49 protein-coding genes and 1 pseudogene (1 of these 50 running past the window's edge) are annotated in these 57,671 nt (G+C 62.0%); 36 read left to right on the top strand and 14 right to left on the bottom strand.

Going from position 1 to position 57,671, the window contains the following annotated elements; genetic code table 11:
• Nucleotides 1-44 carry the end of a phosphoglucomutase (alpha-D-glucose-1,6-bisphosphate-dependent) gene (pgm, locus tag MUM_RS0109780; protein ID WP_010169432.1) on the top strand. The gene continues 1,603 nt to the left of window position 1, outside the view, so only the last 44 of its 1,647 coding nucleotides appear in the window; its start codon lies beyond the left edge, outside the window; it ends in the stop codon at nt 42-44.
• A 169-nt stretch (nt 45-213) separates the two neighbouring features.
• Here pgm and MUM_RS0109775 read toward each other — a convergent pair whose 3' ends face one another.
• Entirely contained in the window at nt 214-909 is a 696-nt protein-coding gene (locus tag MUM_RS0109775) for a pirin family protein (RefSeq protein ID WP_010169431.1), read from the bottom strand.
• 217 nt (nt 910-1,126) lie between these two features.
• Between MUM_RS0109775 and MUM_RS0109770 the strand changes: the two genes are divergently transcribed.
• A complete protein-coding gene (locus tag MUM_RS0109770; RefSeq protein ID WP_010169430.1) occupies nt 1,127-3,586 on the top strand; it encodes a UvrD-helicase domain-containing protein in 2,460 nt (819 codons plus the stop codon).
• Between the two features lie 44 nt (nt 3,587-3,630).
• On the opposite strand, the gene MUM_RS0109765 is transcribed toward MUM_RS0109770, so the two are convergent.
• Nucleotides 3,631-3,903, bottom strand: coding sequence for a DUF1652 domain-containing protein (locus tag MUM_RS0109765; RefSeq protein ID WP_003217129.1), 273 nt, complete (start codon nt 3,901-3,903; stop codon nt 3,631-3,633).
• Between the two features lie 260 nt (nt 3,904-4,163).
• Here MUM_RS0109765 and MUM_RS0109760 point away from each other — a divergent pair, with 260 nt between their 5' ends.
• The 6 genes from MUM_RS0109760 to MUM_RS0109735 all read left to right on the top strand — a co-directional run bounded on the left by MUM_RS0109760 (nt 4,164) and on the right by MUM_RS0109735 (nt 9,319).
• The gene (locus MUM_RS0109760) at nt 4,164-4,979 is read left to right on the top strand and encodes a helix-turn-helix transcriptional regulator (RefSeq protein ID WP_010169424.1); all 816 of its coding nucleotides are present in this window, start codon (nt 4,164-4,166) and stop codon (nt 4,977-4,979) included.
• Nucleotides 4,980-5,028: 49 nt separating this feature from the next.
• A complete protein-coding gene (locus MUM_RS0109755; RefSeq protein ID WP_010169422.1) occupies nt 5,029-6,435 on the top strand; it encodes an NAD(P)/FAD-dependent oxidoreductase in 1,407 nt (468 codons plus the stop codon).
• Nucleotides 6,436-6,462: 27 nt separating this feature from the next.
• On the top strand, nt 6,463-6,804 hold the full coding sequence (locus MUM_RS0109750; protein WP_010169420.1) for a cupin domain-containing protein: 342 nt from the start codon (nt 6,463-6,465) through the stop codon (nt 6,802-6,804).
• A 60-nt stretch (nt 6,805-6,864) separates the two neighbouring features.
• The gene (locus tag MUM_RS0109745; RefSeq protein WP_010169417.1) at nt 6,865-7,944 is read left to right on the top strand and encodes a polyamine ABC transporter substrate-binding protein; all 1,080 of its coding nucleotides are present in this window, start codon (nt 6,865-6,867) and stop codon (nt 7,942-7,944) included.
• A gap of 158 nt (nt 7,945-8,102) precedes the next feature.
• Nucleotides 8,103-8,576: a hypothetical protein gene (locus MUM_RS0109740; RefSeq protein ID WP_010169413.1), complete on the top strand. Its 474-nt coding sequence runs from the start codon at nt 8,103-8,105 to the stop codon at nt 8,574-8,576.
• Between the two features lie 257 nt (nt 8,577-8,833).
• Complete coding sequence (locus MUM_RS0109735; protein WP_010169411.1) at nt 8,834-9,319, top strand: M10 family metallopeptidase C-terminal domain-containing protein; 486 nt, start codon at nt 8,834-8,836, stop codon at nt 9,317-9,319.
• A gap of 69 nt (nt 9,320-9,388) precedes the next feature.
• Here MUM_RS0109735 and MUM_RS0109730 read toward each other — a convergent pair whose 3' ends face one another.
• On the bottom strand, nt 9,389-10,183 hold the full coding sequence (locus tag MUM_RS0109730; protein ID WP_010169409.1) for a helix-turn-helix transcriptional regulator: 795 nt from the start codon (nt 10,181-10,183) through the stop codon (nt 9,389-9,391).
• 196 nt (nt 10,184-10,379) lie between these two features.
• Here MUM_RS0109730 and MUM_RS0109725 point away from each other — a divergent pair, with 196 nt between their 5' ends.
• The 10 genes from MUM_RS0109725 to MUM_RS0109680 all read left to right on the top strand — a co-directional run bounded on the left by MUM_RS0109725 (nt 10,380) and on the right by MUM_RS0109680 (nt 27,533).
• Nucleotides 10,380-11,744, top strand: coding sequence for an APC family permease (locus MUM_RS0109725; protein WP_010169406.1), 1,365 nt, complete (start codon nt 10,380-10,382; stop codon nt 11,742-11,744).
• A 9-nt stretch (nt 11,745-11,753) separates the two neighbouring features.
• Complete coding sequence (locus tag MUM_RS0109720) at nt 11,754-12,854, top strand: DmpA family aminopeptidase (protein ID WP_010169404.1); 1,101 nt, start codon at nt 11,754-11,756, stop codon at nt 12,852-12,854.
• 364 nt (nt 12,855-13,218) lie between these two features.
• The gene (locus MUM_RS0109715) at nt 13,219-14,667 is read left to right on the top strand and encodes a serralysin family metalloprotease (protein ID WP_010169402.1); all 1,449 of its coding nucleotides are present in this window, start codon (nt 13,219-13,221) and stop codon (nt 14,665-14,667) included.
• A 74-nt stretch (nt 14,668-14,741) separates the two neighbouring features.
• Entirely contained in the window at nt 14,742-15,110 is a 369-nt protein-coding gene (locus MUM_RS0109710; RefSeq protein ID WP_029615827.1) for an AprI/Inh family metalloprotease inhibitor, read from the top strand.
• A gap of 104 nt (nt 15,111-15,214) precedes the next feature.
• The gene (locus tag MUM_RS0109705) at nt 15,215-16,966 is read left to right on the top strand and encodes a type I secretion system permease/ATPase (protein WP_010169396.1); all 1,752 of its coding nucleotides are present in this window, start codon (nt 15,215-15,217) and stop codon (nt 16,964-16,966) included.
• A complete protein-coding gene (locus MUM_RS0109700) occupies nt 16,963-18,297 on the top strand; it encodes an HlyD family type I secretion periplasmic adaptor subunit (RefSeq protein WP_010169394.1) in 1,335 nt (444 codons plus the stop codon). The genes MUM_RS0109705 and MUM_RS0109700 overlap by 4 nt, the downstream gene beginning before the upstream one ends.
• A gap of 2 nt (nt 18,298-18,299) precedes the next feature.
• Nucleotides 18,300-19,637 (top strand): TolC family outer membrane protein, encoded by a 1,338-nt coding sequence (locus MUM_RS0109695; protein ID WP_010169390.1) that lies wholly within the window; start codon nt 18,300-18,302, stop codon nt 19,635-19,637.
• Between the two features lie 216 nt (nt 19,638-19,853).
• Nucleotides 19,854-22,811 carry an autotransporter serine peptidase EprS gene (gene eprS, locus MUM_RS0109690; RefSeq protein WP_010169387.1) on the top strand — a complete coding sequence of 986 codons (2,958 nt, stop codon included), beginning with the start codon at nt 19,854-19,856 and terminating at the stop codon, nt 22,809-22,811.
• A gap of 129 nt (nt 22,812-22,940) precedes the next feature.
• Nucleotides 22,941-26,051, top strand: a complete 3,111-nt coding sequence (locus tag MUM_RS0109685) for an autotransporter serine protease (protein ID WP_010169385.1) — start codon at nt 22,941-22,943, stop codon at nt 26,049-26,051.
• Nucleotides 26,052-26,102: 51 nt separating this feature from the next.
• Nucleotides 26,103-27,533: a polyurethane esterase gene (locus MUM_RS0109680; RefSeq protein ID WP_010169383.1), complete on the top strand. Its 1,431-nt coding sequence runs from the start codon at nt 26,103-26,105 to the stop codon at nt 27,531-27,533.
• Between the two features lie 130 nt (nt 27,534-27,663).
• Here the strand turns inward: MUM_RS0109680 and MUM_RS0109675 are convergent, their stop codons facing one another.
• Both MUM_RS0109675 and MUM_RS0109670 read right to left on the bottom strand, forming a co-directional pair.
• Nucleotides 27,664-27,939, bottom strand: coding sequence for a hypothetical protein (locus MUM_RS0109675; RefSeq protein ID WP_010169381.1), 276 nt, complete (start codon nt 27,937-27,939; stop codon nt 27,664-27,666).
• A gap of 137 nt (nt 27,940-28,076) precedes the next feature.
• On the bottom strand, nt 28,077-28,301 hold the full coding sequence (locus tag MUM_RS0109670) for a YgdI/YgdR family lipoprotein (protein WP_010169379.1): 225 nt from the start codon (nt 28,299-28,301) through the stop codon (nt 28,077-28,079).
• A gap of 197 nt (nt 28,302-28,498) precedes the next feature.
• On the opposite strand from MUM_RS0109670, the gene MUM_RS0109665 reads away from it, so the two are divergent.
• Nucleotides 28,499-30,148: a VRR-NUC domain-containing protein gene (locus tag MUM_RS0109665; protein ID WP_010169377.1), complete on the top strand. Its 1,650-nt coding sequence runs from the start codon at nt 28,499-28,501 to the stop codon at nt 30,146-30,148.
• A complete protein-coding gene (locus MUM_RS0109660; RefSeq protein ID WP_010169375.1) occupies nt 30,145-32,433 on the top strand; it encodes an ATP-dependent DNA helicase in 2,289 nt (762 codons plus the stop codon). Before MUM_RS0109665 ends, MUM_RS0109660 begins: the two co-directional genes overlap by 4 nt.
• Here the strand turns inward: MUM_RS0109660 and MUM_RS0109655 are convergent.
• Nucleotides 32,393-33,601 (bottom strand): serine hydrolase domain-containing protein, encoded by a 1,209-nt coding sequence (locus MUM_RS0109655; protein ID WP_010169374.1) that lies wholly within the window; start codon nt 33,599-33,601, stop codon nt 32,393-32,395. The genes MUM_RS0109660 and MUM_RS0109655 overlap by 41 nt on opposite strands.
• A gap of 213 nt (nt 33,602-33,814) precedes the next feature.
• Between MUM_RS0109655 and MUM_RS0109650 the strand changes: the two genes are divergently transcribed.
• Complete coding sequence (locus MUM_RS0109650) at nt 33,815-34,777, top strand: AraC family transcriptional regulator (protein WP_010169373.1); 963 nt, start codon at nt 33,815-33,817, stop codon at nt 34,775-34,777.
• A complete protein-coding gene (locus MUM_RS0109645; RefSeq protein WP_010169372.1) occupies nt 34,734-35,675 on the top strand; it encodes an alpha/beta fold hydrolase in 942 nt (313 codons plus the stop codon). The genes MUM_RS0109650 and MUM_RS0109645 overlap by 44 nt, the downstream gene beginning before the upstream one ends.
• On the opposite strand, the gene MUM_RS0109640 is transcribed toward MUM_RS0109645, so the two are convergent.
• Nucleotides 35,638-37,104, bottom strand: a complete 1,467-nt coding sequence (locus MUM_RS0109640; protein WP_010169371.1) for a sensor histidine kinase — start codon at nt 37,102-37,104, stop codon at nt 35,638-35,640. The two genes, MUM_RS0109645 and MUM_RS0109640, sit on opposite strands and share 38 nt — an antisense overlap.
• Nucleotides 37,101-37,811: a response regulator transcription factor gene (locus MUM_RS0109635; protein ID WP_003217086.1), complete on the bottom strand. Its 711-nt coding sequence runs from the start codon at nt 37,809-37,811 to the stop codon at nt 37,101-37,103. The genes MUM_RS0109640 and MUM_RS0109635 overlap by 4 nt, the downstream gene beginning before the upstream one ends.
• Before the next feature lie 276 nt (nt 37,812-38,087).
• Here MUM_RS0109635 and msrB point away from each other — a divergent pair, with 276 nt between their 5' ends.
• The 3 genes from msrB to msrA all read left to right on the top strand — a co-directional run bounded on the left by msrB (nt 38,088) and on the right by msrA (nt 41,233).
• The gene (msrB, locus tag MUM_RS0109630; protein WP_010169370.1) at nt 38,088-38,600 is read left to right on the top strand and encodes a peptide-methionine (R)-S-oxide reductase MsrB; all 513 of its coding nucleotides are present in this window, start codon (nt 38,088-38,090) and stop codon (nt 38,598-38,600) included.
• Between the two features lie 29 nt (nt 38,601-38,629).
• On the top strand, nt 38,630-40,390 hold the full coding sequence (locus tag MUM_RS0109625; protein ID WP_010169369.1) for a cytochrome c biogenesis protein DipZ: 1,761 nt from the start codon (nt 38,630-38,632) through the stop codon (nt 40,388-40,390).
• Nucleotides 40,391-40,537: 147 nt separating this feature from the next.
• Nucleotides 40,538-41,233: a peptide-methionine (S)-S-oxide reductase MsrA gene (gene msrA / locus MUM_RS0109620; protein ID WP_010169368.1), complete on the top strand. Its 696-nt coding sequence runs from the start codon at nt 40,538-40,540 to the stop codon at nt 41,231-41,233.
• Nucleotides 41,234-41,237: 4 nt separating this feature from the next.
• Here the strand turns inward: msrA and MUM_RS0109615 are convergent, their stop codons facing one another.
• The 3 genes from MUM_RS0109615 to MUM_RS0109605 form a co-directional block, all read right to left on the bottom strand.
• Nucleotides 41,238-41,669, bottom strand: a complete 432-nt coding sequence (locus MUM_RS0109615) for a nuclear transport factor 2 family protein (protein WP_010169367.1) — start codon at nt 41,667-41,669, stop codon at nt 41,238-41,240.
• Between the two features lie 247 nt (nt 41,670-41,916).
• Entirely contained in the window at nt 41,917-42,867 is a 951-nt protein-coding gene (locus MUM_RS0109610; protein WP_010169366.1) for an alpha-E domain-containing protein, read from the bottom strand.
• A 2-nt stretch (nt 42,868-42,869) separates the two neighbouring features.
• Nucleotides 42,870-44,279, bottom strand: a complete 1,410-nt coding sequence (locus tag MUM_RS0109605) for a circularly permuted type 2 ATP-grasp protein (protein WP_010169365.1) — start codon at nt 44,277-44,279, stop codon at nt 42,870-42,872.
• Nucleotides 44,280-44,700: 421 nt separating this feature from the next.
• Here MUM_RS0109605 and MUM_RS0109600 point away from each other — a divergent pair, with 421 nt between their 5' ends.
• From MUM_RS0109600 to MUM_RS1000000134575, 3 genes are all read left to right on the top strand, one after another.
• The gene (locus MUM_RS0109600; protein ID WP_029615826.1) at nt 44,701-45,246 is read left to right on the top strand and encodes a hypothetical protein; all 546 of its coding nucleotides are present in this window, start codon (nt 44,701-44,703) and stop codon (nt 45,244-45,246) included.
• Between the two features lie 84 nt (nt 45,247-45,330).
• Complete coding sequence (locus MUM_RS0109595) at nt 45,331-45,549, top strand: hypothetical protein (RefSeq protein ID WP_010169361.1); 219 nt, start codon at nt 45,331-45,333, stop codon at nt 45,547-45,549.
• 11 nt (nt 45,550-45,560) lie between these two features.
• Nucleotides 45,561-45,701: a hypothetical protein gene (locus MUM_RS1000000134575; RefSeq protein ID WP_003217070.1), complete on the top strand. Its 141-nt coding sequence runs from the start codon at nt 45,561-45,563 to the stop codon at nt 45,699-45,701.
• Between the two features lie 3 nt (nt 45,702-45,704).
• Here the strand turns inward: MUM_RS1000000134575 and MUM_RS0109585 are convergent, their stop codons facing one another.
• Nucleotides 45,705-47,051, bottom strand: a complete 1,347-nt coding sequence (locus MUM_RS0109585; RefSeq protein ID WP_029615825.1) for a cation:proton antiporter — start codon at nt 47,049-47,051, stop codon at nt 45,705-45,707.
• A gap of 57 nt (nt 47,052-47,108) precedes the next feature.
• Nucleotides 47,109-48,035, bottom strand: a complete 927-nt coding sequence (locus tag MUM_RS0109580) for a LysR family transcriptional regulator (protein WP_010169357.1) — start codon at nt 48,033-48,035, stop codon at nt 47,109-47,111.
• A gap of 111 nt (nt 48,036-48,146) precedes the next feature.
• Here MUM_RS0109580 and MUM_RS0109575 point away from each other — a divergent pair, with 111 nt between their 5' ends.
• The 7 genes from MUM_RS0109575 to MUM_RS1000000134725 all read left to right on the top strand — a co-directional run bounded on the left by MUM_RS0109575 (nt 48,147) and on the right by MUM_RS1000000134725 (nt 55,556).
• Nucleotides 48,147-49,130 (top strand): aldo/keto reductase, encoded by a 984-nt coding sequence (locus MUM_RS0109575; RefSeq protein ID WP_010169355.1) that lies wholly within the window; start codon nt 48,147-48,149, stop codon nt 49,128-49,130.
• Between the two features lie 70 nt (nt 49,131-49,200).
• On the top strand, nt 49,201-49,962 hold the full coding sequence (locus MUM_RS0109570; RefSeq protein ID WP_010169353.1) for a CDP-diacylglycerol diphosphatase: 762 nt from the start codon (nt 49,201-49,203) through the stop codon (nt 49,960-49,962).
• Nucleotides 49,963-50,129: 167 nt separating this feature from the next.
• Nucleotides 50,130-52,124, top strand: coding sequence for an aminotransferase class I/II-fold pyridoxal phosphate-dependent enzyme (locus MUM_RS1000000134865; protein WP_010169352.1), 1,995 nt, complete (start codon nt 50,130-50,132; stop codon nt 52,122-52,124).
• A 25-nt stretch (nt 52,125-52,149) separates the two neighbouring features.
• Nucleotides 52,150-52,986, top strand: a complete 837-nt coding sequence (locus MUM_RS0109560) for a transporter substrate-binding domain-containing protein (RefSeq protein ID WP_010169351.1) — start codon at nt 52,150-52,152, stop codon at nt 52,984-52,986.
• A gap of 164 nt (nt 52,987-53,150) precedes the next feature.
• A complete protein-coding gene (locus tag MUM_RS0109555; RefSeq protein WP_010169350.1) occupies nt 53,151-53,855 on the top strand; it encodes an ABC transporter permease in 705 nt (234 codons plus the stop codon).
• Between the two features lie 7 nt (nt 53,856-53,862).
• Nucleotides 53,863-54,561, top strand: coding sequence for an ABC transporter permease (locus tag MUM_RS0109550; protein WP_010169349.1), 699 nt, complete (start codon nt 53,863-53,865; stop codon nt 54,559-54,561).
• On the top strand, nt 54,558-55,556 hold the full coding sequence (locus tag MUM_RS1000000134725) for a DMT family transporter (protein ID WP_010169348.1): 999 nt from the start codon (nt 54,558-54,560) through the stop codon (nt 55,554-55,556). The genes MUM_RS0109550 and MUM_RS1000000134725 overlap by 4 nt, the downstream gene beginning before the upstream one ends.
• Here MUM_RS1000000134725 and MUM_RS1000000133145 read toward each other — a convergent pair.
• Nucleotides 55,512-55,940 (bottom strand): annotated as a pseudogene (locus MUM_RS1000000133145) (TetR family transcriptional regulator C-terminal domain-containing protein); the annotation flags it as partial. The gene MUM_RS1000000134725 and the pseudogene MUM_RS1000000133145 overlap by 45 nt on opposite strands.
• 158 nt (nt 55,941-56,098) lie before the next feature.
• Here MUM_RS1000000133145 and MUM_RS0109535 point away from each other — a divergent pair.
• The gene (locus tag MUM_RS0109535) at nt 56,099-57,094 is read left to right on the top strand and encodes a succinylglutamate desuccinylase/aspartoacylase domain-containing protein (RefSeq protein ID WP_010169345.1); all 996 of its coding nucleotides are present in this window, start codon (nt 56,099-56,101) and stop codon (nt 57,092-57,094) included.
• The last annotated feature ends 577 nt before the right edge of the window (nt 57,095-57,671 follow it).

Below are 57,671 nucleotides of genomic sequence, written 5' to 3'. Positions count from 1 at the left end.
AAGAGGCGCAGGTGTTGGTGGACGGGGCGATCTCGTCTAACTGACACCCCAATTGCACCTGTGACTGATTAACCTGTGGCGAGGGAGCTTGCTGTGGCGAGGGAGCTTGCTCCCGCTGGAGCGCGTAGCGCTCCAAGGATTTCGGGGCCGCTTCGCCCCCAGCGGGAGCAAGCTCCCTCGCCACACAAGCTCCCTCAGCACATTTAAATTCAGTCAAGCCAGGTCGACCAACACGATCTCGCTGTCCTCAACGGCAGTCACCCGCAACATCTGCTCATCCTCAATCGCCACACCGTCTCGAGCGTGTGCACGCAAGCCATTGACTTCAATCACCCCGGTCGCCGGCACCAGGTACGCCCGACGCCCGTTGTCCAGACGATACTCGGCACTTTCACCGGCTTTCAAGTTGGCCGCCACCAGGCGGGCATCGGCACGAATGCGCAGGCTTTCGCTGTCTCCGGCCTTGCCGCTGGCCAGGGTCACAAACCCTTCGCGATCACCTTTCGGAAACGGCTTGGCGCCCCACGACGGCGGTAAACCTGCCTCGTTGGGAATAATCCAGATCTGGAAAATCTTCGTCGGCGTGGCTTCCAGGTTGTATTCGCTGTGGGCGATCCCGGTGCCTGCGCTCATCACCTGCACGTCGCCAGCCTCGGTACGGCCCTTGTTACCCAGGTTGTCGGCATGGCTGATGGCGCCTTCCCGCACGTAGGTGATGATTTCCATGTCGCGGTGCGGGTGCTGCGGGAAGCCGGTGCCCGGTGCAATGAGGTCATCGTTCCATACCCGCAGGTTGCCCCAGTGCATACGCTTGGGGTCGTGGTATTCGGCAAAGGAAAAGTGGTGGTGAGCGTCCAGCCAGCCGTGATTGGCGCCGCCCAGAGTGTTGAAAGGTCGAAGTTCAAGCATGATCGTCTCCTGTGGATGGGGCCATGATCCATCAGCGCCAGATCGATAAAAAGCGTAAAAAATGCAGGATTCCTATCGAATGCTTCGATGCCGATGCTCAGGGCTTGTCTTCACTTCATCGCCTAACTGCCTGAGCGCAAAGTAATTGGCTGGAACTGAGGGGCATTTGCGGCGAACATAGGGCTCTTGTCCGAGTTAAAGCATCGCAGGAGTCCGCGTGCCGCAACACACCCCCGATCTGCCTCCCGAACTGCGGCCACTGGCCGAAATGCCCCTGTTGAAACGGCTTGCCGCCCGATTATTCGGACACGGCCTGACGCGGCTGCGCGCCCAGCACCGTTTTTCATGGCTGCATGGCCAGGCCGATGGCTTTCGCAGCGGCCACACGGCTGGTGTGGAGTACGGTTACCAGGAAGGCAAGGCGGATGGCATTGAAGAGGGCCGCCAGGTCCTGCTGATTCGCGACTTCCGCCCGGATGAACACACCGCGCCGGGCGTCGACGACGACTTGTTCGACGACTGGCGCCTGCCGCTGACCGCCGAGCTGAAAAAACGCATCAAGGCCGATGTGGCGCGCCTGTTGCCGGCGCATGCGCAGCCAAGCGCGGCCCAATGGAAGATGATTTTCAGCGATACGCCGTCCACTTCGGTGATTGCCGGTGCTGGCGCCGGCAAATCCACCTCGCTGGTGCTGCGTATCCTGCTGCTGACCCATTACCTGGGCTTTGAACTCAGCTCGATGACGGTGGTGACCTTCACCCGCGAGTCGCGCAAAGACTTCATCAACAAGCTCATGGACATTCTCGCCTTGTGGGGCCAACCCCTTGGCATTAAAGAAGCACAAGCGGTGGTGCGCACCTTTCACTCACGCATTCTGCCGATGGTGCGCAGCCTGCCGGGCCTTGAGCGCCTGCAAGCCTTTGAGAACCTCAACGCCCGCACCGAAGCGGGGTTTGATGAAGCCGACAGCAATCCGTTCGAACTGCGCATCAACGACGCCCAGCGCCAGCAGTTGAACGCCTGCTATCACCAGCTGCACGGCCGTCACGAACGCTTCCGCGAGCTGATTGCCCCGTTGGCGCGCCATGCCTTGCAGCTCAAGGAGCTGGAGCGCGACCATCCGGACGTGCAAAAACGCGTGGCCGTGACCGAACTGGCGGCCAAGCGCGATGAAGAACTCTGCGATGTGATCGAAGACCTGTGGTTTCGCGCGGGCGCCTGGCCGATCAAGGGGATTGAGCCCAATCGCCAGACCTTCGATATCAACGGTGCGCAATTTCACTGCCACGGCTACATCGCCGAACTCGATGCCTGGGTGGTACTCGGCTTCGACCCTCGGGAAAACGCCCAGGTCAGCCGCCCGGGCTCAAAGCTGTCGGTACGCGCAGAGTGGGCGGTCAAGCGCACGCTGTTTCAAGCTTTCTGTCGTAAACCATTGATATGGCTTGAAAGCTACGATTCATCCAAGCGGCTTTTGAGCAGTCTGGCGGGCGACGCAACAGCGGGCCCGGGCTTCGATTACAAGGTCAAGGGCGAGCTGAGTTCCGCGCCACTGCTAGACAGCTTTGTCGCCGCCGCCGGGTTTATCGAAAACCTGGGGCTGGACGTGCCCACGGCCGTGGGCAAGATGAGTTTTGCCAAGGATGACCCGGACCGCTTTTACTTCGAGGCCCTGAGCATCTTCTGGAAAGCCCTGGAAGATCATCTGCTGGACCAGTCGCCACCGGTCATGACCTATAACCGGATGTTCTCGCTGTTTGGCGAAAACACCCCGGAAAACCTCAAGCTGCTGAGCGACGGCCTGCTGCGACCGATGTCGCACCTGATGATCGACGAGTTCCAGGACGTGTCGCCGCAGATTGTCTCGTGGATCCGCGCCAGCCTGCGGGAGATTCGCAGCCGTGGCCCGGCCATGCACGTAGGGCGTGGCGCCCAGCGTTCTTCGCTGTTGTGCGTAGGGGATGACTGGCAGTCGATCTATGGCTGGCGGGGCAGTTCGCCCAAGTACTTCATGGAATTCAACAAGGAATTCCCGTCTCCGGCGACCACACGGGTGATGCTGGGCGAGAACTACCGCAGCCATCAGCACGTTATCGATGCCGCCGAACACATCGTGCGGGCCGCCCCGGCCATCAGCGGCAAGAAAGCCAAGGCGAGCGGTACCCCGAAGGCGCTGGTGCCGGTGACCGTGCGTGACCGGGATGACGCGGCCCTGGGCCAGCAACTGCTGGCGCACTATCAAAAGGGTGATTCGATATTAATGCTGTATCGAAAAAGCAGCGATAAGCTATTGATACAAGAGCATATTCAGTCTGTAGTTAATCTGGATTCTAGCTTGCCGTACGATGCCCGTCGGCTCAAGCAACTGACCTATCACAGCGCCAAGGGCTTGCAGGCGGATGCGGTGTTCCTGCTGGGAGATTGCCAGCATTTGACCAGTTCGCCGTACAAGAATCAGGTCTACCGCATGGCGGGCCTGGGCAAGGACGGCGATACCGAGCCTTACGACAGCGCGCAAAAAGACGAAGTACTGCGCCTGGCCTATGTGGGGATTACCCGGGCGGTGAGCCATTGCTACTGGTATGTCGAAGCGCAAGACGGCCAAGGGGTGAATGTGCCGAAAGCATCGGACCGGGTGGCCGGGGACAAAGCGTTTTTTGATGATCAGCGAAAATGAAAAAGGGCCACCCCAGGGTGGCCCTTCTTTTATGTCCGCAGCGACTAAGCCCGCAACGACAGCGGCGGCACAAACGACTCCAGCTCATCCTCGACGGCTTCAATGATCCGCTCCACGTCGGCGGCGTTCATTACCGTGGCGCAGGGAATGCCGGCAATCGCAATCAGGGTTTCTCCGCTGGCGCGGTCGAACAGGCGGGCGATCATGCTGCCGGGAGCGTCCATGCTCGCCTCAAAGCCCATGGGATGAAAATGCCAGCGCATCAACTGGCAGGCGTTGGGGAACGTCACTTTATTCATGTTGCCCACCTTGTTCATTGAGCGCTTCCTTTAGCTCGCTGCAGGGGCGCCATGACCGTCACTGGTCCTGGCCGTCGTGAGCCCTAAAAATAGCATTCGTTCGCATCCGGCAGGGGAGTTTTTTGGCCCCGTTCGGCAGTTGTTTTCAGGAAGTTTGATGTGGGTCATGTCCTACGTGGTAATGGGCTAAAGGCCATTAGTCAGAACTGTCAAATGGGCATTGAACCGGCCTGAAAAGTTGGGCAAGCTCGCAGGCTGTCCCAGCCTTAGAGCGCTCCATGCCCGACTTCATCCCGGATGACTCCCAGCAAACCCAAGCCACTGGCGAGTTGGTGCTGCGTCACCATCTGTGCTGGAAACACCGGGACCTGGACGGTGTGATGTCGTACTACCACCCGGACATCCAGTACCACGATTTCTTCCAGAACCGCGTCGTGGGGGCAGAGGACCTGCGCGAGTATCTGCAAGCCAGCATGCCCCGTGGCGCCGATGAGGCGATCGAGCACACCGACCGCATCCGCGCCGACGGCGACACAGCGTTCATTCAATACCGCATCACGTTGCGCGGCGGCCAGGGGCTGGTGTCGTTTCGCACCAGCGAAGCCATTACCGTGCGCGACGGCCTGATCTGGCGGGTCAACGAATACGCGTCCCTGGTGCACGAACAGTCCGCCAGCCGCAGCGAGACCACACGCCCGACCGTCAGCCGCCTGGGTCTGTCGCCCCAGCAACTGAGCTACATGGCCAACGACCTGCAACAGTACTTCCAGCGTCAGCAACCGTACCTGGACCCCGAACTGGACCTGCAACGGGTAGCGAAGGAGTGCGGGTACAGCCGCAACCAGATTTCCTACCTGTTGAACCAGGTGCTGGGCCAAAGCTTTTACCGCTACGTCAACCAGGCGCGCCTCCAGCATTTGCTCGCTGCACTGGATAACGCCACGCCACCGATACGCATCGATGAACTGGCGTTTGCCGCCGGTTTCAATTCGACATCGGCGTTCTATAGCTGCTTCCGCCAGCACACCGGCCAGTCGCCCAAGGCCTACGTCAAACAAATTTCCCTGCGTGCACGCGCGCAAGACAACCCCTGAGGCCAGGCTCTAGGATCACTGCCATCGAAGTGTGGTGGTGGAGCTTGGCATGCCTGCATGGCGCAATATCAGTTTATGGATGGACCAGTTGGACGAGCCGCTGGTGGCGCGCCCGTCCCTGGAGCACGACCTGGACGTCAACGTGGCCATTATCGGCGCCGGCTACACCGGGCTCTGGACCGCGTATTACCTGAAGCGCCAGGCGCCCGAGCTGAAGATAGCGATCATCGAAGCGCAAACCGCCGGCTTCGGAGCCTCGGGGCGTAACGGCGGCTGGTTGATGGGCAACCTGCTGGGGGAAGACCGGCTGCTGGCAGGGTTGTCCCCGGAGCAGCGCCGGGCCTCGTTCGACCTGCTGCATGCAATCCCTGATGAAGTGGCTCAGGTGATTGAGCGCGAAGGCATCGATTGTGACTACCGCAAGGGCGGCGTGCTGTATTGCGCCGCGCGCTACCCCGAACAGGAAGCCAGCCTGCGGGCCTACCTGGCCAAACTCCACGCCCAGGGCCTGACCGACGACGATTACCGCTGGCTCGGCCCGCAGCAGTTGGCCGAGCACATCCGCATCGCCAAGCCCTACGGCGGCATCTATGCCCCCCACGTCGCCACGATTCACCCGGCCAAGCTGGTGCGTGGCCTGGCGCGGGTGGTCGAACAGATGGGCGTCACGATTTACGAAAACAGCCCCGTGACCCACTGGCAATCCGGCAGCCTGCGCACGGCCAAAGCGTCGGTGCGCGCCTCATGGGTGGTGCCGGCGGTGGAGGGGTATGCCACGACATTGGCGCCGCTGGGGCGCTATCAGTTGCCGGTGCAAAGCCTGATCGTCGCCACCGAGCCGTTGCCGGCCAGCACCTGGGATGAGATCGGCCTGAACCGCGGCCAGGCGTTCGGCGAAAGCAGTCGACAAGTCACCTACGGCCAGCGTTCAGCCGATAACCGCCTGGTGTTCGGTGCCCGTGGCGGCTATCAGTTTGCCGGCAAGCTGCGGCACAACTTCGACCTCACCGACAGCGAAATCGAACTGCGTCGCTACCTGTTCGGTGAACTCTTCCCGCAGCTCAAGAAAGTCCGCATCACCCACGCCTGGGGCGGCAACCTCGGCATGTCCCGACGCTTCAAGCCGCACATGCTCTGTGATCACGCGGCAGGCATCGCCCTGGCCGGTGGTTACGGCGGCGAGGGCGTAGGAGCCAGCAACCTGGGCGGCCGCACTTTGGCCGACCTGATCCTGGGGCTCGACACGCCGCTGGTGCAGCAGCCGTGGGTGATCCAGCCGGGCCGGCTGGACGGGCTCAAGGCCTGGGAGCCGGAACCCTGCCGCTGGCTGGGTTACAACGCGATCATTCGCAGCTTTGTCCACGAGGACCAGGTGCTGGCCAACCCCAACACCGCGCCGTGGCGCCGCAAGTTGGCCAGCGGGGTTGCCGGGTTCATGGAAGGTTTCATGCACTAAGTCGTTTCAATCACCACAGGTATGAACATGAGCATTACCCAGTTCAAAGACACACTGAGCGCCCATTTGCCCGACTCTTCGCCGGTTGCCGTGCCATTGGGCACGCCGGTGGCAGTGGCCTCCACCCTGAGCGTGGAGCGCAACGACGGCGTCGAAACCGGCATCTGGGAATGCACGCCCGGGCGCTGGCGCCGGCAGATTGTGGCCCAGGAGTTTTGCCACTTTATCCAGGGACGTTGCACCTTCACCCCCGACAACGGGGAAATGCTCCACATAGAAGCCGGCGACGCACTGATGTTGCCGGCCAACAGCACGGGTATCTGGGACATCCAGGAAACCGTACGCAAGACCTATGTATTGATCCTCTGATTCTTTGATCTTTGATCGCCTGCCATAAAAACAGCCCTAAAACCGCCAGGAAATCGAACCATGAGACCCATTGCCCTGTTGCCGCTGGTATTTGTCGCCACCCTCAGCCAAGCCGCCGAGACGGTAAAGATCTACAACTGGTCGGACTACATCGCCCCCGACACCACCAAGAACTTCCAGAAAGAAACCGGGATCGGCTTCACCTACGACGTGTACGACAGCAACGAAACCCTCGACGGCAAGTTGATGACCGGCAAATCCGGCTACGACGTGGTGTTTCCTTCCAACCACTTCATGGCGCGGCAGATCCAGGGCGGGGCGCTGAAGAAACTCGACAAGAGCCAGTTGCCCAACTGGAAGAACCTCAATCCGGTGCTGCTCAAGGCCCTGGAAAACAACGACCCGGGCAACGCCCACGGCTTCCCTTACCTGTGGGGCAGCACCGGCATCGGCTACAACATCGACAAGGTCAAGGCCGTACTGGGGGACAACGCCCCGGTGGATTCCTGGGACCTGATCTTCAAGCCCGAAAACATGCAAAAGCTGCAGAAATGTGGCGTGGCGATCCTCGACAACGGCCCGGAACTGCTGCCGGCAGCGCTCAACTACCTGGGGCTGCCGCACCACAGCAAGAAGGCGGAAGACTACAAAAAGGCCGAGGACCTGCTGATGAAAGTACGGCCATACGTGGCGTACTTCCACTCCTCGAAATACACCGCAGACCTGGCCAACGGCGACATCTGCGTGGCCGTGGGCTTCTCCGGCGACATCCTCCAGGCCGAAAGCCGCGCCAAGGAAGCCAAGAACGGCGTGAACATCGGCTACAACATTCCCAAGGAAGGCGCCGCCATCTGGTTCGACATGGTCGCCATGCCCGCCGATGCCCCGGATGAAAAAGCCGGCTACGCGTTCATGAACTACCTGCTGCGCCCGGAAGTGATGGCCAGCATCACCAACTACGTGCACTACGCCAACGGCAACGCAGCGGCAGACAGCCTGGTAGACCCGGCGATCAAGAGCGACACCAAGGTGTACCCAAGCCCGGAAATGATGGGCAAGCTGTTTGCACTGGAAGCGATGCCGCTGAACATCGACCGGATTCGTACGCGGGTGTGGAACACGATTCGTACAGGTCGCTGATGGACGCAATGTAGGTAAGCAGTACTGGAGTAAGCAGGGATGGTTATTACAGTCATTACAAACAGTTCTAAAAAACCGGTATTTTTCACAGTAGTGCTTTACCGGTTTTTTTTACACAGTCTGATGGCGGGAAACCTATTTTCTAAAGGAGTTTTGCTATGTCAGGCGATCACAGTTCAAGCGAATACAGTCAGCAAACGAAAAAGCTGGAAAAGCATATTGCTGAGCATCGAGTGGAGGGGACATTCAAGGGGACACTGGAAAGTAATAGGGATCAAGAACGTCACCTGACGGCTTTCCAAGTGTCGCGCTCCGAGTCGAGCGAACGGTTGCGGGTATCAATTCTCGCACTCGACCCGTTGCATGCTGGGAATCGTATTGAGTTGTATTTTGATCTTCATAAAAACGCCCAGGCGACAGGCGGTACGTACCCGATCCCGGCAGATCCGGGTGGTGGTCCTTACGCGACGGCTTATCTAGGTGTAGAGATCCACGAGGTTTCCACCCACGCCGCCAGTGGCGAGTTGCGCATAGAAAAACATTCATCCGGACACATAAATGGCCGCTTGCGATTTGTTACTGAGGTTTTCGCGGGCGTTGTCTATACGGGTGACTTTATATTCGCTGTATAGGTCGGTTGCTTTTTCAACCTTGCGAGCGTCGTTACCGGCTTTTTGAAGCCCTCTGTTTCCAGAGGCAGCACTACCGTTTGATGAATGGCTAATGAGTTCCCGACATATTGATTCGGAGAATTTCATTAGTTATTCGTCATGCGCGCTCATATAAGCAAGCTGGAAAATACTTTTATAACCGTGGAAGGTTTCGGATCGACGCATCGGCAGCCGTCGGTGTCACTTGAACTTTCATTCACCTATAAAAGGTAACCCCTATGTCATCCATTGAACGTCTCCCTACCGGCGGAACCTGGACCTACCCCGAACCCTCCAGCACGGCCCGCCCGACCTTGCGTGGCACAGACGCAAGCGAACGACTGGAGGTCAATCGTGGTCAGGATTCCGTCATTATCGGCGGCGGTGGTGGCGACCAACTCGTCGGGCATGTGGGCCGTAACAGTTTCAAGTATGAAAAGCCTACCGACTCACTGGCGAGTGACCCAGACCGGATTTCCAACTTTAATCCCAAGGACGACCGGCTTGATCTTTCCAGGATGCTCAAAAAGTTGAATATAACGCAAATCAAACGGACAGAAGGACCGCCCCAACAGGTCGGGGATATGCAATTGACGTATTTGCGGCCCCAGGAAGTGGGCGTGTTGACGATTAAAGTAACGCCCGAAGGCGAGCACTTTGCTGTGCATGTCGATGGCGTTCATTTAACGGAAAAAAATATCAAGCTATTTAATAAACCCAAGTAGACTCGGGCCGGTTGCTGTTAGCGCTCAAGCATGACGTGCCGGACTGCTCCGGCTTGAGCGCTGACCGCGTCAAGGGTTTTCCAGATCATGCCCCAACGACTGGATAAACAACGAAAACAACTCCGGCTGCGACGAGATGTCCAGCTTGGCGTACAGATGCCGACGGTGAACCTTGACCGTGTCCGGCGAGATACTCAGCCGTTCGGCCATGGCTTTCGACGAAAACCCACGCAGCACCAACCGCGCAATCTCCAGCTCCCGCTCCGACAACACCCCGCAACCAAAATGACTCAGCGCATCGCGAATCTGACTGGCCATTTGCGCAGGCGCCGCCACCCGCTGGGTACTCTGCTGCCAATGCTGCTGCATCAACGGCAACACCCAGGCCGCCAACGTCGTCATCAACCCCGTTTCCTCCGCGGTAAACAGCCGCTGCATGCCCAACGACAGCGACAACGTGCCCGCGCCCGGCAGCTGCAGGATGAATTGCACCTCGTCCTCCAGCACGTTGTCGTGAAAGTAATTGAGGAAGTATTCACTCTGGCGAAAGTGATCCGGCGCCACTTCTTCAAGGCGGTACACGCCACTGGCATAGCCTTCGCGGCAGGCCTGGAAGAACGGGTCCAGCAAGTACAAACCGTTGAGGTACACCAGCATCGACGCCGGTTTGCTGCTGGGTTGGGCGTCGTACTCCTCCAATGCCTGGGGCGGGCCGTCGGCGGGGTAGAAAATCGCCAGGGCATTGTCGAAAGGCACGCATTGGTGCAACAACAGCACCAGTTGTTTCCAGAATCGCTCGGTGCCGATCTGTGCGACGGTACGGCCCAGGCCCGCGTGCATGCCGACTTCCCTGAACAGGCTCATGTGCCGCTCCCCGCAAAGAATGAGGCCGCAAGGGTTCGACTTTTGCCCGGCGGCGTCAAGGGGAGTACTCCAATAGGGGAATTGGCCGCCTTATACAGAGCGTTTAAGTTGGCCGTCAGTCAGCGAGGAACATACCCCGCGTCGCTTTGCCTTTTCGTTTCTGCCTCAAACCAAGAACAATCAAGAGGATAACGATATGAGTGCTTCTTCCACGCCCGACGGCGTGCTGAAACCCACCCTCAGTGTGTTCGACGTGGTGGCCATCACTGTCTCGGCGGTGACACCGGCCAGTTCGGTATTCGTGATTGCGCCGTTTGCGATCCAGCAGGCCGGCAGCGGGGTGTTCCTGGCCTTTGTGATGGCCGCGCTGCTCGCGCTGATGTTCGCCTTTTGCTACGCAGAACTCGGCCGCGCCCACAACAGCGCGGGCGGCGAGTACGTGTACGCCAAGCGGGTGTTCGGCGGCATGGCTGGCTACGCGACGTTTCTCACTGTATTGGTGATGTTGCTGTTTATCCCGCCGGTGCTGGCCACTGGCGCAGCGACGTACCTGAATAACGCCCTGGGCACCACATTCGACTCACAAACCGTGGCTCTGGTAATAGTGGTGTGCAGCTACGCCCTGGGTATCCTGAATATCAAGCTGAATGCCTGGATCACCGGCACTTGCCTGCTGCTGGAAGTGGCGGCGTTGCTGGTGATTGTGTTTATCGGCTTCGGTAACGCGGTGCAGCCGGTCAGCGTGTTGTTGCAACCGCAAATCGTCGAAAACGGCGTGTTGCACCTCGCACCCTGGGCGCTGGTAATCGGCGCGGTCGGCATCGGCCTGTTTTCGTTCAATGGCTACGGCCCGGCGGTGTTGCTGGCGGAAGACATGAAGTGCGGCGGCAAGGGCGTGCACAAGGCGGTGTTGTGGTCCCTGGGGCTGGTGGTGGTCATCGAACTGGTGCCGATCACCGCGCTGCTGATCGGTGCCCCGTCCCTCAGCGCGATGATCAGCAGCCCCGACCCGATTGGCTACCTGCTGACCAGCCACGGCAATGAAACCCTGTCTCGGCTGGTGAGTGCCGGGATCTTCCTGTCGGTGTTCAACGCCATCGTCGCCATCGTGATCCAGATTGGCCGGGTGGTGTTCAGCAGCGGCCGCGATGCGCTGTGGACGCCGACCATCAACAAACTGTTTACCCGGATTCATCCGCGCTGGGATTCGCCGTGGTTGGCTACGCTGTTCCTGGCGATTCCTTCGGCGTTGCTCAGCTTCAGTTCCAACCTGGCGGACCTGACGTCCTTCAGTGTGCTGCTGATCATGCTGGTGTACCTGATCGTCGCGCTGAGTGCGCTGATGAGCCGGGTCGTGCTGCGTGACCGTGAGCACCCGTATCGCATGCCGTTGTGGCCGGTGCCGGCCTTGCTGGCGGTGCTGGGCGCCGGCTACCTGTTGGTGACCCTGGCGATTGCCGCCTCGGTTCGCGACATCATGATTATCATCGGCCTGCTGGCGCTGTCGGTGATCCTGTATTGCATCAGTGGCCGGTTGAGTCCGGCGTTTCAGAAATTGTAAGGAGTGGTTATGCGCGCACGTCAAATGGGCATTACGTTGGGACTGGGTACGCCCGGTGAGTTGAATGCCATCACCGACGTTCCAGGGGTACGGGTCGGCCACAGCACGCTCAAGACCCGTATCGACGGCAAACAGGTGCGTACCGGCGTGACGGCGATCCAGCCGCGGGCCGGTGCTGCACGGCACCAGCCCTGTTTTGCCGGCTACCACGTGCTCAACGGCAACGGCGATGCCACCGGCCTGGAATGGATCAGCGAGTCGGGGTTGTTGACCACGCCGCTGGCTATCACCAACACCCACAGCATCGGCATCGTGCGCGACACACTGATCGCCCTGGAGCGCGAAAGCCTGGCAGACCCGGCGGTGTACTGGTGCATGCCGGTGGTGATGGAAACCTACGACGGTTTGCTCAACGACATCTGGGGCCAGCACGTCGGCCCGGAGCATGTGCGCGAGGCGTTGGCCAACGCTGAAACCGGGCCGGTGGCGGAGGGCGCCGTGGGCGGTGGCACCGGGATGATCTGCCACGAGTTCAAGGGCGGCATTGGCACCGCGTCGCGGCGGCTGCCGGCGGAGCAGGGCGGCTGGACCGTGGGCGTGCTGGTGCAGGCCAACCATGGCAAACGCCAGGAGCTGCGGGTGGACGGTTACCCGGTAGGCCGGCAGTTGATGGACATCCCGTCACCGTTTGCCTATCGCGGTACACCCGGCATGGGCTCCATTGTGGTGATCATCGCCACCGATGCGCCGTTGTTGCCCCATCAATGCCAGCGCCTGGCGCAGCGGGCGTCCATCGGCATTGCACGCACCGGCGGCGGCACCGAAGATTCCAGCGGGGACCTGTTCCTGGCGTTCGCCACCGGCAATCAGGATTTGCCGGTGGCCGATTACGGGCGCAAGGGTTTGCCCCTCAGCACGCGGCTGGACATGGTCAATAACGACCACATTTCGCCGTTGTTCAGCGCGGCGGCGGAGGCCGTGGAGGAAGCGATCATTAATGCGATTCTGGCCGGCGAAGAAATGACCACCGACCACGGTGTGCGGGTACCGGCACTGGATGCGCAAACACTCCTGCCGGCACTGCGCCAAACCGGCTGGCGCGATCAATAAATAGATTAAGTCTTGTCCCGGTAATACGGGACAAGTACTAAGATGGTGGCCATTCACTACTAACAATGACACGGTGACACTTTCTTAGTGCACCTCAATCAATACTTTGGATCCATTCCTCGCAAAACCACTTTAGCGGTATTTAATATTTAAATAGTTGTCTTTTTATAAGTCGCTACTAGCCAGCGTTTGCAGGAATTATTCGCCGCGCCATGTTTTGCCCCGCAAAAATAGCGCTGGACGAATGATTTCAAGTTGTGTCAGTTTTCTTTCGCCTTCAAAAGGGGCGAGTGATAGGACTTACTCGCCAGAGTGGGTTCTATCGGACAAAAACTGTTCCACTTGCAAACAAGGAAGTACGTTTATGTCAAAAGTAAAAGACAAAGCTATTGTATCGGCGGCTCAAGCAAGTACTGCCTATACGCAAATCGATAGCTTTAGCCATCAATACGACCGCGGCGGCAACCTCACGGTCAATGGCAAACCCTCGTTCACCGTTGACCAGGCCGCAGACCACCTGCTGCGTGAGAACGCCGCGTATCGGGACGTGGATGGCAACGGCAAGATCGACCTCACCTACACCTTCCTGACTTCGGCTTCCAACGCGACCATGAACAAACATGGGATCACCGGGTTCAGCCAGTTCAACACCCAGCAGAAAGCACAGGCCGTACTGGCCATGCAATCCTGGGCGGATGTGGCCAATGTCACCTTCACCGAGAAAGCCTCGGGCGGTGATTTCCACATGACCTTCGGCAACTACAGCGGCGGCCAGGACGGCGCAGCAGCCTTTGCCTACCTGCCGGGCACCAACGCCAAGTACAACGAAAGCGGCCTTGATGGCACTTCCTGGTACCTGACCAACAGCAGCTACACGCCGAACAAAACCCCGGACCTGAACAACTATGGCCGGCAGACCCTGACCCACGAGATCGGCCACACCCTGGGCCTGGACCACCCTGGCGACTACAACGCCGGGACCGGCAACCCTTCGTACAAAGACGCGGACTATGGACAGGACACGCGTGGCTACAGCGTCATGAGTTACTGGAGCGAGAGCAACACCAACCAGAACTTCAGCAAAGGCGGGGTAGAGGCTTACTCGTCCGGCCCGCTGATCGACGACATTGCCGCGATCCAGAAGCTCTACGGCGCCAACTACAACACCCGCGCCGGCGACACCACCTACGGCTTCAACTCCAACACCGGGCGTGATTTCCTCAGCGCCACTTCATCGGCCGACAAGCTGGTGTTCTCGGTGTGGGACGGTGGCGGCAACGACACCCTGGACTTCTCCGGTTTTACCCAAAACCAGAAGATCAACCTCAATGAGACCTCGTTCTCCGACGTTGGCGGCCTGGTGGGCAACGTTTCCATTGCCAAGGGAGTGACCGTGGAGAACGCTTTCGGCGGCTCGGGCAACGACCTGCTGATCGGTAACGCCGCCGCCAACATCCTCAAGGGCGGTGCCGGCAACGACATCATCTACGGCGGTGGCGGTGCAGACCAGTTGTGGGGCGGCGCAGGTTCGGACACTTTCGTGTTCGGGTCCAGCTCGGATTCCAAGCCGGGTGCGGCCGACAAGATCTTCGACTTCACCTCGGGTTCGGACAAGATCGACCTCACCGGCATCACCAAAGGTGCAGGCCTGACCTTCGTCAATGCCTTCACCGGTCACGCTGGCGATGCGGTGCTGTCCTACGCCTCGGGCACCAACCTGGGCACCTTGGCCGTGGACTTCTCCGGGCACGGAGTGGCGGATTTCCTCGTCACCACCGTCGGCCAGGCAGCGGTCAGCGACATCGTGGCCTGATACACGGGTAAAGGAGGGCGGCGCGCACGCGCTGCCCTCTGCCCTTGCGTCCACCCCTTGAACGGGCGATGGTGATGACGTTATTTCGCACTACAGTGGCCTGGGGTTTCCAGGCAATGCTTATGTCGGCAGGAGCCTCAGCAATGGCAAGCAGTCTGGTTTTACCTACGTCGGCGCAACTGGCCGGGCATTGGGCGCTGCACCAGCAGGAACAGGTGTGCGCGCTGGACTTGATCGAACAAGCCAACGCGCTCGGCGGGGATGTAGCGTGCGCCGGACAATGGCTGGGGGAAGCGCCCGTTAGTTGGACGCCGACTCCCGACGGTATTTGGTTGATGAATGCCGAAGGCACGGGCATTACACATTTGAATCGCCAGAAAGAAGGCGAATATGAAGGGCGCTCCAAATCTGGCGCGGTGTTGTTATTACAACGCGCACCTTAATAGTTCGTTATAACGATATAACCCGATTTTAATGTTTGCCCGCCCTTTAATGGGGCGCCGGGCAAACTATTGCGCGTCATTCGGCTCAGGGAAGATCAGGCAACATGGCGAAGACCACTCCCATTGCACCACTGTTTAAAGCACTCGGTGATTACAAAAGTATTCTGATCAGTATTGGCTGCTTCACCGCATTGATTAACGTATTGATGCTGGTGCCGTCGATTTATATGTTGCAAGTCTACGACCGCGTGCTGTCGTCCCAGAACGAAACCACCCTGGTGATGTTGACGCTGATGGTGGTGGGCTTCTTCGCGTTTATCGGCGTGCTGGAGGTGATCCGCAGCTTTATCGTGATTCGCATCGGTAGCCAGTTGGAGCGGCGTTTTAACCTGCGGGTGTACAAGGCCGCCTTCGAGCGCAACCTGCAACGGGGCGAGGGCCACGGCGGCCAATCCCTGGGGGATTTGACCCACATCCGCCAGTTCATCACCGGGCCTGCACTGTTCGCGTTTTTCGATGCGCCGTGGTTTCCGATTTATCTGTTTGTGATCTTCCTGTTCAACGTGTGGCTAGGGGTGTTGGCCAGCGCCGGGGCCGTGCTGCTGATCGGGCTGGCGTGCCTCAACGAGTACCTGACCAAAAAGCCCCTGGGCGAAGCCAGCGGGTATTCCCAGCAATCCACCCAATTGGCTACCAGCCACCTGCACAACGCCGAAACCATCCAGGCCATGGGCATGCTGGGTGCGTTGCGCAAGCGCTGGTTCAAGGTGCATTCGCAGTTTCTGGGCTTGCAAAACAAGGCCAGCGACACGGGCTCGATCATCAGTTCCCTGAGTAAATCCCTGCGCCTGTGCCTGCAATCCCTGGTGCTGGGCCTGGGCGCATTGCTGGTGATCAAGGGCGACATGACCGCCGGGATGATGATCGCCGGTTCGATCCTGATGGGTCGGGTATTGAGCCCCATCGACCAGTTGATTGCCGTGTGGAAGCAATGGAGCTCGGCCAAGCTGGCCTACCAGCGCCTCGACAACCTGATGCGCGAGTTCCCGCCCCAGGGCGAACAGATGGCCTTGCCGGCGCCCAAGGGCCAGGTGAGTTTCGAGCAGGTCAGCGCCGGCCCGCCCGGGCGGCGTGTGCCGACCTTGCATCAGGTCAGCTTCAACCTGGCGGCCGGTGAAGTGCTCGGCGTGCTGGGCGCCTCGGGCTCCGGCAAGTCGACCCTGGCCCGTGTGCTGGTGGGCGTGTGGCCCACCCTGGCGGGCACCGTGCGCCTGGACGGTGCTGACATCCATCGCTGGGACCGTGACGACCTCGGCCCGCATATCGGCTACCTGCCCCAGGACATCGAACTGTTCAGCGGCAGCATCGCCGACAACATCGCACGCTTTCGCGAAGCCGACCCGCAGTTAGTGGTGCAGGCCGCCCAGCAAGCCGGCGTGCACGAACTGATCCTGCGTTTGCCCCACGGCTACGACACCGTGCTCGGCGACGAAGGCAGCGGCCTGTCCGGTGGCCAGAAACAACGGGTCGCCCTGGCCCGCGCGTTGTATGGCGGCCCGCGGCTGATCGTACTGGATGAGCCCAACTCCAACCTCGACACCGTGGGCGAAGCCGCCCTGGCCAGCGCGATCATGCAGATGAAGGCCCAGGGCAGCACGGTGGTGCTGGTGACGCACCGCTCCTCGGCGTTGGCACAGGCCGACAAGCTGCTGGTGCTCAACGAGGGCCGCTTGCAGGCGTTCGGACCCAGCCAGGACGTGCTGCGGGCGCTGTCCGGCCAACAGGAAGCACCGCGAGAAAAGGTCGGGGTCAGCCTCAGCCGTCAGTATCAAGCCGGAAGGAATCCAGGCGCATGAGCAGCGACAGCAGCATTCAAATCAACCGCGATTACGAACAGACTCACCCCGAACATGGCGCACGTTTCTTTGCCCGCATGGGCTGGCTGCTGACGGTGGTCGGCGCCGGTGGTTTCTTCCTGTGGGCCAGCCTGGCGCCGCTGGACCAGGGCATTCCGGTGCAGGGCACCGTGGTGGTCTCGGGCAAGCGCAAGGCCGTGCAAACCCTGAGCCCCGGTGTGGTCAGCCGGATCCTGGTGCGTGAAGGCGAGGCAGTGAAGCAGGGCCAGCCGCTGTTCCGCCTCGACCAGACGCAAAACCAGGCCGACGTGCACTCCCTGCAAGCCCAGTACCGCATGGCCTGGGCCAGCGTGGCGCGGTGGCAGAGCGAGCGTGACAACCAGTCGACGATCACCTTTCCGGCGGAACTGAGCGGTAACCCGGATCAAGCCCTCGCCTTGGTTCTGGAGGGCCAGCGCCAACTGTTCAGCAGCCGCCGCGAAGCCTTTGCCCGGGAACAGGCCGGGATTCGCGCGAATATCGAGGGCGCCACCGCCCAACTCAACGGCATGCGCCGCGCCCGCAGTGACCTGACCGCCCAGGCCCAATCCCTGCGCGACCAGTTGAACAACCTGCAACCCTTGGCCGACAACGGCTACATCCCGCGCAACCGGCTGATGGAATACCAGCGGCAGCTGTCCCAGGTGCAACAGGACCTGGCGCAGAACACCGGCGAAAGCGGGCGGGTGGAGCAGGGCATTCTTGAATCGCGGCTCAAGCTGCAACAGCACAGCGAGGAGTACCAGAAGGAAGTCCGCAGCCAGCTGGCCGACGCGCAACTGCGCAGCCTGACCCTGGAGCAGCAACTGACCTCCGCGGGGTTCGACCTGCAGCACAGCGAGATCAACGCCCCGGCCGATGGCATCGCGGTCAACCTGAGCGTGCACACCGAAGGCGCCGTGGTGCGTGCCGGTGAAACCCTGCTGGAAATCGTGCCCCAGGACACCCGCCTGGAAGTGGAAGGGCGCTTGCCGGTGCACCTGGTGGACAAGGTCGGCACCCATTTGCCAGTGGACATCCTGTTCACCGCCTTCAACCAGAGCCGCACGCCCCGGGTGCCGGGGGAGGTGAGCCTGATTTCTGCCGACCAGATGCTCGACGAAAAAACCGGCATGCCGTACTACGTGCTGCGCACCACCGTCAGCAGCAGCGCCCTGGAGAAACTCCATGGCCTGGTGATCAAGCCAGGCATGCCCGCCGAGATGTTTATCCGCACCGGCGAGCGCTCCTTGCTCAACTACCTGTTCAAGCCGCTGCTGGACCGCGCCGGCTCGGCGTTGACCGAGGAATGAACATGAAACCGATGTTCATCGCCTTGCTACTCGCCTGCAGCAGCGCCCAGGCCGCCATGGGCCCGTTTGATGTCTACGAACAGGCCCTGCGCAACGACCCGGTGTTCCTCGGCGCCATCAAGGAACGTGACGCCGGCCTGGAAAACCGCACCATTGGCCGCGCCGGCCTGCTGCCCAAACTGTCGTACAACTACAACAAGGGCCGCAACAACTCTCAGGCCACCTTGCCGGACGGGCGCGGCGGCAATTATCACGACGACCGCAACTACAACAGCTACGGCTCTACCTTCACCCTGCAACAGCCGCTGTTCGACTACGAAGCCTATGCCAACTACCGCAAGGGCGTGGCCCAGGCGCTGTTTGCCGACGAGAGTTTTCGCGACAAGAGCCAGGCGTTGCTGGTGCGGGTGCTGACCTATTACACCCAGGCCTTGTTTGCCCAGGACCAGATCGACATTGCCCGCGCCAAAAAGAAGGCGTACGAGCAGCAGTTCCAGCAGAACCAGCATTTGTTCCAACAAGGCGAAGGCACCCGTACCGATATCCTCGAAGCCGAATCCCGTTATGAGCTGGCCACCGCCGAAGAAATCCAGGCGCTGGATGAGCAGGACGCTTCGCTGCGGGAGCTGGGTGCGCTGATCGGCGTGCAGAGCGTCAACATCAACGACCTGGCGCCACTGAACCCGGGGTTTGCCGCCTTCACCCTGACGCCGGCCAACTACGACACCTGGCACGAACTCGCCCTGACCAACAACCCGACCCTGGCCTCGCAACGCCAATCCCTGGAAGTGGCGCGCTATGAAGTGGAGCGCAACCGTGCCGGGCATATGCCACGGGTAACGGCCTATGCCAGTTCGCGGCAGCAGGAATCCGACAGCGGCAACACCTACAACCAGCGCTACGACACCAACACCATTGGCGTGGAAATCAGCATGCCGCTGTATGCCGGTGGCGGGGTCTCGGCCTCCACCCGCCAGGCCAGCCGCGCCATGGAACAGGCCGAGTACGAGCTGGAAGGCAAGACCCGCGAAACCCTGATCGAACTGCGTCGCCAGTTCAGCGCCTGCCTGTCAGGCGTCAGCAAGCTGCGCGCCTACCAGAAGGCCCTGACCTCGGCCGAAGCGCTGGTGGTGTCGACCAAGCAAAGCATCCTCGGCGGCGAGCGGGTCAACCTCGATGCGCTGAACGCCGAACAGCAGCTGTACAGCACCCGTCGCGACCTGGCCCAGGCGCGCTACGACTACCTGATGGCCTGGACCAAATTGCATTACTACGCAGGCAACTTGCGCGACACCGACCTGGCCAAGGTGGATGAGGCGTTTGGCCCTATGAGCCGCTGATGCCTGGATGAGTATTGCCGGGAGCAGGGGACTTTTGGGGTGGGGGAGCTTGTTGTGGTGGAGGGAGCTTGCTGTGGCGAGGGAGCTTGCTCCCGCTGGAGTGCGCAGCGCTCCCGCTTTTTTTGGGGCCGCTACGCAGCCCAGCGGGAGCAAGCTCCCTCGCCACAGGAGGCAGCCTCGCTACAGGTATTTCAACAATAAGAAAAAGGACTCTTCATGATCACCGATTCACCTCGCTTCAAACCCTTCACCGCAGGCTCCTTGCTGCTGCTGTCCGTGGCGGCCCACGGGCAGTACCTCGAAACCGGCAAACCGGGCGATCCCGCCAGTTGGCGTTCGGCCGAGTTCCAGAGCGACTGGGGCCTGGACCGGATGAAAGCCAACGAGGCCTACGCGGCCGGTATCACCGGCAGTGGCGTGAAGATCGGGGCGCTGGACTCGGGTTTTGACCCCAACCATCCCGAAGCCTCAAAGGACCGTTATCACGCGGTCACCGCCAGCGGTACCTACGTCGATGGCCGTCCGTTCAACACCACCGGCGCCCTCAACCCCAACAACGACTCCCACGGCACCCATGTGACCGGCACCATGGGCGCGGCCCGTGATGGCGTGGGCATGCACGGCGTGGCGTACAACGCGCAGATCTACGTCGGCAACACCAACGCCAACGACAGTTTCCTGTTTGGCCCCACACCGGACCCCAAGTACTTCAAGGCGGTGTACAGCGCCCTGGTGGATTCCGGCGTGCGTGCGATCAACAACAGCTGGGGCAGCCAGCCCAAGGATGTCAGCTACCAGACCCTGGGTGACCTGCACGCGGCCTATGCCCAGCACTACAACCAGAACACCTGGCTCGACGCCGCCGCCGATGTGGCCAAGGCCGGGGTGATCAATGTGTTCAGCGCCGGCAACAGCGGCTATGCCAATGCCAGCGTGCGTTCGGCCTTGCCGTATTTTCAGCCTGGGCTGGAAGGCCACTGGCTGGCGGTGTCGGGCCTGGACAAGGCGAATAACCAGAAATACAACCAGTGTGGCATCGCCAAGTACTGGTGCATTTCCACGCCGGGAGCGTTGATCAACAGCACCATTCCCGAGGGCGGCTACGGGGTGAAATCCGGCACCTCGATGTCTGCACCCCATGCCACCGGCGCACTGGCACTGGTGATGGAACGCTACCCATACCTGAACAACGAGCAGGCCTTGCAGGTGTTGTTGACCACGGCCACCCAGCTTAATGGCGCGGTCACTGACGCACCCACCACACAGGTCGGCTGGGGCGTGCCGGACCTGGGCCGGGCGATGCACGGGCCTGGGCAATTGCTGGGCCCCATGACGGTCACGCTGGCGGCCGGGCAGGGCGATGTGTGGAGTAACGCGATCTCCGACAAGGCGCTGATCCAGCGTCGGGCCGAAGACAGCGCCGAAACCCTGGCCTGGCAGCAAACCCTGCGCGACAAGGGCTGGGAAAACGGCGTGGGAGCCGGTGCGAGTCAGCAGGACCAGACCGACTACGCCGTTGGCACCGCCCGGGCGGCGGCAGCGGCCCAGCGTATCTACGAAGGCAGCCTGACCAAATCCGGCGCGGGCAGCCTGATCCTGACGGGTGACAATACCTACCGTGGCCCCACCACCGTCAACGGTGGCCGGTTGGCGGTGAACGGCTCACTGACTTCTGCGGTGACGGTCAATGACAGCGGCACCTTGGGCGGCGCCGGGCGTATTGCGGCGTTGCAGGTGAATAACGGCGGCACCGTGGCGCCGGGCAATTCCGTGGGCACCTTGCAGGTGGCCGGGGATGTGAACCTCGCCGCCGGCTCCACCTACGCAGTCGAACTCACACCCACCCGCAGCGACCAGATCGTCGCCACCGGCAAGGCTACCCTCGGCGGCGGCACCGTGACCCTGGCCCTGGAAAACAGCCCGACCCTGCTCAGCCAGCAGCAGGCCGAGAGCCTGGTGGGGCGCCAGTACACCATCCTGCAGGCGGCGGGCGGAATCCAGGGCCAGTTCGGTGCCGTGTTGCCCAACTACCTGTTCCTGGGCGGCACGCTGGACTATGCCGCCAACGGCGTGCAACTGGCCATTGCCCGCAGTGACGCGAGTTTTGCCAGTGCCGGCGCCACCCGTAACCAGCGCTCGGTGGCGGCCGCTGCCGAGCAACTGGGCGCCGGCAACCCGGTGTATGAAAGCATCCTGCGCTCGGACTCACTGGCCACAGCGCAACAGGGTTTCCAGCAACTGTCCGGAGAAATCTACCCGGCCATCGGCACGATGTTGATCAATGACAGCCGCCAGGTACGTGACGCCGTGGGCGAACGCCTGCGCCATACGCCGGTGGCCGGTGAAAGCAACGTGTGGGTCAAGGCGCTCGGCAGCTGGGGCAAGACCGACAGCCGCAGCGAAACCGCAGGCTACACCAGCTCCCTGGGCGGCATGCTGGCCGGCGTCGACGGCGCCCTGGACGATCAGACCCGCGTTGGCCTGGTGGCGGGTTACAGCGACAGCTCCCTGAACATGGGCAGCGGCACCCATTCCTCGGCGTCCATCGACAGCTACCACCTCGGCGCCTATGCCGGGCATGAGCTGGGCAACTGGCGGCTGAGCGTCGGTGGCGCCTACAGCTGGCATCGCGGGGATGTGAAACGCGACTTGCAGTACGGCGAGGTCAGCGGCAAGCAGAAGGCCAAGCTGGATGCACGCAGCGCCCAGGTATTTACCGAGGCAGCCTACCGCTTGAACGTGCCAGCGGTAGCGCTGGAGCCGTTCGCCAACCTGGCCTACGTGAAGCTGGACAACGAACGCTTTCACGAGAAAGACGACGCCGCCGCACTGGCGCGTGGCAGTGACAGCCGCGACGCGGTGCTGAGCACTCTTGGCCTGCGGGCGTCGAAAACCCTGGCCCTCAATGACCGGCAGCAACTGGACGTTTCCGGTTCGTTGGGCTGGCAGCACAGCCTGAGCGCCGTCGAATCCGAGGAGCACCTGGCGTTTGTCGCCGGTGGGCCGTCGTTCGCGGTGCAAAGCTCGCCGCTGATGCGCGATGCGGCGCTGGTAGGGGTGCAGGCCAGCCTGGCGTTGAGCAAAAGCACGCGGGTCAACCTCGACTACACGGGCCAGTTGGCTGGCCGGGAGAAAATCCAGGGTGTGGGGTTGAGCCTGAACTGGCAGTTCTAAACGGTACGCCACCTTCATGCAGGAGCGAGCTTGCTCGCGAAAAACCTGAAGGCAGCACAGTTATCCAGAAAGCCCGAGTCATCGTTAACGACCATCGCGAGCAAGCTCGCTCCTACAAGGAAGTCCACCGTGAAAACAACAAAACGAGGGTTTCAATCCGCCATCCCGACAGGCCCGGGCTACCCGCTCAAGGCCCTGAGTGGCGTGCCATACGGCGCGTTGCTGTGTTGCCTGGCCAGCCTGGGTACCGCCCAGGCCGCACCCTACGTCGAAACCGGGAAACTGGGGGACGCTGCCAGTTGGCGCAGCAATGAGTTCAAGGCCGATTGGGGCCTGGGCGCCGTGCATGCAGACGCTGCCTACGCCGCCGGCTACACCGGCAAGGGCGTGAAGCTGGGGATCTTCGACCAGCCGGTGTACGCCCAGCACCCGGAATTCGCCAGCCCCGGCAAAGTGGTCACGATCGTGACCGAGGGCATTCGCCAATACACCGATCCGTACATCCCGGTGAAGGCCGGGGATGCCTTTCGCTATGACGGCACGCCGTCCCTGGGCTCAAACGGCAAACTCGGCAATCACGGCACCCACGTCGGCGGCATTGCGGCGGGTAATCGCGACGGCGGGCCGATGCATGGCGTGGCATTCGATGCGCAAATCATCAGTGCCGAAAACGGTGACCCCGGCCCCGAAGACGGGATCATCCTGGGCAACGACGGCGCGGTCTACAAAGCCGGTTGGGACGCGTTGGTGGCCAGCGGTGCGCGCATCATCAACAACAGCTGGGGCATTGGGATTGGTGACCAGTACGCCAAGGGCGGGCGTGATCCGGCGTTCCCCAACTTCACGGTCAATGAGGCGCAGGCCCAGTTCAATAATATCCGGCCGATCCTCGGCACGATCGCCGGCGGTGCCTATCAGGGTGCGATCGATGCGGCCCGCAGCGGCGTGCTGACGATCTTCGCCGCCGGTAACGACTACAACCGCAATAACCCGGATGCGATTTCGGGCCTGGCCTACTTTGTGCCGGAGATCGCACCCAACTGGTTGTCGGTGGCGGCCTTGCAGCAGAACCCCGACACCGCCAGTGCCGACCCGTACGTGATCAGCACCTTCTCCTCTCGCTGCGGTTATGCCGCGAGCTTTTGCGTCGCGGCGCCCGGCACCAAGATCTACAGCTCGGTGATCAACGGCACCACCCTGGAAAACCTGACCACCGACTACGCCAACTTCAACGGCACCTCCATGGCCGCGCCCCATGTGGCCGGCAGTGCGGCAGTGCTGATGGAGCGCTTCCCGTACATGAGCGGCGACCAGATTTCCACGTTGCTCAAAACCACCGCGACCGACCTCGGCGCACCGGGCATCGACTCGCTGTACGGCTGGGGCATGATCAACCTGGGCAAGGCCATCAACGGCCCGGGGATGTTTGTGACGGCTGAGGATATTCCGGCCGAGTTTCGAATCGACGGCGCCTACGGCTCCGGCCAATTCGTCGCGGACCTGCCAGGGATGGGCGCCGTGGTGGATGCCGGTAAACCGACCCAGCGCCTTTGCACCGACGTGCATTGCGGGCTGGACGTGTGGAGCAACGACATCGCCGGGCATGGCGGCCTGACCAAGCAGGGCATTGGCGCGCTGGTGCTGACCGGCACCAACACCTACAGCGGCCCGACCCTGGTCAACCAGGGGTTGCTGGCAATCAATGGTTCGATCACCTCCGACGTCACCGTAGGCAGCAGCGGGGTAGTGGGTGGTTCCGGGCACATCGGTTCACTCACCGCCAACAGCGGCGGTACCGTGGCGCCAGGCAATTCCATTGGCACCCTGAACGTGGCGGGGGATGTGAGCTTTGCGGCGGGCTCCACCTATGCGGTGGAGCTGTCGGCCACCAACAGTGATCGCATCGTCGCCGGTGGCAAGGCCACCCTCAGCGGCGGCACGGTGACCCTGGCCCTGGAAAACAGCCCGACACTGCTGACCCAGACCCAGGCCGAAAGCCTGATCGGTCGCCAGTACAACATCCTTCAGGCCGCCGGCGGCATTACTGGCAGCTTCGGTTCGGTGCTGCCCAACTACCTGTTTATCGGCGGCACCCTGAACTATGCCGCCAACGGTGTGCAACTGGATGTGGCGCGCAACGCCAACACCTTCGCCAGCGTGGCGGCCACGCCGAATCAACGCTCGGTTGCAGCTGCTGCCGAACAGTTGGGGGCCGGTAACGCTGTGTATGAAAGCCTGTTGTCGGCGCCGAATGCGGCGTCGGCCCAGGGTGCATTCCAGCAGCTGTCCGGGGAAATCTACCCGGCGCTGGAAACCGCGCTGGTCAATGACAACCGCTACCTGCGCGAAGCCGTGGGCGAGCGTTTGCAGCAAGGCGAAATGGGCGCATCGACCGAGACTATCGACAGCCGCGGCAACGTTTGGGTCAAGGCCCTCGGCGCTTGGGGCAAGACCGATAGCCGCAGCGACACGGCAGGCTACACCACCTCCATCGGCGGCATGCTGGCGGGTGTGGACGGCGCGCTGGACGAAGACACCCGTTTGGGCCTGGTGGCGGGCTACAGCGACACGTCGCTGAACATGGGCAGTGACACCCACTCCCGCGCATCAGTCGACAGCTATCACCTGGGTGCTTATGTCGGGCACGAGATCGGCGCCTTGCGTTTGAGCGGGGGCGCAACCTACAGCTGGCACCGCGCCGATGTGAAGCGCGAGCTGCAATACGGTGAAGTCTCCGGCAAGCAAAAAGCCAAGGTCGATGCCCGCAGTACCCAGGTGTTTACCGAAGCGGCGTATCGCCTGAACTTGCAACCCCTGGCCCTGGAACCGTTCGCCAACCTGGCGTATGTGCACCTGGATGCCGACGGGTTTACCGAGAAGGGTGATGCGGCGGCGTTGAAGGGCGGGAATGACAGCCGCGACCTGGTGTTGAGCACCCTGGGCGTAAGGGCGCTGAAAACCTTGAACGTGAGCGACCACCAGCAACTGGAGCTTTCCGGCACGCTGGGCTGGCAGCACAACCTGAGCAGCGTCGACTCCGAGCGCCACCTGGCATTTGCATCGGGCAGCCCGTCGTTCTCCGTGGAAAGTTCGCCGATGGTACGTGATGCGGCCCTGGTAGGCGCGCGGGTCAGCCTGGCGCTGAGCAAGGACGCGAAGGTGAATCTTGATTACAACGGCCTGCTGGCCAGCAAGGAGAAAGTCCATGGCGTCGGCTTGAGCCTCGACTGGGCGTTCTGAAATACCGTTGTTTGGCTTTCTCGACAATTCCAACAAAAGAGAGGCAATACCATGGGTGTCTTTGACTATAAAAACCTCGGCACCGAGGGCTCCAAAGCGTTGTTCGCCGATGCCATGGCGATCACGTTGTACTCCTACCACAACCTGGATAACGGCTTTGCCGTGGGCTACCAGCACAACGGTTTTGGCCTGGGCCTGCCGGCGACCCTGGTGGGCGCGTTGTTGGGAAGTACCGATTCCCAAGGGGTGATTCCGGGGATTCCCTGGAACCCCGATTCGGAAAAGGCCGCCCTTGATGCGGTGCACAAGGCCGGCTGGACGCCCATCAGCGCCAGCACCCTGGGCTACGGCGGCAAGGTCGATGCCCGGGGCACGTTCTTCGGTGAAAAAGCCGGCTATACCACCGCTCAGGTGGAAGTGCTGGGCAAGTACGATGGTGACGGCAAGTTGCTGGAAATCGGCATCGGTTTTCGCGGCACCTCCGGCCCCCGGGAAACCCTGATCAGCGATTCCATCGGCGATTTGGTCAGTGACCTGCTGGCCGCGCTGGGGCCGAAGGATTACGCGAAAAACTACGCGGGCGAAGCCTTTGGCACCTTGCTCAAGGATGTCGCGGCGTATGCCGGCAGCCATGGGTTGACGGGCAAGGACGTGGTGGTCAGCGGCCATAGCCTGGGTGGCCTAGCGGTCAACAGCATGGCCGACTTGAGCGGCAATAAATGGTCGGGGTTCTACAAGGATTCCAACTACGTGGCCTACGCCTCGCCGACCCAGAGTGCCAGCGACAAGGTGCTGAACATCGGGTATGAAAATGACCCGGTATTTCGCGCCCTGGACGGTTCGTCGTTCAATTTCTCGTCCCTGGGCGTGCACGACAAGCCCCATGAGTCGACCACCGACAATATCGTCAGCTTCAACGATCACTATGCGTCGACGCTGTGGAATGTCCTGCCGTTTTCCATCGTCAATGTGCCGACCTGGATCTCCCATTTGCCCACGGCGTATGGGGATGGCTTGACGCGGGTGCTGGACTCGCAGTTCTACGACCTGACCAGCCGGGACTCGACGATTATCGTGGCCAACCTGTCGGACCCGGCCCGCGCCAATACCTGGGTGCAGGACCTTAACCGCAACGCCGAGCCCCACAAGGGCAACACGTTCATCATTGGCAGTGACGGTGATGACCTGATTCAGGGCGGCAAGGGCGTGGACTTCATCGAGGGCGGCAAGGGCAATGACACGATCCGCGACAACAGTGGGCATAACACCTTTCTGTTCGGAGGGCAGTTTGGGCAGGACCGGGTGATCGGCTACCAGCCCACCGACAAGCTGGTGTTCCGGGACGTGGAGGGCAGTGCTGACTGGCGTGATCACGCCAAGGTGGTGGGGGGTGATACGGTGCTGAGTTTTGGCGCGGACTCGGTAACGCTGGTTGGGGTTGGACTGGCCGGGGTTTGGGGCGATGGAATTTCCATCAGCTAAATAGCGCTGCTGTTGTGGCGAGGGAGCTTGCTCCCGCTGGACTGCGCAGCAGGCCCGTTTTTGGGTCCGCTTCGCGGCCCAGCGGGAGCAAGCTCCCTCGCCACAGGGTTAGTCAGCGTCTGGGGAGGGGTTATCTCCAGTAGTGGCCATGGTTCCAGTACGGGCGATGGGGTTGGCCGTAGCCGTAGCCGTAGCCGTAGTAATGACCGCGTGGCCAGTAGCCTCGCGGGCCGTAGCCATAACCCCAGTGGCCGTAGTAGCCGGGAGGAGGCGCTTGCACGATCACCACGCGCGCTGGCGCCTGGCGGATGATGAGGGTGTCGGCAAACACCGGCGTGCTCGCCAGCGCAGCCCACATCACGGGAATGAGTAGCAGAGCGCGCACCGCTCGGGACATGAATGCCATGGCCATGGTTCTCCGTCGTACCGCTTTCGAAGATGAAGGCGGTTGATCGGTTAAACGCGGGGGCGGTGGAAATCCTTCGGTAAAATTTTGTTTATTTTGCCCATGCCAAAAAAAACCGCGCATTTGCGCGGTTTTTTTTATTTCTCCTTGATCACGGTCGCGACGTCGGCGGCCTTGACCCGTATGTGCTTGCCGGCGATGTCGGTGAATTCGTAGAAACCATCCGCAGTCTTCGCGTTCGGCACATCCCTGGTCAAATATTGGGTGCCGTTCTGCAACGTCACTACGGTTTGCGTGGAGCAACCGGCCAATACCAGCATCGTCAACATACCCAGTGCCAGACCCAAATTCTTCATGCTCATAACCCTTACCCTGACCCTTCGAAAACCCCGCGCCTGAGCGGTCGGGGGAGACACATTTAATGTGGCTGACAGCCATCTGATCATTATTACGCAAAAAGTTGCGTGTGCCTTTGATCTATTACCGATTGCAACAGCCGGCCGGGGACGGCACTCTGTATGCATAACCAGTGTTTGATCCAGCGCCTGAAGTGCCTGAAATGTCCAATCCCCTAGAAGATCCGCTCTATTACCTGCATAACTTCCGCCAAGTGCTCGACTGGCTGGGGCAGCGTTATGCCGATTTGCTGGCTCCTGACGAAGAGCATTTCATTCAGCAATTTGACAGCTTGCCGCAAGCGTCCCAGGCCTTGCTGGTGCGAATGGTAATGCGCAAGGGCGTGCATTTTCGCGCTGGCAAGCTCAACTATGTCGAGATCGGCGCAGTGCAGGAGGCGGTGGTGCCGTTGCTCGAGCAGGGCTGGGTGAGCGATCAGTGCCTGGTGTCGTTTGAAGAGCTGTTCGGCCTGTTGCAGAAAGCCGAAATTCTCGTGGCGTTCAAACCCTGGATCGAGCACCCCAAGGCCAGGAAGTCTGACTGGCTGGCGGTGCTGTCAGTGCAGTTCTGCGAAGCGCGCTGCTTCCAGGATTGGTGCCCGGACGTGACCGATCAACTCTACAGCCTGACGGTGATGGACCTGTGCGACCGCCTGCGCCTGATGTTCTTTGGCAATCTGTATCAGGACTGGTCGGAGTTTGTGCTGGCGGATCTGGGGATTTTCACGTACGAGAAAGTCGAGTTCTGCGACGAGTCCCGCGGCTTGCGCAGCCGTGACGATGTGCACGGTTTCCTGTTCCTGCACCAATGCCAGCAGGCTTTTGAAGCGGGTGAGGCGTTGGGCGTGGTACTGGAAAACATCACCACCCTGCACACTGACAACCCCTGGCTGGAAAAGCGCCGGGCCAAGCTGTTGTTTCAGGTAGGCCAGTACTGCGAGCGCAGTGCCGAGCTGGCCCTGGCCGAGGCGATCTACAGGGGCTGCGCTTATCCCGGCGCCCGGGCCCGATTGATTCGGGTACTGGAGCGCCAGGAAGACTACGCCCAGGCGATGCTGCTGGCGCGTGAGGCGCAGGTGGCACCGGAGAGCGCCGCCGAGCAGCAGCATCTGTTGCGAGTGATCCCCAGGCTGCGGCGCAAACTCGGCGAACCAGCGATACCCAAGGCAAAGCCCTGCGAGATCGTGCGCCTGGACCTTGAGCTGCCAGCCCCGGAGCCGCTGATGTCGGTGGAATATTGCGTGCAGGCGCACCTGAGCGACCACGGCGCGCCGGTGCATTACGTCGAGAACAGCCTGATCAATTCGTTGTTCGGCCTGCTGTGCTGGCCGGCGATTTTTGCGCCGTTGCCGGGGTCGTTTTTCCACCCGTTCCAGCGCGGCCCGGTGGACCTGCACAGCGAGGATTTTCATCAGCGGCGTGCCGAGCTGTTTGCCGCATGCCTGGATCAACTGGGCGATGAGCGCTACAAGACCACCATCCGCCAGCGGTACATCGACAAATGGGGCATCCAGTCACCCTTCGTGTTCTGGAACGTTCTCAGCGAAGAGCTGCTGGACCAGGCACTCGATTGCCTGCCCGCCGCGCACCTGCGTCACTGGTTCGAGCGCCTGCTGCTGGATATCCGCGCCAATCGTGCCGGCATGCCCGACCTGATCCAGTTCTGGCCCGAGGAAAAAACCTACCGCATGATCGAAGTCAAAGGCCCCGGTGATCGCCTGCAGGACAACCAATTGCGCTGGCTGGAGTTCTGCGGCGAGCACCAGATGCCCGTGACGGTGTGTTATGTGCGCTGGGCGGAGCAGCAGGCTTGAGCTACAGCGTCGCAGTGCGTGCGCTATGTGAGTTCACCGCCAAGGTCGGCGACCTCGACTTGCGGTTTACCCCGTCCCCCAGCGCCCAGGAGGGCATTGTCGGCCACCGCACCGTGGCGTCGCGGCGCAGCGCCCACTACCAGAACGAAGTCGCGCTGGAGGGCGAATACCGGCAGTTGAAAGTCCGGGGCAGGGCAGATGGCTACGACCCGGACCGCAACCAGCTGGAAGAAGTGAAAACCTATCGCGGCGACCTGGACAAGCAGCCGGCCAACCACCGCCAACTGCACTGGGCCCAGGTCAAGGTGTACGGTTGGCTGATGTGCCAGAAGCTCGGGTTATCGGAGATTGTGCTGGCGCTGGTGTACTTCGACATCGTTGGCGAGCACGAAACCCTCTTGAGCCAAGCCTTCCAGGCCGCCGACCTGGAACACTTCTTCAACCAGCAATGCGCGTTGTTCCTCGGGTGGGCCGAACAGGAAATGCGTCAGCGCGAAGCCCGCAACGCCGCAGCGGCCGCCCTGGGCTTTCCCCATGCAGCGTTTCGCCCGGGCCAGCGCTCCCTGGCAGAAACGGTCTACAAGGCCGTCAGCACCGGCCGTTGCCTGATGGCCCAGGCGCCTACCGGGATTGGCAAGACCGTCGGCACGATTTTCCCGATGCTCAAGGCCCTGGCGCCGCAGCAACTGGACAAGGTGTTCTTTCTCACGGCCAAGACCCCCGGCCGAAAATTGGCGCTGGACGCCGCGCAAGTGCTCTATGACAGCAGCCCGGACCTGCCGCTGCGGGTGCTGGAGCTGGTCGCGCGGGACAAGGCCTGCGAACACCTCGACAAAGCCTGTCACGGCGACTCATGCCCCTTGGCCAAGGGCTTTTACGACCGCCTGCCCGCCGCCCGCCAGGCCGCTTCACAGGTGCGCCTGCTGGACCAGCGCAACCTGCGGGACGTCGCCCTGGCCCATGACGTGTGCCCCTATTACCTGAGTCAGGAAATGGCGCGCTGGACCGACGTGGTGGTTGCCGACTACAACTACTACTTCGATTTCGGCGCCATGTTGTTCGGCCTGGCCCAGCTCAACCAGTGGCGGGTGGCGGTGCTGGTGGATGAAGCCCACAACCTGGTGGAACGCGGCCGATCGATGTACAGCGCCGCCCTCGATCAGTACAGCCTCAAGACGTTGCGTGACACCGCGCCGGAACCGCTCAAGAAGTCCTTGCAGCGCCTGAACCGAGAGTGGAACGCCTTGCACAAAGAGCAAGTCGCGCCGTATCAGGCCTATGCCCGCAAACCCGAGAAACTGCTGCAAGCGTTGAGCCTGTGCACCAGCGCCATGGGCGAGTATTTCAACGATCACCCCGAAGCACTCAATGGCGACCTGCAGGCCTTTTACTTCGAGGCGTTGCAGTTCGCCAAGGTCGCCGAACTGTTCAACGAACACTTCATTTTCGACATCAGCAAGCGCGAACTCAGCGGCAAACGCAGCTCATCCAATCTGTGCCTGCGCAACGTAGTGCCCGCCGAGTTCATTCGCCCGCGATTGACGGCGGCCCGCAGCAGCGTGCTGTTTTCCGCCACCCTGAGCCCGCGGCATTACTACGCGGACTTGCTCGGAATGCCACCCGACACGGCCTGGGTCGATGTGGAGTCGCCGTTCAAGGCCGAGCAATTGCAGGTGCATATCGTCGACAGGATCTCCACCCGGTTCGTGCATCGCCAGGCGTCCCTGGAGCCCATCGTCGAGCTGATCGCCACACAGTTCGCGCAGGCGCCGGGCAACTACCTGGCGTTTTTCAGCAGCTTCGATTACTTGCAGCAAGTGGCGCAATTGTTGGCCGAACGGCACCCGCACATCCCGCTGTGGCAGCAGTCACGGGGCATGGCCGAGGCCGAGCGCCAGGCGTTTCTCGACCAGTTCACCCAGCACAGCCAGGGCATCGGTTTTGCCGTACTCGGCGGTGCATTCGGCGAAGGCATCGACCTGCCGGGAACGCGACTGATCGGCGCGTTTATCGCCACCCTGGGCCTGGCACAACTGAACCCGGTGAATGAGCAGCTCAAGGTGCGGATGGGCGCGATTTTCGGCGCCGGTTACGACTACACCTACCTGTACCCGGGCATTCAGAAGGTGGTGCAGGCCGCGGGCCGGGTGATTCGCAGCCAGCAGGACCGGGGCGTGGTGATGCTGATCGATGACCGTTTTGGCGAAGCCCGGGTGCGGCAGTTGTTGCCACGCTGGTGGTCGATCACTGCGCCGGATACACCGCGTCCCGCAACTGGTGGGTGAACAGCCCGGACATGCCTTCGTACGCGGTATTGGTCAATGCGACCACTGTGAGCTTTTGCTGCGGGTCGACAAACCAGCTGTGACCGTAGGCGCCGCCCCATTCAAAGGTGCCACGGGATTGCGGCGTGCCCGTCAGCGCCGGGTCATTCAGCACCGCCCAGCCGTAACCGAACCCCCAACCCGGGTCCTGGGTTTGCGCCATGGCGCCGACCTGATCGGTGACCATCAACTGCACGCTGTGCGCGGACAGGATCGGTGCGCCGCCCTGGCGAATGGTTTCCAGGAACCGCGCAATATCACCTGCCGTCCCGGCCATGCCGGCGCCGCCGGAAGGGTAGGCATGGGGATCAAGAATCCGCCGCACATCAAACAGCGCGGTGCTGTTGCCCGAGGTGATGGTGGCCCTGTCGACCATACGCAACGGCTGCGGTGATCCATCCTGATACGCGGCGGCCAGCCGCGTGAGGTCGGTCACGGCAAACCCGGTATCGCGCAGGCCCAGAGGCCCGGTCACCGACTCGTGGAGCAATTCCGGCAAGCGCTGGCCCGACGCCTTTTCCAGCACCGCACCCAGCACATCGGTGGCCATCGAATACTGCCAGCCGGTACCCGGCGGGTAACTCAAGGGCACGCTGGCGATGCGCTTCAGGTTCTCGGCAAAGCTGATTTCCGGCTCGCCCAAACCATCGGAAACCCCGGCGGTGCGGTAGGGGCCGTGGGGGGCTTCCAGAAATCCGTAGCTGAGGCCGGCGGTGTGGTTGAGCAATTGGCTGACGGTGATCACCGGGGTGGTGCCATCCGCCAGCTTGGGATTGAAGTCGGGCAGCCAGCGGCTGACCGGATCGTCCAGGCCCAGGCGGCCTTGTTCCACCAGGTGCATCGCGGCGGCGGAGACCAGCGGCTTGGTGACCGATGCCAGGCGAAAGATCGTGTCCTCCGTCATCGGCCGCTCGGCTTCCCGGTCCGCCAACCCGGCAGCACGGTGGTAAACCAACTGCCCATCCCGCAGCACCAGCACCACTGTGCCCACCAGGCGCTTGTCGGCAATGGCGCTGTCGACCACTGCATCCACCCGTTGCGCGAGCAGCGGGTCCTGGCTGTCGGCGCAGGCGAGGGTGGCGCAAAGCGTGGCGGCAAGGGTCACGAGGTGTCTGGCTGAAGGCTGCATGGGTCAGGTTCGCTCATTGGCAGTGCAGGGCTGCCAATATGAACACAAGGGCCCCTGACTACAACGTGACATTGAGGCCACTGTGGATTATGGGTTGCGGTGTGGTTTTTCAGTCATGAAATATCTCCTTAAGGGAGGCCTAGGTTCCCCGCTGGAGCCTGGACGCGGAATACCCTAGAGTCCGCGTTTCTGTCGCGATCGTCCGGAGCTTTTATGGATACCCTTTCCGATGTGCTGGCACTGTTAAAATGCCATCGCTCGACCTTCGCCGGCCTGAAGGCCGGAGGCACATGGGCCATTAACTTTGCAGCGCCGGACGGCATCAAGTTCAATGCGGTGGTGGAGGGCAGTTGCTGGCTGGAGGTGGAAGGGCTGGTGGTGCCGATGCGCTTGTATGAGGGTGATTGTTTCCTGTTGACCCAGGCACGCCCGTGGAGGCTGTCCAGTCATCTGTCGGGTGAAGGCCTTGATGCACGGGAGGTGTATGCCGATGCGGTCGGCGGTATCGCCACACTGGGGGACACGGTGGATCTGTTTTTGATCGCCGGGCGCTTTATCTACGGGGATGACGCTCGGCTGTTGCTGGACAGCCTGCCGCCGGTGCTGCGGGTGAGCGCCCACTCCGAACAGGCCGCCGTATTGCGCTGGTGCCTGGACCGCCTGGCCCGGGAATACGCCAGCCCGCTACAAGGTGCGGCGCTGATGACCGAGCATTTGGCGCAAATGATGCTGGTGCAAATCCTGCGGCTCTATCAATCTTCCATGGGCGCGAACGCCACTGGCTGGTTGGGGGCATTGACCGATCCAAGGCTGGCTCCGGTGCTGCGGGAAATTCACGCGGCACCTGCCCGGCGCTGGACATTGAGTGAAATGGCCGCCGTGGCGAGTCAATCCCGCTCTACCTTTGCCTTGCACTTCAAGCAACGGGTAGGACTGGCACCGCAGGAATACCTGACCCGCTGGCGCATGCACCTGGCGGTGCAGGCCTTGAAAGCCAGCGATAACAGCGTGTCCACGATCGGCCAGTCCCTGGGTTATCAGTCAGACAGCGCGTTCAGCAATGCTTTCAAGCGGGTGATGGCCTGCTCTCCCCGGGAATACCGCGAGCGAACCCCACACAAGGAACCCAGTGATGAGCGACATCCAGCAGCAGAAGGTCAAGGTCAACGGCATTGAATTGAACGTGCACATCGCCGGGCCCGAGAACGGTCCGCCGGTGTGGCTGCTGCATGGGTTTCCCGAGTGCTGGTACTCCTGGCGCGAGCAGATTCCGGCGCTTGTCGCGCTGGGTTATCGGGTGTTTGTGCCGCACATGCGCGGTTATGGACAGTCCAGCGCGCCGCCGGAGGTGGCCGACTATGAGCTGCTGACCCTGTGTGCCGATATCCAGGGCGCCATGGACTTGTTCGGGCATCGCCAGGTCGTCATGGTCGGCCACGACTGGGGCGCAGTGGTGGCCTGGCACCTGGCGTTGCTGGAGCCTGAGCGGGTCACCCGGCTGGTGACGATGTCGGTGCCGTTCGCCGGGCGCTCGCGCAGGCCGGTGATCGAGATCATGCGCGAGCTGTACGCTGATCGCTTCAATTACATCCTGTACTTCCAGGCGCCGGGCGTGGCCGAAAAGGAGCTGGATGCCGACATTGAGCGGACCCTGCGCCTGTTCATGCAGGACCAGGATGTGTTCCTGCAGCAGAAACCCGCCAGCGCGAAACTGCTGGAAGGTGTCCCGCTGCCGGGCAAGCTCCCTGCCTGGTGCAGTCAGCAGGATCTCGATGTGTATGTGCAGACCTTCGCCGGCGACGGCTTTCGCGGCCCGTTGAACTGGTACCGCAACTTCGAGCGCAACTGGCAGCGCACTGAGTTCCTGGCCGGCAAGCAGGTGCTGCAACCGACGCTGTTCATGATCGGGGACCGCGACCCGGTGGGCGTGTTCGAAGCTCACACCCTCAAGCGCATGCCTGAGGTGGTGCCCAACCTGCAGCAAGCGGTCCTGGCCAACTGCGGCCACTGGATTCAGAACGAGCAGGGGGCCAGGGTCAACGAGTTGCTGGTCGGGTTTCTAGGGCGAACGTGAACGTCGCGCCGCGTCCCGGCACGTCGATCAGGCGGATTTCCTGACCGTGCAATTGCAGGATGCGGTGCACGATGCGCAAGCCCAGGCCGCCATCGCGTCGGGCACCGCCAATGGTGAACGCACGCAGGAACAGGCCTTCGCGCAGATCCGCCGCAATCCCCGGGCCGCTGTCGCTCACCGTCACTTCAACAACGCCGGCCCTGGGTGCCAGGGTCACTTCAACTTCGCCATTGAGCGGCGTATGGCGCAAGGCATTGTCCAGCAGGTTGGTGAGCACGCGTTCGATCAGGCCCAAATCCGCCAGTACGGTCGGCACTACCGGCGGCAGGCTGGCGGTGAGGGTGATGCTGCGGGCTTCGGCCGTGAGTTCGAACTTCTGGAAGATGTCCTGCACCAGGTCGGGCAACGAAAAACCTTCGATGACCGGCTGCACAAACCCGTGTTCCAGGCGCACCAGTTCCAGCAGCGACTGGGCCAGCCCGCCGACCTTGCGACTCTGGTCCAGGGCGATGCCCAGGTAGCGCCGGCGTTCCTGCTGGGTCAGGCTGGCGTCTTTCAGGGACAGGGTTTCCAGGTAACCATGCAAGGAGGCCAGGGGCGTGCGCAGGTCGTGGGAGATATTCGCGACCATCTCCCGACGCTCCTGCTCTTGATGAGTGATGGCCCGCCACTGTTCACCCAGGCGGTTCTCCATCTGCACGAAGGCGTGGTCGAGCACCGCAATCTCATCCTGGCTGGCCACCTCGGGGGCCACGGCTTGCGGGACTTTCGGTGCGCCGTTGATATCGAACTGGCCAACCTTTTCGGTTAACTGCCGCAGGGGCCGGGTGATCCACGCAAACGCGGTCAAACCCGCCAACAGGCACAGCAACGCCACCAGCGCGATGGACCACAGGGCGATATTCAGGGCCATGCCGGTGGCGTCCCGGGCGTCGAATACATCATGGGCCTCGCCCAACAGCACCACATACAGGTAGCCGGCCTGCTGGCCATTGACCCGCAGCGGCGCGGCGCTGAACACCTTGAGGCCGTCGACACTGCGCGGGTCATCGCCGAGGATCGGCAACATTGCACCGCTGAGGAACCGCCGCACCGGCTCCAGGTTGACCTGGTTGCGGCGCAGGTGGCCGCTGGGCGCCGCATTGCCGACCACGCGGCCGTTGATGTCCAGCAGGTACACCTCGACGCTCGGGTTCACCAGCATCAATTGGCTGAACAGGTTACGCACCGCCTCAGGCTTGAGGCCGTCGGCGTCCATCAGTTGGGTGTCGCGGGCGATGTGCGCGGCGAGGTCGCGGGACAGGCCTTGCACCACTTCCAGCTCATGCATGTGGTTGGAGCGCACTTGCAGCCACGCCGAGGTGCCGCTGCAAATCAACAGCAACAGGGCGAACACCAGGGACAGGCGTTGGGTCAGGGTCAGCCTCATGCGGACTGCTCGGCAAATTTATAACCACGGCCCCACACCGTGAGGATGCGCGCCGGGTTGGCCGGGTCAGCCTCGACCTTGGCCCGCAGGCGGTTGATATGGGTGTTGACCGTGTGCTCATAGCCTTCGTGGCTGTAGCCCCACACGGCATTGAGCAGATCCATGCGCGAAAACACCTTGCCCGGCTGGCGGGCGAAAAAGTACAGCAGGTCGAATTCCCGGGGCGTGAGGTCCAGCCGCTGGCCTTGCAGGGTGGCGTCGCGGGTCAGCGGGTTGATGAACAACTGGCCGAGGTCAAGGCTGCCGGCGTCCATCTTCAGGTTGCGCGCCATGGCGTCGACCCGCCGCAGCAGCGCCTTGACCCGCGCCACCAGCTCCGGCATGGAAAACGGCTTGGCCAGGTAGTCGTCGGCCCCCAGTTCCAGGCCCAGGATGCGGTGCAGCTCACTGGAGCGGGCACTGGTGATAATGATCGGCGTGTAGCGCGTCATGGCCCGCGCCCGCCGGCAGATTTCCAGGCCGTCGACGCCGGGCAGCATCAAGTCGAGGATCAGCGCATCCCAACCGCCTTGCTCCAGCAGGCGCAGGCCTTCGTCACCGTCGGCGCTGTGGACCACCTCGAACTGCTCGTCCCGCAGGTGCAGGCAGATCAAATCGGCAATATGGGCATCGTCCTCGACCACCAGGACACGTTTGGGCTGATCCATTGATAGAAACCTGTCTTCGTAATTCGCGCATTGTGCGGCTTTTGCAACAGTGTAGTTATCACGAATTGTTTAACTCTGCGTGAGGATTCCGCGACCACCCCGGGCCTAACCTTCACTCATCGCAATGGCAAAAATTGTGGCGAGGGGGCTTGTCCCCCGTTGGGCTGCGTAGCGGCCCCAAAAAAAGCGGGAGCGCTGCGCACTCCAACGGGGGACAAGCCCCCTCGCCACAGGGTTATTTGCCGGCCATATAGCGTTGGAACTTAGGAGAAGGTCATGTATTCACGTCGACAGATCTTGCTGGCCGGCGGCGGCCTTGGGCTCGCGGTCATCGCCGGTGGCCTGCTGCAAAAAATCAACGCCGGCCCCGGGCTGATCGCCGAAGCCGAGGCCGCCGAAAACTTCGAAGTCAGCCACACCGATGCCGAATGGCGCACCCTGCTGACCGCCGAGCAATACGCGATCCTGCGCGAGGAGGGCACCGAACGCCCCTACAGCAGCGCGCTCAACAGCGAACACCGCAACGGTACCTTCGCCTGCGCCGGTTGCGCACTGCCGCTGTATTCCTCAACCACCAAATTTGAAAGCCACACCGGCTGGCCCAGCTTCTGGCAACCCCTGGAAAACGCCGTGGCCAGCCACGTCGACACCTCCTTTGGCGTGGTGCGCAAGGAAATCCATTGCCGGCGCTGTGGCGGCCATCAGGGCCACGTATTCGACGACGGCCCCGCACCCACCGGCCTGCGCTACTGCATGAACGGCGCAGCCATGACGTTCACCGCGACTTAATTCAATGTCTTCTTATAAGGGAATACCCCATGTGGCTTTTGGTTCTCGCGTACTTGGGCGGCGTGCTGACAATTGTCAGCCCCTGCATCCTGCCGGTTCTGCCTTTTGTCTTCGCTCGCACCGGGCAGCCGTTTTTGCGCAGTGGCTTGCCGCTGTTGCTGGGGATGGCGATGACCTTCGCCCTGGTCGCGTCGCTCGCGGCGGTGGGCGGCGGTTGGGTGGTGCAAGTCAATCAGTACGGTCGCTGGCTCGCGTTGCTGTTTGTTGCGCTATTCGGGCTGACGCTGTTGCTGCCCAGCCTGTCCGAGCGCCTGACCCGGCCACTGGTGGCCGCGGGCAGTCGCCTGTCGGAAGCCGCCGGGGCCGATTCGCGGCCGCGTCCCGGCGCATCGTTCCTGATCGGCGTGGCCACCGGGCTGCTGTGGGCACCGTGCGCCGGGCCCATCCTGGGGCTGGTACTGACGGGCGCCGCGCTGCAGGGCGCCAGTATCGGCACTACCTTGCTCTTGCTGGCCTACGCGGCCGGGGCTGCCACCTCCCTGGCCTTGGCGCTGCTGGTCGGCGGTAAAGTCTTTGGCTTCATGAAGCGCTCGCTCGGCGCCGGTGAATGGCTGCGTCGGGGGCTTGGCGCGCTGATGCTGGCGGGTGTGGCGGCGATTGCCCTGGGCCTGGACACCGGGATCCTCGCACGCTTGTCGACGGCCTCCACCGGCGGCCTGGAACAAAGCCTGGTGGAAAAACTCAGCGCCAAGCCTGAACAGAAGAGCGGGGCGATGATGGCCGGTGGCGCGATGATGATGTCGGCCAACCACAGCGACACACTGCCGGTGGAAGGCCAGTTGCCGGCGCTGGACGGCGCCGTGCAATGGCTCAACTCCGAGCCGCTGACCGCCGAGGCGTTGAAAGGCAAGGTGGTGCTGGTGGATTTCTGGACCTACTCCTGCATCAACTGCCTGCGCACCTTGCCGTACGTGAAAGCCTGGGCCGAGAAGTACCGTGACCAGGGCCTGGTGGTGATCGGTGTGCACGCCCCGGAATTTGCCTTCGAGCGCGACGTCAACAACGTCACCAAGGCCATGAAGGACCTGGGCATTACCTACCCGGTGGCGATCGACAACAACTACAAAATCTGGCGCGCGTTCAACAACCAGTACTGGCCGGCGCATTACTTTGCCGACGCCAAGGGCCAGATCCGCTACCACCATTTTGGTGAGGGTGATTACGCCGAGTCCGAACGGGTTATCCAGCAACTGCTGCGTGAAGCGGGCGCCACCCAGGTGGCGGGCGGTTTGATCGAAGCCGACGCCAAGGGCATCCAGGCCGCACCGGACATGAACGAAGTGCAATCGCCGGAAACCTACCTGGGCTTCCAGCGCGCCGAGAACTTCGTGTCCACCGGCACCCTGGCCACTGACAAGGTCGCCAACTACCCGGCAGCCGGCAATCTCGCGCTGAACAACTGGACCCTGGAAGGCCAGTGGAACGTCGGTGGGCAGCAAGCCACCCTCGCGGCGGCCAACGGCAAGATCGTCTACCGCTTCCACGCCCGTGACTTGCACCTGGTGCTGGGCCCTGGCGCCGACGGCAAGCCGGTGCGCTTCAAGGTCACCGTCGACGGCCAGGCGCCGGGTGATGCCCACGGCACCGACGTCGCGCCGGATGGCAGCGGCAGCGTGACCGAACAACGCTTGTACCAGCTTGTTCGTCAGCCGGGCGCGGTCAAGGATCGGACCTTCACCATCGAGTTTCTAGACCCGCACGTGTCGGCCTACGCCTTCACCTTCGGCTAACCCGGCGACGTAACGCTTGAACTGAAAACCCAATCAATGTGGGAGCTGGCTTGCCTGCGATAGCGATGTTGAATTCACCACCGCCATCGCAGGCAAGCCAGCTCCCACCGTTGACCGTGTTTATTCTGATGTCTTGGAGTGAATGAGATGAAACTGCTTAATTACTTACCGGCCCTCGCGTTTGCTGCTTTCGTCGGCCACGCCTCGGCGTTCTCTTTCGGCCCGTCCGACGACGCCGTGGCCATCGCGCCGCCGGCCATGGACCTGCCAGCAAACGGTAGCAACCTGCAAACCGCGGTGTTCGCCGGCGGCTGCTTCTGGGGCGTGCAGGGCGTGTTCCAACACGTGCAGGGCGTGAAAAACGCCGTCTCCGGCTATGACGGCGGCGCGGCCAGCACCGCCCAGTACGAAAGCGTCAGCGGCGGTGATACCGGCCACGCCGAATCCGTCTCCGTGACCTACGACCCGAGCAAGGTCAGCTACGGCAAGCTGCTGCAGATCTACTTCTCGGTCGCCCACAACCCCACGGAACTCAATCGCCAGGGGCCGGACAGCGGCACCCAGTACCGCTCGGCGATCTTTGCCCAGAATGCCGAACAGCAAAAAGTCGCCCAGGCCTATATCGACCAGCTCGACGCTGCCAAATCCTTCGACAAGCCGATCGTGACCAGGATCGAAATGGGCAAGGCGTTCTACCCGGCGGAGTCCTACCACCAGGACTTCCTGACGGAAAACCCGTCCTACCCGTACATCGTGATCAACGATCTGCCCAAGGTGGCCCAGCTGAAAAAACTGTTCCCCGACCAATACCGGGCAGAGCCGGTGCTGGTGAAAAACCAGTAGGCTTTCAGCCCTTGGCTTTTGCCAGGTAGGGCGCCAGGCGCCGGCCCATTTCCTCACCCAGGGCTTGCAGCCCGCTCAAGGGGCGGATCATCACTTCAAACTCGATGATCTGCCCTTGCTCGTTAAAGCGAATCAGGTCGATGCCCTTGAGCTGCTTGTCACCCACCCGCGCGCTGAACTCCAGCACCACGCTTTGACCGTCGGCGGTGGCCAGCTCGCGGTGATAGGTGAAGTCTTCAAAGACGTTGAATACGGTATTGAGGATCATCGACACCACCGGCGCCCCCGGGTAGGGCGTGTGGGCCATGGGCGAGCGGAAGACCGCGTCGGGAGCCAGCAATTCGGGGAGGGCTTTCAAATCACCGGCAACCAGCATGGCGTGCCAGCGCTTGAGGCTGTGGGCGGCCTGGGGAGATAGGTTCAGTTGTTCGGACATGTCGGGCACCTGTTCTTATGATGGGCGGGGCGTTGCACCCCACCAACATAAGAGCGGCACCCAGGCCGATCAATGATCCAAATTGACAGTTATATGATTGAGCCGCACACCACACCCGCCACGATCAACGATCGTTCCCACGCTCTGCGTGGGAACGCCGCCCTGGACGCTCTGCGTCCGCTCTTGACGTCGTGACGCAGAGCGTCACCGGATGCATTCCCACGCGGAGCGTGGGAACGATCAATCATCAGACCACTTCCAGGTACGAGCTATGAATCGCCCGCGCCAATTCGCGCACGGTGTCGATAAACTCTGTCAGCCGGCTGTGCAACCCGTCCTCCAGAATCTCGTCAATCCCCGTATACCTCAGCCGCGCTTCAAACTCGGCCGCCAGGCGCTGGGCCGTGCGCCCATAACTCCCGGGCAAATCCGCCAGGATGTGGCTCAACTCCTCGATACACGCATGCAACGAGCGGGGCACATCACTGCGCAGCAGCAACAGCTCCGACACTGACCGCGCATTCAACGCATTCGGGTACAGCTCGGTATACGCCTCAAACGACGACAACGCCCGCAGCAACGCGCTCCACTGGTAATACCCGCGTGCCGACAGGTCACTGACCTCTTCGGACTCTTCGCCAAACATCTCATACCGCGCGTCCAGCAGCCTCAAGGTGTTATCCGCTCGCTCGACAAACGTGCCCAGCCGGATAAACCGATACGCGTCATTACGCATGATCGTCCCGGAAGTAGCCCCGCGAAACAGGTGCGAACGCTGCTTCACCCAGTCACAAAAGTGGCTGATGCCGTGGCGCGCCAAGCCGCCGGCCGCAATGCTGCGCATCTCCAGCCAGGTGGCGTTGAGGTTTTCCCACATGTCGGCGGTGATCCGCCCGCGCACCGCGTGGGCATTCCCGCGAGCGGCCCGCAGGCAGTTGTAGATACTGGCCGGGTTTTCCTCGTCGAGGGCGAAGAAGTGCAGCATGCGCTCGGCGTCCAGCTGTTGATGGCGCTCAAGGTAACTGTCCAGGGTGCCGCTGCTGAGCAACGACATGGCCAACTCATCCAGCCCGTCACTGCGCCCGGCCTGGGGCATCAGCGACAGCGAATAACTGACTTCCAGCATGCGCGCCAGGTTCTCGGCGCGCTCCAGGTAACGGGACATCCAATACAAATCTGCGGCGGTTCTACTCAGCATACTCAGCCCTCCACCACCCAGGTGTCCTTGGTTCCGCCGCCTTGCGACGAGTTGACGATCAATGAGCCTTCGCGCAGTGCCACGCGGGTCAAGCCACCGGGTACCAGGCGGGTTTCCTTGCCCGAAAGCACGAATGGCCGCAGGTCGATGTGCCGGGGCGCGATGCCGTTTTCGACAAAGGTCGGGCAGGTGGACAGGCTCAAGGTCGGTTGGGCGATGTAGGCGTGGGGGCGGGCCTTGATGCGTTGACGGAAGTCCTCGATCTCGGCAGCGCTGGAAGCGGGGCCCACCAGCATGCCGTAACCGCCGGAGCCTTGGGTTTCCTTGACCACCAGTTCCGGCAGGTGCGCGAGGACGTGGGACAACTCGTCCGGCTTGCGGCACTGGAACGTCGGCACGTTTTGCAGGATCGGCTCTTCATCCAGGTAGAAACGGATCATCTCCGGCACATATGGGTAGATCGACTTGTCGTCCGCCACGCCAGTGCCGATGGCGTTCGCCAGCACCACGTTGCCCGCACAATAGGCCGCCACCAGCCCCGGGACGCCGAGCATCGAGTCGGGGTTGAACGCCTGCGGGTCGAGGAAGGCGTCGTCGATGCGACGGTAGATCACATCAACGGCCTTGGGGCCATCGGTGGTGCGCATGAACACCTTGAGGTCGTGCACGAACAGGTCGGCGCCTTCCACCAGTTCGACGCCCATTTCCCGGGCCAGGAACGCATGCTCAAAAAACGCGCTGTTGAAGCGGCCCGGCGTCAGCACCACCACATTCGGGTTGTCGAGGCGGCTGGAGCTTTTCAGGGTCTTGAGCAGCAGGTTGGGGTAGTGGTCCACCGGGGCGATGCGCTGCTTGGCGAACACCTCGGGGAACAGGCGCATCATCATCTTGCGGTCTTCGAGCATGTAGCTCACGCCGCTGGGGGTGCGCAGGTTGTCTTCGAGCACGTAGTAAGTGCCGTCGCCATCGCGAACCAGGTCGACCCCGGAGATGTGCGAGTAGATATCGCGGTGCAGGTCCAGGCCGACCATGGCCTTCTGGTAACCCTCGTTACCCAACACCTGATCGGCAGGGATGATTCCGGCCTTGATGATGCGTTGGTCGTGGTAGATGTCGGCAAGGAACATGTTCAATGCATTGACCCGCTGGATACAGCCGCGCTCGATGACGCTCCACTCGCTGGCGGGGATGCTGCGGGGGATGATGTCGAAGGGGATCAGGCGCTCGGTGTCTTGCTCGTCGCCATACAGGGTGAAGGTGATCCCGGCGCGGTGAAACAGCAGGTCGGCTTCACGGCGGCGCTGGGCCAGCAGTTCTGGCGGCGTATTGGCCAGCCAGCGGGAGAATTCCTGATAGTGCGCACGGCAAACGCCTTGTGCGTCATTCATTTCATCAAAGAAAGATCGAGCCATTCCAATTACCTTGTCAGTGCCGGGACTAACTGCGCTTTGGCACTGCCGCTTTAGAAAACGCATTTTTTTATGAGCCCGTGGCTGATGGTGCCAACAGGCCTGGTCCTTACTTTCTTTTGGGGTGGGCTCTGGGTCGGGGGGTAACGATTGCTCCTGTATTCAGGCGGGGCAGGTGGATGATTGAAGGAATAAAGCAATGCCTGTGCCATCCACCCGTAGCGACTCCCCTGTGGCGAGGGAGCTTGCTCCCGCTGGGGTGCGAAGCGCCCCCAGGAAGCAGGCCGGTTAAGCAGCCCAACGCGAGCAAGCGCCCTCGCCACATAGAGAACTCGATTGCCTCAAAACGGTGCATCGATTACTTGAACTTTGCACCAGCGCGGTTCTTCTAACGGGCTTCAAATACCTGCGTGGAGCACTGATCGTGCCCAGAATCATTTCCCCACAGAACCCTGAGTCGGCCGTGACCGACCACAGCGAACACTCCGCGAAGATGTTCGGTTCACCCAAGGACCGCCTCGACTTCTACCGGCGCGAGATCCAGTACGAAACCAGCATCCTGGCCAACCGCACCGACGCCTACCTCACGGCGCAGTCGTTCCTGGTGATCGCCTTTGTGTCCGGCATGGGCAACCTCAACCCGGAATGGGGCAAGCTGTTCACTCTGGTGGTGCCGGTATTCCTGGCGATGCTGGGCATCCTCAGTTCTCTCAACGCCTGGCCAGGCATTCGGGCGGCCTACGACATCATTGACCACTGGCATTACAAGCAAAGCGAACTGCTGCGCAGTGAACCGGTGATGGGCCTGGCGTATGACGAATCGCCGCTGTTCAGCGAGACGGAGTCGTCCCACAAGGGCTATCGCAAGTCGCTGTTGTTCTCGATGCGTGCACCCTGGTTGTTCATGGTGTTCTGGGTGATCCTGGGGGCCTATGCGTTCTATATCCAGGTCGACAACCCGGGCTCCTAGGGAATCGGAATGAACTTCCACCCGGCGTGCGGCGCCTTACCTTTACGCAGGGCACGTTTCCCCAAGATCTGCGAAGAGGTGACCATGAACGCAACCGATAAAGACGACCCGCAAGTCAGCGGCCGCAATGATCCCGCCATCGACGGCGGAGAGCCGGCACCGGGTACAGCGGCCGACGCGCCGAAAGACCCAACGCCTGACGCCGACCCTAAGGCGGCAGAAAACGACTACAGTCCAGACTTCAAGCCCGAGCGCGAGCCCAAGCCTGAAACCGATGCCGATATCGATACTCAAGGCGGTTAGAGGAGACGGTCATGTCAGTTGAAATAGACGAAGACGATGAACTCAATGACCCGGGCAATGAAGACCCGGGCTCACTGATGGATGATGCCGAAGTTCCGCTTAACGACCTGGATGATGCCGCCGACGTCGGCAACACCGAAAACCAGGAATAACCGTCATTGTTGTGCCTGGGCGCGTCGTTCATACCACGCCAGCATCGGCTGTGTGCTGAGGCCATGAACGATGATGCTCAGGGCAATGACTGATAGCGTCAGGTTCACCGCAACGGCGCTGCTGGTGCCCACCAACCCATGGTTGATGGCGTAGAACAGGTAGTAAATGCTGCCGATCCCGCGAATCCCGAACCAGCCCACCAGCCCGCGCTGATTGCGATCCAGCAGACTGCCCCAGGGCACCGACAACACGCTGAGCGGGCGAATCACGCAAAACAGCAAAGCGCCCACCGCCAGCGCCCGCCAGTCCCAGTGACTGACCAGCACCACGCCCAGCAGGGTCACCAGAAACACTTCCATCGAACGCTCCACCAGGCCGCCAAATGCGAGCATGTCGCCCATCATCACGCCGGCAGCGATCTGCGTGTCTTGCAACTGCCCGAGGTCACCGTGCAATGCGTGCTCCGGCTCTACTTCCATATGGCCCACTAACGGCTTTGCCAAATGTTCGGCAGGGGTTTGTGAGTTGCCGGTGGACTTGAACTCTGCCTGGCGCAGGCCGAGGCCGGCGGCAAATACCGACAGAAAGCCATAGCCGCCGATGGCCTCGGCCACCACATAGGCCAGGGCGATCAGGGCCAGCGTCAGGTAGTCATTCGGGGAGAGGGTGCTGTCGGCATTGGTGATCCGCATCTTGAGGGTCAGCCGGCCGATGCCCCGGGCCATCCAATAACCGGTCAACAAGCCGGCCGGCACCGCCCACAGCAGATTTTTCAGGACCCACCCGCCAAGCCAGTCACCGTCGAACCCACCGTGCTGCATGAACATCAGCGCGAAGATCACAAACGGGAAGGCGGTGCCATCGTTCAAACCGGCCTCACCGGAGAGGCCGAAGCGCAGTGCGTCATAGTCCTGAGCGTTATTGACCTGCACCAGGCCCGCGAGCACCGGGTCGGTGGGCGCGAGAATCGCCCCCACCAACAGCGAAACGCCCCACGACAACCCCAGCAGCCAATGCAGCACCAGGCACGTCCCGAGTATGGTCAGGAGCATGACCGGACCGGCCATGCCAAACGCAATGCGCCAGGTTCGATGTTTGAGGGGCAGGCGCAGCTTCAAGCCGCTGACAAACAGCGAAAACAGCACCGCGACCTCCGTCAGGTGTTCCATCCAGCGGGCGGAGTCCTTGATATCCAGGTGCAGCAGGTCCGCGCCCAGCGGGCCAATACCCACGCCAAGCAACAGGCACACCGCCGAGGTGGTGACCGGCATCCAGCGCAGGTAGGAGGAGGTGAGGGCGAGGGTGAGCAACACCGCGCCGAGTACGGCCATCCATAGAATAAAAGTCATCGGGTGTGCACCGGGCCGTGGTCTGTCCAGGTTTGAGGAGCACGGCCGGGCCCAGGTTCAATGTGATTCCAACAACTGTGAACCGATGGTTTTCACACGGATCATGTCTATCAACTGCCGCAACCCTGGATGAGACTGACGCCGGCTGGGGTAATACATGCACAGTGGCGCGCCGATGCAGGCCCAGTCGGGCAGCACTTCCACCAGGCGGCCGTCTGCCAGTTCCGATAACACGCGATTCTCCAGGCAGTAGGCGATGCCCACGCCTTGCAGGGCGGCGTCGACGATGGTTTGTGTGTCGGCCGCGCTGAAGTGGCCGGGCACATCCAGGCGCTGTTGGCGGGTGCCGTTGCCCAACTCCCACTTGTAGGTGGTCTTGTCGCCCAGGTACATGCGGATGCAAGCGTGTGCGAGCAGGTCCTTGGGCACGGCAGGCGTTCCGGCCTTTGCAAGGTAGGCCGGGGAGGCGACCATGATCCAGCGCAGCTCGCCGGTCAGCGGCACGGCCACCATGTCCTGGGGCACGGTGGCGCCATAGCGGATACCCGCGTCGTAGCCTTCGGCGACGATGTCGAGCATGCGGTCTTCGATCATCACGTCCAGGCGCAGTTGCGGATAGGTGCGGGTGAACTCGCCCAACAGTGGCGAGATCAGCAGCACCGCGGCGTCCCGGGGAACGTTCAGGCGCAGCCGCCCAATCGGTGCCTCGCGGTACAGCTCCAGGGTGTCGAGGCCATCCTGGATCGTCGCAAAGCCCGCACTGAGTTTTTCCGCCAGCACCACACCGGCGTCGGTGGGCTCCACCGCACGGCTGGTGCGGTAGAGCAACTTCACCCCGAGGCGGGTTTCCAGGTTGCGCATGGTGTGGCTCAGGGCCGAGGTGGTGACGCCCAGTTCATGGGCGGCATGCCGGAAACTCCGGCGACGGATGATCGCCATGAACACATTCAGGTCGGCCAACTCGGAGCGGTTGAACGCAGCCATATCAAGCACCTTTTGTACGGTTTGGGTTGCACGCGGCGTTGAGCCCGATTCAACCACGGATGATCTAGAGTAATCGTTTTTTTACTGAATGTTTCTGGCGGAGGCTTTTTAATGAGTATCGAAACCATCAAGATCCCGGGGATCGACAAGGCCGTCTCGCGGATTGCCCTGGGTACCTGGTCCATGGGCGGTTCGATGTGGGGTGGCGCCGATAATGAGGTGTCGATCAAGACCATTCGCCATGCGCTGGCCAGCGGCATCAATTTTATCGACAGTGCGCCGGTCTACGGCCTCGGTTTGTCTGAAGAGCTGATCGGCCGGGCCCTGCGCGGCGTGCGCCATACGGCGGTGATCGCGACCAAGGCCGGCCTGCAATGGGACGACGGCACCGTGCGCCGCAACGCCACGGCCCAGCGCATCCGCAAGGAAGTCGAAGACTCGCTGCTGCGCCTGGAAACCGACTACATCGACCTCTATCAGATTCACTGGCCCGACCCGCTGGTGGCCCAGGAAGAAACCGCCGGCGAGCTGGAAAAACTGCGCCGCGAAGGCAAGATCCTGGCGGTGGGCGTGAGCAATTATTCCCCCGCGCAAATGGACGACTTCCGCCAGTACACCCACCTGGACACGGTGCAACCACCCTACAACCTGTTCGAACGGGCGATCGACAGCGACATCCTGCCGTACGCCAGACAAAACGCCCTGGTGGTCCTGGCCTATGGCTCGCTGTGCCGGGGCCTGTTGACCGGCAGCATGCACGCCGCCACACGCTTTACCGGTGATGATGTGCGCAAGCTCGACCCGAAATTCAAGGCGCCACGCTTTGAGCAATACCTGGCGGCGGTCGCGGCGCTGGATGTGTATGCCCGCGAGTGCCACGGCAAGTCCGTGCTGGCCCTGGCATTGCGCTGGGTGCTGGACCAGGGCCCGACGGTGGCGCTGTGGGGCGCCCGTCGCCCGGAACAATTGAAAGGCATCGAGGACGCATTCGGCTGGCAACTCAGCGCCGATGACCTGCAACATATCGACCGTATTCTGGCCAACACGATAAAAGATCCGGTAGGCCCGGAATTTATGGCCCCGGCCAAACGTTAACCTTTGCGACAGGGATGTCTGGCAGTTGTAAAACAACAAAAGACATCCCTTTGGCGTTGAGGTTTTTGGCATGAAGCGCGGTACCGTATTCAAGAGCATCGGTGGTTTGCTGTGTGTGGTGGCGTTGGCGGGCGCCTGGAAATGGCGGGGCAATCCCGATGTGTTGTGGCAGATCGTCAGCCGCCAATGTGTGCCCGACCAGAGCCAGCATCAAAACCCCAGCCCCTGCCTCAAGGTCGACCCGGACAAGGGTTTCGTGTTGCTCAAGGACCTCAATGGCCCGTATCAGGACCTGCTGATCCCCACCGACAAAGTCACCGGCATCGAAGACGTCGCACTGACGCGCAACCTGCTGCCGCATTACTTTGCCCAGGCCTGGAAAAACCACGACGTGCTCTCCACCGGCCTGCAAACGCCGATTGCCGACCGCTATGTGTCGCTGGCGATCAACTCGCGTTACGGCCGCTCGCAAAACCAGTTGCATATCCATATCGCCTGCCTGCGCCCCGACGTGTTCAACACCCTCACCGAACGCGCCGCCACCCTTAACGAGCAATGGCAAACCCTGCCGGTCAAACTGCAGGGGCATACCTACAGCGCCCGCACCTTGTCGGCAGCCGACTTCGACCTGCGTGACCCACTGGCGATCCTGAATGACTACGTGCAGGCCCAGGGCGACGCCATGGCCAGCTACAGCCTGCTGCTGGCACCCGAGGCGGATGGCAACTTCGTGCTGCTGGCCACCCGCTTGACGCTCAAGGAGTGGAACCTGGCGTCCGCCGAGGAGCTGCAAGACCACCAGTGCAAGCTGATGACCCAGACTGCCGGCTGAATTCATACCCACCTGGAGGTATCCACCACAACGACCTGTTTTAACTGTTTACGACATCCGCGACGCTATCCGTTGAACGAGTGTTCAGTTTCAATTATGTTGGCTGCAACCCCCCGCTGGGCAACCAGCGGGCTTGCGCTTTTTCTGATTGAACGAGAGGCACTGGCATGCGGTTTTCACCCTTTGTTGAGCGAATTGCAGGGCAGGGCGTAGCCGCCTGGGACATCCACCACGCCGCGTTCCAGGCCAGCAGCAAAGGCGAAGACATCATCATCCTGAGCGTCGGCGACCCGGATTTCGCCACCCCCTCGTTCATCACCGACGCCGCCGTCGAAGCGCTGCGCCAGGGCGATACCCACTACACCGAAATCCCCGGCCGCCCGGCACTGCGGGACGCGATCGCCGCCCGTTACAGCCAGTCCCTGGCTCGCCCGTTAAACGCTGAAAACGTCATCACCGTGGCCGGCGCGCAGAACGCTTTGTTCGTCACCTCGCTGTGCCTGTTGCAGGCCGGTGATGAAGTGATTGTCCTCGACCCGATGTACGTCACGTACGAAGCCACGCTCAAGGCCAGCGGCGCGACGCTGGTGCGGGTGCCGTGTGCTGCCGATTCGGGCTTTCGCCTCGACCCGGCGCTGCTGGCCGCCGCCATCACGCCGCGCACCCGGGCGATTTTCTTCTCCAACCCCAACAACCCCACCGGCGTGATGCTCAACCCCCAGGAGCTGCAGGCAATTGCCGACCTGGCGATCGAGCATGAACTGTGGGTGGTGGTGGACGAAGTCTACGAAAGCCTGGTGTTCGACGGTGAGTACCACAGCCTCGCCGCGCTGCCGGGCATGGCCGACCGCTGCATCGTGATCGGCAGCCTGTCGAAATCCCACGCCATGACCGGCTGGCGCATCGGCTGGATCGTTGCCGAGCCTGCCATGGTGGCCCACGCCGAAACCCTGGTGTTGAGCATGCTGTACGGCTTGCCGGGGTTTGTGATGGAAGCCGCCACCGCCGCCGTGTTGGCCCACGATGAAGTCACCCAGGGCATGCGTGAAACCTACCGGCGCCGCCGCGACCTGGTGGTCGCCGGCCTGAGCGATTGCCCGGGCATTCACGTACGCGCCCCCCAAGCCGGCATGTTCGTGCTGGTGGATGTGCGGGACACCGGCCTCAGTTCCCTGGATTTTGCCTGGCGGCTGTTCCGCGAAGCGGGGGTTTCCGTATTGGATGCCGCCGCTTTCGGTGAACCGGCCCAGGGCTTTGTGCGGCTGTCGTTCACCTTGGGTGAAGCGCGACTGGCCGAGGCCTGCGAGCGCATCAGCCGCTTCGTCGCCAAGCTCGCCGGCGAGCCGCGAATAGAGCCTGCTGCGAAAATCATCAGCGTGCAGCCGGCGGCCGCGAAGAAGATGATCGAGGTGCTCGACCTGCACAAACGCTTCGGCAATATCGAAGTGCTCAAGGGCATCTCCCTGACTGCGCACGAAGGCGAAGTCATCTCACTGATCGGCGCCAGCGGCTCGGGTAAAAGCACTTTGCTGCGTTGCATCAACATGCTCGAAGTGCCGGACCAGGGCAGCATTCATGTCGACGGCGAGAGCATCAAGCTCAACTACGGTCGGCCCGGCGCACCGCTGGTGGCCGACGCCAAACAGCTGGTACGGATTCGCTCGACGCTGGGCATGGTGTTCCAGAACTTCAACCTGTGGCCCCATCGCACCGTGCTGGAAAACCTTATCGAAGCGCCGATCCAGGTCCTGCGCGAAAGCCGTGCCGAAGCCATCGAGCGCGCCGAAGCCTTGCTCGACCGGGTTGGCCTGGCCGCCAAGCGCAACGAATACCCGGCGTTCCTCTCTGGCGGCCAGCAACAGCGGGTGGCCATCGCCCGTGCGTTGGCCATGCGCCCCAAAGTCATGTTGTTCGACGAGCCCACCTCGGCCCTCGACCCGGAGCTGGTGGGCGAAGTGCTGCGGGTGATTCGTTCCCTGGCCGAAGAAGGCCGCACCATGATCCTGGTGACCCATGAAATGGCGTTCGCCCGGGACGTGTCATCCAAAGTCGCGTTTTTGCACCAAGGCTTGATCGAGGAAACCGGTTCGCCGGACTCAGTGTTTATCGACCCACGCAGTGAACGTTGCCGGCAGTTCGTCAACGCGCATCAAACTCGCTAACTCCAAAAAAAGACGGGGCAAGATCATGAAATCCAAACGATTGGCAAAGTGGTTGAGCAGTGCAGTGTTGATGCTGGCGGCAGGTACTGCGTTGGCGGCGGAGAAACCCATCGTGTTCGCGGTGGCGGCGGAACCCTACCCACCGTTCACGGTGAAGGGCGGCAACGGGGAGTGGACAGGGTTTGAAGTGGACCTGATCCACAAGCTCTGCGACTTGATGAAAGCTGAGTGCCAGATCAAGGAAGTGGCGTGGGACGGGATCATCCCGTCGTTGCTGGCGAAGAAAATCGACGTGATTTTCTCCTCGATGTCGGTCACCGAGGAGCGTGAAAAACAGATCGCGTTCAGCCGCGCCTACTACGATTCGCTGCTGGGCATTGCCGGTCCCAAGGGCACCACCGTCGAAGTCTCGCCGGCGGGCCTGAAAGGCAAGATTATCGGCGTGCAGATCTCCACCGTCAGCGCCAACTACCTGAAGAAGTACTACGAGAAAATTGCTGACCTGAAGTACTACGACACCCAGGAATCGGCCAACGCCGACCTGATTGCCGGGCGGACCGACTTGATGATGGCCGACGGTGTCGCCATCGCCATGATGGTGAAAACGCCTGAAGCCCAGGGCCTGGCCGAGATCGCCGAAGTACCTTACGACCCGATCATCGGCCGTGGCGTGGGCGCGGGCCTGCGCAAGGAAGACACCGAACTCAAGGCACGCCTCGATAAGGCCATCGGCGAGCTGCTGGTGAGCAAGGACTACGCTGACCTCTCGCAGAGTGTGTTTGGTGTGTCCGTCAGCCCGTGCAAAAGAGCCGATACCCCGGCGTACGTCAGCAAGGTATGTGACAGCCCCTACACAAACTGACCTGTGACCTTCCTGTGGTGAAGGGGCTTGTCCTGTGGCGAGGGGGCTTGTCCCCCGTTGGAGTGCGCAGCGCTCCCGCTTTTTTGGGGCTGCTCCGCAGCCCAACGGGGGACAAGCCCCCTCGCCACAAGGGTCATTGCGCATCATTGAAATAGGGAGCGCCGATGTTCGATCTACTCAACTTCAGCGAGCAAGGCTGGGGCAACGCATTGCTCAAAGGGTTATGGATGACCCTGCAGATCTCCGCCGGCTCGTTTGCGGTGGGGCTGCTGATCGGCCTGGTGGTGGCCTGTGCCAAGCTCAGTGCGCCGCGCCCGATTGCCATGCTGATGCGCGGCTACACCACGGTGTTCCGCGCGGTGCCCGAGTTGCTGCTGATCCTGTTGCTGTATTACGCAGGCTCCATGGCCCTCAATGCGCTGATGCTGTGGCTGGGGTTTGAGCAGTTCAACATCAGCGGGCCGCTGGTTGCGATCCTGGTATTGGGGCTGGTGCAGGGCGCGTACGCCTCGGAGATTTTCCGCGCGGCGATCCTGGCGATCCCCCACGGGCAGATCGAAGCGGCACGGGCCTTCGGCTTGAGCGGCTTGGGTCTGTTTCGCCGGGTGACCCTGCCGATCATGGCGCCGTACGCGCTGGCCGGCATGTCCAACCTGTGGATCAACCTGATCAAGGACAGCGCGCTGATCAGCGTGGTGGGCACCAACGAACTGCTGTACACCGCCAAGCAGGCGGCGGGCTCGACCCGGCAATACCTGTTGTTCTACCTCACGGCCGCCGCCTTGTATTACCTGGTGACACTGGCCTCCAACTACCTGTCCGGGCGCCTGGAACGACGTATTCGTCGCTGGATGCCGGTTGTCGAGTGAGCCGCACATGCCTGAGTGGATAAGTTATTACGCAGGACTGATCGCCAAGGGCTTGCAGACGACCCTGTCGTTGCTGGTGATCTCGGCGCTGCTGGGTTTCGCCCTGGCGGTGCTGGTGGCGCTGGCACGGCTGTCGCGGCGCAAGTGGCTGGCGCGGTGTGCGCTGGGGTACACCAGCGTGCTGCGGGGCACGCCGTTGTTGATCCAGATCTACATTTTCTACTACGGCCTGGGCAGCCTGTTTGCCCAGTTCCCGATGATTCGCGGGAGTTTCCTGTGGCCGCTCCTGCGGGACGGTTACTGGTACATCGTGTTTGCCCTGGTGTTGTCGGTGGGGGCGTACGTCGGCGAAGTGATTCGCGGCGGCCTGCTGGCGGTGCCCAAGGGCGAAATGGAAGCCGCCTCGGCGTTTGGCATGACGCCTCGCCAGGCGCTATTGCGCGTGCGCCTGCCACGGGCCATGCGCCTGTTGCTGCCCACACTGGCGGGGGAAACGGTGATGTTGCTCAAGTCCACGGCACTGGCCTCTACCATCGCGGTGGTCGACCTGCTCGGCGCTGCCAACGTGGTGCGCGCCCAGACCCTGCAGATCTACCAGCCACTGCTGTTGGTGGCCGGGGTTTACCTGTGCCTGACCTTTTTGATTGAAGCCCTGTACGCGATTGCCGAGCGGCGTGGCACACCGTTGCGCAGGTCTGCCGGATGAAAACCGATCGCTCGTTGCAAGGGATTGCCCTGTGCTCACTGGCCTATGCGTTCCTGGCGTTGCAGGACGCCGGGATCAAATGGCTGGTGGCCGACTATTCGGTGTTCACCATCCTGTTCTGGCGCAGCCTGGTGGTGGTCGCCGCCTGCGTGATCGCCGGGCGCCTGGGCCTGCTCAAGCGTGCCTGGCACTCGGTCAGCCGCAGGCTGTTGATCATCCGGGGCCTGTTGTCGCTGCTGGCCTGGCTGCTGTACTACACCGCCGCCAAGGACCTGACCCTGGCGGAAATGACCACCCTGTATTTTTCCGCGCCGATCATGGTCACCTTGCTGGCCGCGCTGATCCTCAAGGAGCGCGCCAGCCGTGGCCAGTGGGTTTCGCTGATCATTGGCTTTGTGGGCGTGGTGATCGCCTGCCGCCCCAGCAGCATGGTCGACCCGCTGCCCATCGGCCTGACGCTGGCCGCCGCGCTGTGCTGGGCGTTTACCTATATCCAGCTGCGCCAGGTGGATGACAACACCTCGGTACTGGAACAGATGCTGATCACCAACGTGGTGTTCGTGATTTGCATGGCGGTGACGCTACCCTGGACGCACACACCCTCACCGACACCGGCATGGCTGGGCATGCTCGGCGCCGGGCTGGTGGGCGGTATTGGCCAGTTCCTGTTGTTTGCGAGTTTCCGCCGGGCCACGGCAACGCTGTTGGCGCCGTTCGAGTACACCGGGTTGATCTGGGCGTTCCTGCTGTCGAGCCTGGTGTGGGGCACGCTGATGGACGTATCGCTGATCTTCGGCGCCGTACTGATCGCCATCAGCGGCACCCTGGCCATGCTCAGCGCCCGGCACCCTGTGTCACAAGACGTGGTCGGCGCTGAATGCTCCGTGACGCAGCCCTTGTATCCAGCAGCGGCAGATGTGCAGCCCGTCGGCGGGGCTGAAGGTGCCGGGGTTGAGGCACCACTCGAGCCAGAGTCCGTCGAGCATCGCCGATAAGCCGATGGCCGCCAGGCGCGTGTCGTGGATCACGAAGCCTTCGCTCGCGGCCAGGTCGTCGAGCAGTTGGCGAATCAGTTCGAGGTAGGCGCGGTAGCTTTTTTCGTGGGAGTCGTTCACGGGGTCCGAATGGCGGATCAGGCTCCAGAACACCACCCACACCCCCAGCAATTTCGGGTCCATGACCCGTGAGGAAAACGAGCCGGCGAGGAACGCATCCAGCCGTGCGGCAGGGCCCTGGGCCTGGTCGACTTCCTGCCACAGGGCGGTGGTCAGTTCGCTGGCGAGCTTGTGGTAGGTCTCGGCGATCAGTGCATCGATGCTGCCGAAATGGTGATTGAGCAACCCCACCGAAACCCCGGCTTCAGCGGCGATGCGCCGCACGGAAATGCCGGCATGCCCGTCCCGGGCGAGGCTGGTGAGGGTGGCGGCAATCAACAGGTCGCGACGGTCTTCGGTCACAGGCACACCCTTGGTAAAAGTACATGGTTGAACGTGTGTTCAATATATACCCACAGCTCCAACAAGAGGAGGGCAGCGGCATGGCAAAAGACCTTTCGTGGCAAGTCCCGGGCGATTCCGGGAACACCCTGCACATCGGCGCCTGGCGCTTTGAGGGGGACGGCAGCGGCCCGCGGGTGCACCTGCAAGCTGGCGTGCACGCCGACGAAATCGCCGGGATGCTGGTGTTGCACCAACTGCTGCCGCGTTTGCAGGCGTGCCAGGACCAGGGGCGGCTCAAGGGCACGGTGACAGTGGTGCCCCAGGCCAACCCGTTCGGCATTGGCCAGTTTCGCCAGGGGCGGTTGCTGGGGCGCTTTCACGAAGCCACCGGGCAGAATTTTAACCGGGCGTTCGATCATTCATTGGCGATGGAGCGCCCGGCCAGCAACCTGGCGCAATGGCAGAAAAGCCTGGTGCAACTGGCGGCCGATGCCGAGTTGGTGCTGGACCTGCACACGGATGATGAAGCGCTGCCGTACCTGTATATCCACCGCAGCTTTTGGCCCGAGGGCCGGGCATTGGCGGCGGCGTTGCAGGTGGACGTGGTGATTGTCTGGGACGAGGGCGGGGACGGGTCGTTTGAGGAAACCATCATCAATCACGCCAACCCGCGAATGGCAGCGACCATTGAATTGCGCGGGCAGGCGGATGTGAGTGACGCCCTGGCCGGGCAGGATGGCGATGGTATCTGGGCCTGGCTCTGTGCAAACGGGGTGATCGACGAAGCCCCGGCGATTGCCGATTGGCAGGGGCAGGTGGTGGACATGGGGTGCATGGAGACCATTCTGGCGCCGTGCCCCGGGGTGTTGGTGTTTGAAAAACGCCTCGGTGAACTGGTCGAGGAGGGCGAGCGGTTTGCGCGGATTATCCGGCGGCCCGGGGACCCGGCGTCTGAAATGGTGCTGCATGCCGTGCAAACCGGGCGCATGGTGACGGGGCATCGGGAGCGCCTGGTGTCGCAGGGTTCGGTGGTGGCCAAGTTTACCGGCTCGCGGTTGTCTGACAGCTACAGCGGTGGGGTGTTGGATCCTTAGTAGAGGTGTACATATCCGTTTTTTTTGTGATGGCTTCGATGGGTTCCGCTCTTACAGCGGCTCACTTTTGAACAGCGCAAAAGTAAGCAAAACGCTCTTGCCCCACCACTCGGCACCTCGCTTAGGCTCGGTGTGCCCTCACTCCGGCTTTGGACCGTGGGCCGCCGCGATGGGCCATCCTTGGCCCAGCGCGGCTAACCCGGCGTCCTGCCGGGTTACCCACGCTCCAAAGCCTGCGTTCGGCCAGCGTGGTTTAACGGGGCGCCTAAGATCAAGATCAAAAGCAGATCAACAGCACAGCGGCCTACAGGCCGGCTTGAGTGGTGTGAAGCAAAGGCAAAATCAAAAGCGGCCACGATCCCCTGTAGGAGCTGGCTTGCCGGCGATGGTCGTTAACGATGACGCTGGCGTCCTGAATGAACGCGGCGCTCTCAGGTTTTTCGCCGGCAAGCCGGCTCCTACAGAAAAGTAGCTCTGCTTTCGCTTTGGCTTTTGGCTGTGGCTTCTACCACTCAAGCCGCCTGTAGGCCGCTGTGCTCTTGTCTTTTGATCTTGATCTGACTGCCCCAATAACGCC

It is taken from the genome of Pseudomonas sp. PAMC 25886 (genome assembly GCF_000242655.1).
Taxonomy (GTDB): Bacteria; Pseudomonadota; Gammaproteobacteria; order Pseudomonadales; family Pseudomonadaceae; genus Aquipseudomonas.
This window is presented reverse-complemented; position numbering and strand designations above follow the sequence as displayed.

Excerpts from the sequence above, each read along its gene's own strand:
- msrB (WP_010169370.1), top strand. The coding sequence starts at position 38,088 with ATGTATTCACGTCGACAGATCTTGCTGGCCGGCGGCGGCCTTGGGCTC.
- MUM_RS0109775 (WP_010169431.1), bottom strand. The coding sequence starts at position 909 with ATGCTTGAACTTCGACCTTTCAACACTCTGGGCGGCGCCAATCACGGC.
- MUM_RS0109615 (WP_010169367.1), bottom strand. The coding sequence starts at position 41,669 with ATGTCCGAACAACTGAACCTATCTCCCCAGGCCGCCCACAGCCTCAAG.
- MUM_RS0109555 (WP_010169350.1), top strand. The coding sequence starts at position 53,151 with ATGTTCGATCTACTCAACTTCAGCGAGCAAGGCTGGGGCAACGCATTG.
- MUM_RS0109745 (WP_010169417.1), top strand. The coding sequence starts at position 6,865 with ATGAGACCCATTGCCCTGTTGCCGCTGGTATTTGTCGCCACCCTCAGC.
- MUM_RS0109595 (WP_010169361.1), top strand. The coding sequence starts at position 45,331 with ATGAACGCAACCGATAAAGACGACCCGCAAGTCAGCGGCCGCAATGAT.
- MUM_RS0109610 (WP_010169366.1), bottom strand. The coding sequence starts at position 42,867 with ATGCTGAGTAGAACCGCCGCAGATTTGTATTGGATGTCCCGTTACCTG.
- MUM_RS0109655 (WP_010169374.1), bottom strand. The coding sequence starts at position 33,601 with ATGCAGCCTTCAGCCAGACACCTCGTGACCCTTGCCGCCACGCTTTGC.
- MUM_RS0109720 (WP_010169404.1), top strand. The coding sequence starts at position 11,754 with ATGCGCGCACGTCAAATGGGCATTACGTTGGGACTGGGTACGCCCGGT.
- msrA (WP_010169368.1), top strand. The coding sequence starts at position 40,538 with ATGAAACTGCTTAATTACTTACCGGCCCTCGCGTTTGCTGCTTTCGTC.
- MUM_RS0109765 (WP_003217129.1), bottom strand. The coding sequence starts at position 3,903 with ATGAACAAGGTGGGCAACATGAATAAAGTGACGTTCCCCAACGCCTGC.
- MUM_RS0109755 (WP_010169422.1), top strand. The coding sequence starts at position 5,029 with ATGCCTGCATGGCGCAATATCAGTTTATGGATGGACCAGTTGGACGAG.
- MUM_RS1000000134575 (WP_003217070.1), top strand. The coding sequence starts at position 45,561 with ATGTCAGTTGAAATAGACGAAGACGATGAACTCAATGACCCGGGCAAT.
- MUM_RS0109645 (WP_010169372.1), top strand. The coding sequence starts at position 34,734 with ATGAGCGACATCCAGCAGCAGAAGGTCAAGGTCAACGGCATTGAATTG.
- MUM_RS0109680 (WP_010169383.1), top strand. The coding sequence starts at position 26,103 with ATGGGTGTCTTTGACTATAAAAACCTCGGCACCGAGGGCTCCAAAGCG.
- MUM_RS0109640 (WP_010169371.1), bottom strand. The coding sequence starts at position 37,104 with ATGAGGCTGACCCTGACCCAACGCCTGTCCCTGGTGTTCGCCCTGTTG.
- MUM_RS0109560 (WP_010169351.1), top strand. The coding sequence starts at position 52,150 with ATGAAATCCAAACGATTGGCAAAGTGGTTGAGCAGTGCAGTGTTGATG.
- MUM_RS0109625 (WP_010169369.1), top strand. The coding sequence starts at position 38,630 with ATGTGGCTTTTGGTTCTCGCGTACTTGGGCGGCGTGCTGACAATTGTC.
- MUM_RS0109675 (WP_010169381.1), bottom strand. The coding sequence starts at position 27,939 with ATGGCATTCATGTCCCGAGCGGTGCGCGCTCTGCTACTCATTCCCGTG.
- MUM_RS0109670 (WP_010169379.1), bottom strand. The coding sequence starts at position 28,301 with ATGAGCATGAAGAATTTGGGTCTGGCACTGGGTATGTTGACGATGCTG.
- MUM_RS0109715 (WP_010169402.1), top strand. The coding sequence starts at position 13,219 with ATGTCAAAAGTAAAAGACAAAGCTATTGTATCGGCGGCTCAAGCAAGT.
- MUM_RS0109585 (WP_029615825.1), bottom strand. The coding sequence starts at position 47,051 with ATGACTTTTATTCTATGGATGGCCGTACTCGGCGCGGTGTTGCTCACC.
- MUM_RS0109730 (WP_010169409.1), bottom strand. The coding sequence starts at position 10,183 with ATGAGCCTGTTCAGGGAAGTCGGCATGCACGCGGGCCTGGGCCGTACC.
- eprS (WP_010169387.1), top strand. The coding sequence starts at position 19,854 with ATGATCACCGATTCACCTCGCTTCAAACCCTTCACCGCAGGCTCCTTG.
- MUM_RS0109735 (WP_010169411.1), top strand. The coding sequence starts at position 8,834 with ATGTCATCCATTGAACGTCTCCCTACCGGCGGAACCTGGACCTACCCC.
- MUM_RS0109550 (WP_010169349.1), top strand. The coding sequence starts at position 53,863 with ATGCCTGAGTGGATAAGTTATTACGCAGGACTGATCGCCAAGGGCTTG.
- MUM_RS0109760 (WP_010169424.1), top strand. The coding sequence starts at position 4,164 with ATGCCCGACTTCATCCCGGATGACTCCCAGCAAACCCAAGCCACTGGC.
- MUM_RS1000000134865 (WP_010169352.1), top strand. The coding sequence starts at position 50,130 with ATGCGGTTTTCACCCTTTGTTGAGCGAATTGCAGGGCAGGGCGTAGCC.
- MUM_RS0109740 (WP_010169413.1), top strand. The coding sequence starts at position 8,103 with ATGTCAGGCGATCACAGTTCAAGCGAATACAGTCAGCAAACGAAAAAG.
- MUM_RS0109750 (WP_010169420.1), top strand. The coding sequence starts at position 6,463 with ATGAGCATTACCCAGTTCAAAGACACACTGAGCGCCCATTTGCCCGAC.
- MUM_RS0109580 (WP_010169357.1), bottom strand. The coding sequence starts at position 48,035 with ATGGCTGCGTTCAACCGCTCCGAGTTGGCCGACCTGAATGTGTTCATG.
- MUM_RS0109725 (WP_010169406.1), top strand. The coding sequence starts at position 10,380 with ATGAGTGCTTCTTCCACGCCCGACGGCGTGCTGAAACCCACCCTCAGT.
- MUM_RS0109705 (WP_010169396.1), top strand. The coding sequence starts at position 15,215 with ATGGCGAAGACCACTCCCATTGCACCACTGTTTAAAGCACTCGGTGAT.
- MUM_RS1000000134725 (WP_010169348.1), top strand. The coding sequence starts at position 54,558 with ATGAAAACCGATCGCTCGTTGCAAGGGATTGCCCTGTGCTCACTGGCC.
- MUM_RS0109575 (WP_010169355.1), top strand. The coding sequence starts at position 48,147 with ATGAGTATCGAAACCATCAAGATCCCGGGGATCGACAAGGCCGTCTCG.
- MUM_RS0109605 (WP_010169365.1), bottom strand. The coding sequence starts at position 44,279 with ATGGCTCGATCTTTCTTTGATGAAATGAATGACGCACAAGGCGTTTGC.
- MUM_RS0109695 (WP_010169390.1), top strand. The coding sequence starts at position 18,300 with ATGAAACCGATGTTCATCGCCTTGCTACTCGCCTGCAGCAGCGCCCAG.
- MUM_RS0109665 (WP_010169377.1), top strand. The coding sequence starts at position 28,499 with ATGTCCAATCCCCTAGAAGATCCGCTCTATTACCTGCATAACTTCCGC.
- MUM_RS0109650 (WP_010169373.1), top strand. The coding sequence starts at position 33,815 with ATGGATACCCTTTCCGATGTGCTGGCACTGTTAAAATGCCATCGCTCG.
- MUM_RS0109635 (WP_003217086.1), bottom strand. The coding sequence starts at position 37,811 with ATGGATCAGCCCAAACGTGTCCTGGTGGTCGAGGACGATGCCCATATT.
- MUM_RS0109700 (WP_010169394.1), top strand. The coding sequence starts at position 16,963 with ATGAGCAGCGACAGCAGCATTCAAATCAACCGCGATTACGAACAGACT.
- MUM_RS0109535 (WP_010169345.1), top strand. The coding sequence starts at position 56,099 with ATGGCAAAAGACCTTTCGTGGCAAGTCCCGGGCGATTCCGGGAACACC.
- MUM_RS0109710 (WP_029615827.1), top strand. The coding sequence starts at position 14,742 with ATGACGTTATTTCGCACTACAGTGGCCTGGGGTTTCCAGGCAATGCTT.
- MUM_RS0109570 (WP_010169353.1), top strand. The coding sequence starts at position 49,201 with ATGAAGCGCGGTACCGTATTCAAGAGCATCGGTGGTTTGCTGTGTGTG.